62 protein-coding genes and 2 pseudogenes (2 of these 64 cut by a window edge) are annotated in these 57,671 nt (G+C 33.7%); 9 read left to right on the top strand and 55 right to left on the bottom strand.

Going from position 1 to position 57,671, the window contains the following annotated elements; genetic code table 11:
* The 15 genes from IGJ37_RS11210 to IGJ37_RS11280 all read right to left on the bottom strand — a co-directional run.
* Positions 1–773, bottom strand: partial view of an isopeptide-forming domain-containing fimbrial protein gene (locus IGJ37_RS11210; RefSeq protein WP_174112993.1) — the 5' end (the start) only. Its footprint begins 1,225 nt before the window's first position; 773 of the gene's 1,998 nt are visible here — the first part of the coding sequence; it begins with the start codon at positions 771–773; its stop codon lies beyond the left edge, outside the window.
* A 95-nt stretch (positions 774–868) separates the two neighbouring features.
* Positions 869–1,435, bottom strand: a complete 567-nt coding sequence (locus IGJ37_RS11215) for a hypothetical protein (protein ID WP_100966731.1) — start codon at positions 1,433–1,435, stop codon at positions 869–871.
* Entirely contained in the window at positions 1,435–2,049 is a 615-nt protein-coding gene (locus IGJ37_RS11220) for a hypothetical protein (protein ID WP_010815398.1), read from the bottom strand. The genes IGJ37_RS11215 and IGJ37_RS11220 overlap by 1 nt, the downstream gene beginning before the upstream one ends.
* A 77-nt stretch (positions 2,050–2,126) precedes the next feature.
* Positions 2,127–3,410, bottom strand: coding sequence for a replication initiation factor domain-containing protein (locus IGJ37_RS11225; protein WP_100966732.1), 1,284 nt, complete (start codon positions 3,408–3,410; stop codon positions 2,127–2,129).
* Between the two features lie 304 nt (positions 3,411–3,714).
* Positions 3,715–4,140: a hypothetical protein gene (locus IGJ37_RS11230; protein ID WP_002399125.1), complete on the bottom strand. Its 426-nt coding sequence runs from the start codon at positions 4,138–4,140 to the stop codon at positions 3,715–3,717.
* A 24-nt stretch (positions 4,141–4,164) separates the two neighbouring features.
* Entirely contained in the window at positions 4,165–4,680 is a 516-nt protein-coding gene (locus tag IGJ37_RS11235; RefSeq protein ID WP_048949396.1) for a hypothetical protein, read from the bottom strand.
* Positions 4,681–4,701: 21 nt separating this feature from the next.
* Positions 4,702–4,998, bottom strand: a complete 297-nt coding sequence (locus tag IGJ37_RS11240) for a hypothetical protein (RefSeq protein WP_002365214.1) — start codon at positions 4,996–4,998, stop codon at positions 4,702–4,704.
* On the bottom strand, positions 4,999–5,265 hold the full coding sequence (locus tag IGJ37_RS11245; protein ID WP_002399522.1) for a hypothetical protein: 267 nt from the start codon (positions 5,263–5,265) through the stop codon (positions 4,999–5,001). It abuts the gene before it with no gap.
* Between the two features lie 18 nt (positions 5,266–5,283).
* Positions 5,284–6,792 (bottom strand): FtsK/SpoIIIE domain-containing protein, encoded by a 1,509-nt coding sequence (locus IGJ37_RS11250; RefSeq protein WP_033640558.1) that lies wholly within the window; start codon positions 6,790–6,792, stop codon positions 5,284–5,286.
* The gene (locus tag IGJ37_RS11255) at positions 6,793–7,161 is read right to left on the bottom strand and encodes a HepT-like ribonuclease domain-containing protein (protein ID WP_002365216.1); all 369 of its coding nucleotides are present in this window, start codon (positions 7,159–7,161) and stop codon (positions 6,793–6,795) included.
* Positions 7,145–7,477 carry a nucleotidyltransferase family protein gene (locus tag IGJ37_RS11260; protein WP_002399122.1) on the bottom strand — a complete coding sequence of 111 codons (333 nt, stop codon included), beginning with the start codon at positions 7,475–7,477 and terminating at the stop codon, positions 7,145–7,147. The genes IGJ37_RS11255 and IGJ37_RS11260 overlap by 17 nt, the downstream gene beginning before the upstream one ends.
* 59 nt (positions 7,478–7,536) lie before the next feature.
* A complete protein-coding gene (locus IGJ37_RS11265; protein ID WP_142477232.1) occupies positions 7,537–7,860 on the bottom strand; it encodes a hypothetical protein in 324 nt (107 codons plus the stop codon).
* 39 nt (positions 7,861–7,899) lie between these two features.
* On the bottom strand, positions 7,900–8,061 hold the full coding sequence (locus IGJ37_RS11270; RefSeq protein ID WP_227266067.1) for a hypothetical protein: 162 nt from the start codon (positions 8,059–8,061) through the stop codon (positions 7,900–7,902).
* Between the two features lie 88 nt (positions 8,062–8,149).
* Complete coding sequence (locus IGJ37_RS11275) at positions 8,150–8,302, bottom strand: DUF6906 family protein (RefSeq protein WP_002399525.1); 153 nt, start codon at positions 8,300–8,302, stop codon at positions 8,150–8,152.
* A gap of 26 nt (positions 8,303–8,328) precedes the next feature.
* The gene (locus IGJ37_RS11280; RefSeq protein WP_002365222.1) at positions 8,329–8,553 is read right to left on the bottom strand and encodes a hypothetical protein; all 225 of its coding nucleotides are present in this window, start codon (positions 8,551–8,553) and stop codon (positions 8,329–8,331) included.
* Positions 8,554–8,784: 231 nt separating this feature from the next.
* Here IGJ37_RS11280 and IGJ37_RS11285 point away from each other — a divergent pair, with 231 nt between their 5' ends.
* Positions 8,785–8,973, top strand: coding sequence for a hypothetical protein (locus IGJ37_RS11285; protein ID WP_002365223.1), 189 nt, complete (start codon positions 8,785–8,787; stop codon positions 8,971–8,973).
* Positions 8,974–9,142: 169 nt separating this feature from the next.
* Here the strand turns inward: IGJ37_RS11285 and IGJ37_RS11290 are convergent, their stop codons facing one another.
* The 3 genes from IGJ37_RS11290 to IGJ37_RS11300 form a co-directional block, all read right to left on the bottom strand.
* On the bottom strand, positions 9,143–9,559 hold the full coding sequence (locus tag IGJ37_RS11290; protein WP_002365225.1) for a DUF961 family protein: 417 nt from the start codon (positions 9,557–9,559) through the stop codon (positions 9,143–9,145).
* Positions 9,559–9,885 carry a hypothetical protein gene (locus IGJ37_RS11295; RefSeq protein WP_048949394.1) on the bottom strand — a complete coding sequence of 109 codons (327 nt, stop codon included), beginning with the start codon at positions 9,883–9,885 and terminating at the stop codon, positions 9,559–9,561. Before IGJ37_RS11295 ends, IGJ37_RS11290 begins: the two co-directional genes overlap by 1 nt.
* Before the next feature lie 85 nt (positions 9,886–9,970).
* Entirely contained in the window at positions 9,971–10,222 is a 252-nt protein-coding gene (locus tag IGJ37_RS11300) for a hypothetical protein (RefSeq protein WP_033596700.1), read from the bottom strand.
* 737 nt (positions 10,223–10,959) lie between these two features.
* Between IGJ37_RS11300 and IGJ37_RS11305 the strand changes: the two genes are divergently transcribed.
* From IGJ37_RS11305 to IGJ37_RS11315, 3 genes are read left to right on the top strand one after another with little or no spacing between them, the layout of a single operon-like run.
* On the top strand, positions 10,960–11,343 hold the full coding sequence (locus tag IGJ37_RS11305; protein ID WP_010824178.1) for a helix-turn-helix domain-containing protein: 384 nt from the start codon (positions 10,960–10,962) through the stop codon (positions 11,341–11,343).
* Complete coding sequence (locus IGJ37_RS11310) at positions 11,340–11,993, top strand: ImmA/IrrE family metallo-endopeptidase (protein ID WP_174112997.1); 654 nt, start codon at positions 11,340–11,342, stop codon at positions 11,991–11,993. Before IGJ37_RS11305 ends, IGJ37_RS11310 begins: the two co-directional genes overlap by 4 nt.
* A 38-nt stretch (positions 11,994–12,031) precedes the next feature.
* Positions 12,032–12,367: a winged helix-turn-helix transcriptional regulator gene (locus IGJ37_RS11315; protein ID WP_002402309.1), complete on the top strand. Its 336-nt coding sequence runs from the start codon at positions 12,032–12,034 to the stop codon at positions 12,365–12,367.
* A 37-nt stretch (positions 12,368–12,404) separates the two neighbouring features.
* On the opposite strand, the gene IGJ37_RS11320 is transcribed toward IGJ37_RS11315, so the two are convergent.
* Positions 12,405–13,736, bottom strand: a complete 1,332-nt coding sequence (locus tag IGJ37_RS11320; protein WP_174115031.1) for an FAD-dependent oxidoreductase — start codon at positions 13,734–13,736, stop codon at positions 12,405–12,407.
* Positions 13,737–14,133: 397 nt separating this feature from the next.
* Between IGJ37_RS11320 and IGJ37_RS11325 the strand changes: the two genes are divergently transcribed.
* On the top strand, positions 14,134–15,741 hold the full coding sequence (locus IGJ37_RS11325) for a MucBP domain-containing protein (protein ID WP_142477124.1): 1,608 nt from the start codon (positions 14,134–14,136) through the stop codon (positions 15,739–15,741).
* A gap of 315 nt (positions 15,742–16,056) precedes the next feature.
* Here IGJ37_RS11325 and IGJ37_RS11330 read toward each other — a convergent pair whose 3' ends face one another.
* From IGJ37_RS11330 to IGJ37_RS11350, 5 genes are all read right to left on the bottom strand, one after another.
* Positions 16,057–16,830 (bottom strand): DUF1295 domain-containing protein, encoded by a 774-nt coding sequence (locus tag IGJ37_RS11330; RefSeq protein ID WP_174113029.1) that lies wholly within the window; start codon positions 16,828–16,830, stop codon positions 16,057–16,059.
* A complete protein-coding gene (locus tag IGJ37_RS11335; RefSeq protein WP_142477126.1) occupies positions 16,827–18,617 on the bottom strand; it encodes a DegV family protein in 1,791 nt (596 codons plus the stop codon). Before IGJ37_RS11335 ends, IGJ37_RS11330 begins: the two co-directional genes overlap by 4 nt.
* A complete protein-coding gene (locus IGJ37_RS11340) occupies positions 18,617–19,030 on the bottom strand; it encodes a DUF2177 family protein (protein WP_142477127.1) in 414 nt (137 codons plus the stop codon). The genes IGJ37_RS11335 and IGJ37_RS11340 overlap by 1 nt, the downstream gene beginning before the upstream one ends.
* A 583-nt stretch (positions 19,031–19,613) precedes the next feature.
* On the bottom strand, positions 19,614–19,940 hold the full coding sequence (locus IGJ37_RS11345; RefSeq protein ID WP_002365226.1) for a hypothetical protein: 327 nt from the start codon (positions 19,938–19,940) through the stop codon (positions 19,614–19,616).
* Between the two features lie 113 nt (positions 19,941–20,053).
* Positions 20,054–20,239, bottom strand: a complete 186-nt coding sequence (locus IGJ37_RS11350; protein WP_142477214.1) for a helix-turn-helix domain-containing protein — start codon at positions 20,237–20,239, stop codon at positions 20,054–20,056.
* A 347-nt stretch (positions 20,240–20,586) separates the two neighbouring features.
* Here IGJ37_RS11350 and IGJ37_RS11355 point away from each other — a divergent pair.
* Together IGJ37_RS11355 and IGJ37_RS11360 are read left to right on the top strand one after the other, a co-directional pair.
* Positions 20,587–20,733, top strand: a pseudogene (locus IGJ37_RS11355) (helix-turn-helix domain-containing protein); the annotation flags it as partial.
* Positions 20,730–21,056, top strand: a pseudogene (locus tag IGJ37_RS11360) (ImmA/IrrE family metallo-endopeptidase); the annotation flags it as partial. The pseudogenes IGJ37_RS11355 and IGJ37_RS11360, both read left to right, overlap by 4 nt.
* A gap of 85 nt (positions 21,057–21,141) precedes the next feature.
* Here IGJ37_RS11360 and IGJ37_RS11365 read toward each other — a convergent pair.
* The 14 genes from IGJ37_RS11365 to IGJ37_RS11430 all read right to left on the bottom strand — a co-directional run bounded on the left by IGJ37_RS11365 (position 21,142) and on the right by IGJ37_RS11430 (position 38,338).
* Entirely contained in the window at positions 21,142–21,354 is a 213-nt protein-coding gene (locus tag IGJ37_RS11365) for a hypothetical protein (RefSeq protein ID WP_015543579.1), read from the bottom strand.
* Positions 21,355–21,439: 85 nt separating this feature from the next.
* Positions 21,440–27,118 carry an isopeptide-forming domain-containing fimbrial protein gene (locus tag IGJ37_RS11370; RefSeq protein WP_430598921.1) on the bottom strand — a complete coding sequence of 1,893 codons (5,679 nt, stop codon included), beginning with the start codon at positions 27,116–27,118 and terminating at the stop codon, positions 21,440–21,442.
* Positions 27,119–27,177: 59 nt separating this feature from the next.
* On the bottom strand, positions 27,178–27,564 hold the full coding sequence (locus IGJ37_RS11375; protein WP_174113033.1) for a hypothetical protein: 387 nt from the start codon (positions 27,562–27,564) through the stop codon (positions 27,178–27,180).
* Entirely contained in the window at positions 27,561–28,985 is a 1,425-nt protein-coding gene (locus IGJ37_RS11380; RefSeq protein WP_142477162.1) for a helix-turn-helix domain-containing protein, read from the bottom strand. The genes IGJ37_RS11375 and IGJ37_RS11380 overlap by 4 nt, the downstream gene beginning before the upstream one ends.
* An 808-nt stretch (positions 28,986–29,793) precedes the next feature.
* Entirely contained in the window at positions 29,794–30,384 is a 591-nt protein-coding gene (locus tag IGJ37_RS11385; protein WP_002365260.1) for an ATP-binding cassette domain-containing protein, read from the bottom strand.
* Positions 30,371–31,051 carry a hypothetical protein gene (locus IGJ37_RS11390; RefSeq protein ID WP_002365261.1) on the bottom strand — a complete coding sequence of 227 codons (681 nt, stop codon included), beginning with the start codon at positions 31,049–31,051 and terminating at the stop codon, positions 30,371–30,373. The genes IGJ37_RS11385 and IGJ37_RS11390 overlap by 14 nt, the downstream gene beginning before the upstream one ends.
* 12 nt (positions 31,052–31,063) lie before the next feature.
* Complete coding sequence (locus tag IGJ37_RS11395) at positions 31,064–32,107, bottom strand: YcaO-like family protein (RefSeq protein WP_010711509.1); 1,044 nt, start codon at positions 32,105–32,107, stop codon at positions 31,064–31,066.
* Positions 32,108–32,124: 17 nt separating this feature from the next.
* On the bottom strand, positions 32,125–33,102 hold the full coding sequence (locus IGJ37_RS11400; protein WP_002399541.1) for a hypothetical protein: 978 nt from the start codon (positions 33,100–33,102) through the stop codon (positions 32,125–32,127).
* Complete coding sequence (locus tag IGJ37_RS11405) at positions 33,086–33,742, bottom strand: hypothetical protein (protein WP_085443165.1); 657 nt, start codon at positions 33,740–33,742, stop codon at positions 33,086–33,088. The genes IGJ37_RS11400 and IGJ37_RS11405 overlap by 17 nt, the downstream gene beginning before the upstream one ends.
* Positions 33,735–34,565 (bottom strand): McbB family protein, encoded by an 831-nt coding sequence (locus IGJ37_RS11410; protein ID WP_002365265.1) that lies wholly within the window; start codon positions 34,563–34,565, stop codon positions 33,735–33,737. Before IGJ37_RS11410 ends, IGJ37_RS11405 begins: the two co-directional genes overlap by 8 nt.
* Before the next feature lie 64 nt (positions 34,566–34,629).
* Positions 34,630–34,830 (bottom strand): hypothetical protein, encoded by a 201-nt coding sequence (locus tag IGJ37_RS11415; protein ID WP_002365266.1) that lies wholly within the window; start codon positions 34,828–34,830, stop codon positions 34,630–34,632.
* 694 nt (positions 34,831–35,524) lie between these two features.
* Complete coding sequence (locus IGJ37_RS11420; protein WP_252671692.1) at positions 35,525–36,838, bottom strand: NCS2 family permease; 1,314 nt, start codon at positions 36,836–36,838, stop codon at positions 35,525–35,527.
* Positions 36,839–37,019: 181 nt separating this feature from the next.
* Positions 37,020–37,757 carry an SDR family oxidoreductase gene (locus IGJ37_RS11425; RefSeq protein WP_002359155.1) on the bottom strand — a complete coding sequence of 246 codons (738 nt, stop codon included), beginning with the start codon at positions 37,755–37,757 and terminating at the stop codon, positions 37,020–37,022.
* Entirely contained in the window at positions 37,757–38,338 is a 582-nt protein-coding gene (locus IGJ37_RS11430; protein WP_002355105.1) for a DapH/DapD/GlmU-related protein, read from the bottom strand. The genes IGJ37_RS11425 and IGJ37_RS11430 overlap by 1 nt, the downstream gene beginning before the upstream one ends.
* A gap of 107 nt (positions 38,339–38,445) precedes the next feature.
* Between IGJ37_RS11430 and IGJ37_RS11435 the strand changes: the two genes are divergently transcribed.
* The gene (locus IGJ37_RS11435) at positions 38,446–39,330 is read left to right on the top strand and encodes a LysR family transcriptional regulator (protein ID WP_002370030.1); all 885 of its coding nucleotides are present in this window, start codon (positions 38,446–38,448) and stop codon (positions 39,328–39,330) included.
* A 19-nt stretch (positions 39,331–39,349) separates the two neighbouring features.
* Here IGJ37_RS11435 and rbsU read toward each other — a convergent pair whose 3' ends face one another.
* The 4 genes from rbsU to rbsR all read right to left on the bottom strand — a co-directional run bounded on the left by rbsU (position 39,350) and on the right by rbsR (position 42,673).
* Positions 39,350–40,237 carry a ribose/proton symporter RbsU gene (rbsU, locus tag IGJ37_RS11440; protein ID WP_325815160.1) on the bottom strand — a complete coding sequence of 296 codons (888 nt, stop codon included), beginning with the start codon at positions 40,235–40,237 and terminating at the stop codon, positions 39,350–39,352.
* A 20-nt stretch (positions 40,238–40,257) separates the two neighbouring features.
* Positions 40,258–40,653, bottom strand: a complete 396-nt coding sequence (gene rbsD / locus IGJ37_RS11445) for a D-ribose pyranase (protein WP_002355102.1) — start codon at positions 40,651–40,653, stop codon at positions 40,258–40,260.
* Positions 40,654–40,668: 15 nt separating this feature from the next.
* Positions 40,669–41,586, bottom strand: coding sequence for a ribokinase (gene rbsK / locus IGJ37_RS11450; protein WP_174121272.1), 918 nt, complete (start codon positions 41,584–41,586; stop codon positions 40,669–40,671).
* A 91-nt stretch (positions 41,587–41,677) separates the two neighbouring features.
* Positions 41,678–42,673: a ribose utilization transcriptional repressor RbsR gene (rbsR, locus tag IGJ37_RS11455; RefSeq protein ID WP_174121273.1), complete on the bottom strand. Its 996-nt coding sequence runs from the start codon at positions 42,671–42,673 to the stop codon at positions 41,678–41,680.
* Positions 42,674–42,884: 211 nt separating this feature from the next.
* Here rbsR and IGJ37_RS11460 point away from each other — a divergent pair, with 211 nt between their 5' ends.
* Positions 42,885–43,859, top strand: a complete 975-nt coding sequence (locus tag IGJ37_RS11460; protein WP_002419328.1) for an alpha/beta hydrolase — start codon at positions 42,885–42,887, stop codon at positions 43,857–43,859.
* Between the two features lie 64 nt (positions 43,860–43,923).
* Here IGJ37_RS11460 and IGJ37_RS11465 read toward each other — a convergent pair whose 3' ends face one another.
* The 13 genes from IGJ37_RS11465 to IGJ37_RS11525 form a co-directional block, all read right to left on the bottom strand.
* The gene (locus IGJ37_RS11465; protein WP_002355097.1) at positions 43,924–45,291 is read right to left on the bottom strand and encodes a PTS ascorbate transporter subunit IIC; all 1,368 of its coding nucleotides are present in this window, start codon (positions 45,289–45,291) and stop codon (positions 43,924–43,926) included.
* 14 nt (positions 45,292–45,305) lie between these two features.
* Positions 45,306–45,605 carry a PTS sugar transporter subunit IIB gene (locus tag IGJ37_RS11470; RefSeq protein ID WP_002355095.1) on the bottom strand — a complete coding sequence of 100 codons (300 nt, stop codon included), beginning with the start codon at positions 45,603–45,605 and terminating at the stop codon, positions 45,306–45,308.
* Between the two features lies 1 nt (position 45,606).
* Positions 45,607–47,616, bottom strand: coding sequence for a BglG family transcription antiterminator (locus tag IGJ37_RS11475; RefSeq protein WP_252671693.1), 2,010 nt, complete (start codon positions 47,614–47,616; stop codon positions 45,607–45,609).
* A 165-nt stretch (positions 47,617–47,781) separates the two neighbouring features.
* Positions 47,782–48,006, bottom strand: a complete 225-nt coding sequence (locus tag IGJ37_RS11480) for a hypothetical protein (RefSeq protein ID WP_002355093.1) — start codon at positions 48,004–48,006, stop codon at positions 47,782–47,784.
* A gap of 46 nt (positions 48,007–48,052) precedes the next feature.
* Entirely contained in the window at positions 48,053–48,454 is a 402-nt protein-coding gene (locus tag IGJ37_RS11485) for an LPXTG cell wall anchor domain-containing protein (protein ID WP_153854243.1), read from the bottom strand.
* Entirely contained in the window at positions 48,435–49,568 is a 1,134-nt protein-coding gene (locus IGJ37_RS11490) for a DUF916 and DUF3324 domain-containing protein (RefSeq protein WP_002389357.1), read from the bottom strand. The genes IGJ37_RS11485 and IGJ37_RS11490 overlap by 20 nt, the downstream gene beginning before the upstream one ends.
* 87 nt (positions 49,569–49,655) lie before the next feature.
* A complete protein-coding gene (locus IGJ37_RS11495; RefSeq protein WP_002365278.1) occupies positions 49,656–50,345 on the bottom strand; it encodes a WxL domain-containing protein in 690 nt (229 codons plus the stop codon).
* A gap of 425 nt (positions 50,346–50,770) precedes the next feature.
* Entirely contained in the window at positions 50,771–51,742 is a 972-nt protein-coding gene (locus tag IGJ37_RS11500; protein WP_002359145.1) for a dimethylarginine dimethylaminohydrolase family protein, read from the bottom strand.
* Between the two features lie 111 nt (positions 51,743–51,853).
* Entirely contained in the window at positions 51,854–53,299 is a 1,446-nt protein-coding gene (locus IGJ37_RS11505) for an alkaline phosphatase (protein WP_002381148.1), read from the bottom strand.
* Positions 53,300–53,386: 87 nt separating this feature from the next.
* On the bottom strand, positions 53,387–55,300 hold the full coding sequence (locus IGJ37_RS11510) for an endonuclease MutS2 (protein ID WP_411859936.1): 1,914 nt from the start codon (positions 55,298–55,300) through the stop codon (positions 53,387–53,389).
* Between the two features lie 346 nt (positions 55,301–55,646).
* Positions 55,647–56,390 carry a 2-dehydro-3-deoxy-phosphogluconate aldolase gene (gene dagF, locus IGJ37_RS11515; protein WP_002361094.1) on the bottom strand — a complete coding sequence of 248 codons (744 nt, stop codon included), beginning with the start codon at positions 56,388–56,390 and terminating at the stop codon, positions 55,647–55,649.
* A 3-nt stretch (positions 56,391–56,393) separates the two neighbouring features.
* Positions 56,394–57,497 (bottom strand): DgaE family pyridoxal phosphate-dependent ammonia lyase, encoded by a 1,104-nt coding sequence (locus IGJ37_RS11520; RefSeq protein WP_033599036.1) that lies wholly within the window; start codon positions 57,495–57,497, stop codon positions 56,394–56,396.
* An 11-nt stretch (positions 57,498–57,508) separates the two neighbouring features.
* Positions 57,509–57,671, bottom strand: partial view of a PTS system mannose/fructose/sorbose family transporter subunit IID gene (locus IGJ37_RS11525; RefSeq protein WP_325815170.1) — the 3' portion only. Its footprint extends 689 nt past the window's final position; only the last 163 of its 852 coding nucleotides appear in the window; its start codon lies off the right edge, out of view — the gene reads right to left on this strand; its stop codon occupies positions 57,509–57,511.

Raw genomic sequence — 57,671 nt, forward strand, 5'->3', positions numbered from 1 at the left:
AAGGGAATATCGTCAGAATCATAAAAAGTTTTTCCACCGTCTTTTTCTTCTTTATATTTAACAATTGTATCTTTCGTTGGTACGTACAATTTATCGATTGCTTTGTACGAATCTTTGTCAATCGTCATTCCTTGTAAATTATCAATATCAATCCATGAATAGTAGCCTGAAACTGGCTTTTCTTTGTCTGTCCCATGTTCTAGGTACGTCCATGTTTGTTTCACCCATGAGAAACCACCTTGATAGGTAGCAATCGCACTAACATTGTTAAAAGCAACAATATTATTCGACACCATATTTTGTGCATTTTTATATTGTTCCCAGTCTTGAATGGTAATTTTTAAATCAATTGGTGTCCCATCATCAGCTGTACCTACATTATTGTAACGAATCCACGATTGCCCTTTCTTCGTTTTCGTTACATCAAGACCGATTTTTCCGTCCCATTTTTGTGGAGGCATATTAACGTAAACATCATTCGTCCACCCACCACCACCTGTTTCAACCGTAGTGACACCTTTAATAAACTTTGCAATAAAACTATACTTTGAACCAGCTTCATCATCTGGTGTTACCACAGAAGCATTCGGCGCATTAATGATTGAGTTAGAGCTTGCACTTGAACGTTGGAAAAAATCGGCTCTCACTGTTTGTGGAACTTGTCCGCCTTCTTGCGCTTGAACCATCATTGGTATTGCCATGCCTGCTAAAATGATTGTTGTTGCTAATCCTTGAATAATCGTTGTTTTCTTCAAAATATTTCCTCTTTTCATTATTAATTTTTTGTAGTTCTATTTCATTTCTCCTAGATTTTGCATAAAAAAATAGGAGAGCCACGAATCTTCTTCATTGGTTCACCTTTCCACAGTTATTCACTTAAAAAGTTATTTGTATAAACTATATAGCGTAATACAGGAGCTTCTTGATTCTTTTTATTCTGGAATTCTTCTTTAAAATTTACATTTTCATATACATACTCCTCAACAACTATACAACTTTTCTTTGCTATACTAGCATTAAAAATCAACTCATTTTCTAAAGAAATTTCTGAAAGAACAAAACCTTCTTTCAATGAATCTGCATGCTTCAAACTATCTCCCTTTAAATAGAGTTTCTTTTCATAAAAAAGTAATCTATCCCTTACTCTATCAACAACTACAGGATACAATTCTTCTAACTCTCGAACATCTCTTATTTTCCATACCCTCGGTGCAAATTCTCTATAATTATCACGAGATAAAAAGCCCATATATGGTAAAAGTATCAAACCTACAAAACAGAAACCACTTACCCAACCTATGTTAAAATACAAACCTAAAAAGAATAAAAGTAGTGCTAACAGTGTATAGGAAAAATATCTTACCATATCCCGAAAATAAGAGCTGTGTGAATCATAATTATTTTCTAAACATGCCAATTGCCAAATCTTTTTCACTACAAAATGTCCTCCTTTAATTTCCCTTCCACAACTTCAAACTCAAACCATTCTGCAAAGTCTTGCTTAAATCCATCTACACTGTACAATTCTTGTAATCCAGCTTCTTCTCCATCCGTTGGATCTAAATAAGTTGGTTTATCTTTAGGTCTAGCATAAACGCCAATCCATCTTTCAAAATCTCCTTCAAATGGACTGTCAACAATATACCCTTTCTTTTCTAGCAACACTCGAGCTTGTTTTTTTAATTCTTCACTATTTTTAGGCTCAAAATATTTATACTTCTCTTTAAAACTGGCAAATTCTGAAAGCTCTTTATCATACAATTTTTTTATACTGAAAAATTCTTCCCAAATTGCTTTCTCTTTAACCGCCATTTCTGCTTCATGAACCACATAAGTATATTCATATCTTGAAATTTCTTTTAAAAGCTCTTCATTTGATTCTGAGAGCTTTTCAAAAGTAATCTTTAAATAAGGAATAGTCAATTCCCCTTGTTCATCTAATTGAACAATTTTTTCTTTTGTTTTTTGTAGATCATTTTTGCCTTTTTTCATTTTTTCAGTAATAGAAATTGCTACTTTAGTATTGCGTTCAATAAATTCTCTACTCATAATTCATACATTCCTTTCAACTAAACTAATATCTATTTAAAATAACGAATCAATTATATCTATATCCCACTTAATCTTTAAAATGGATATACTTCCTCCAAATCAAATTCTTGTTCCATATAAGATCGAACACTGCTATTTTGATTAGTGGTAAACAATAAATCTTTCGCATCAACACAGACCATTTCAATTATTTCTTCATGTTTCTCTTTTAATTCTGCTAAATCGATACGTTCCATCAGCTCATTTGTTCCTAACAAATGATCAATTTCTTTAATCATCTTTAATGAAGGGGCTAAATAATTTGATAACCACCGAAGTGTTTTCTCAATAGACGGTTTTTCACCTTGAACAGACAATTTTAAACCTTCCAATTTATCAACAACATCATACCAAGCTTTGCAATAGACTTTCATATCATCTTCAATGTCATAGACAGTCAAAGATTGATTAATAATTTCCTTGACTAGCCAATCCAACGTTTCACCACTAGAAAGAAAATATTCTACAAACAAAAACGCCTTTTCATCAGAAAGGCGAATTTCGTACCGATTTTTAATTTCATGTTTTTCTCTTGCTTCCTCAACACTTATACTTTCTTTTCGTGCTAACTCATAATCTTTTTGGTAAAAGTTAAAATGCAATGGCGATTGACGACTACCAAAATAAAGAGACAAACCTTTATTTACCATTTTTTTATTTTCATAAGCAAAGCCCCCGCTAAAATCAAAATTCTTAAAAGTGGTATCCACAAGCCCTTGTTCCATTTTTTCTTTCAAAACATATAAATCAAAATTTTCTTGTTCTTTCACAATCAATTCATCAAGAGCAATATCAATTCGAGTTATTTTTGTATCAACTAAAACACCTTGCCCGAAAATATCATCATCATAGAGTGAGCGAAAAAATTCTGTCCACGATCGCTTGTTGTCTTCTTCAAAAATTTCTTCTAATTGACGACAACCTTCGCCAGACAAGTCCAACATAATTCCCATATTCACGTTTTCTGGATTCCGAAAAATCCGAATAGAGCTATACGAAAATGTTTCAGTATAATGATAAAACCCTCTAGGTTCATGAGTAAACCAGTTCATATCCATATGCAACAACTTTTCAACAACTGTCCGAACATCTAATGTCTTAAATCGTATTCTCAAAAAGTCAATTTTTGCTTCTACCGAAGCATACCCACCATCTAAGTTCAACACATCAATAATCTTTTGTTCTAACTCTTTAGAAATAACACGTTTTCCAGATTCTATTTTTGAAATTAACGAACGCTCAATTCCTAATTTACTTGCCAATTCTTGCTGTTTTAATTTTAGCTCTTTTCTATATCGCTTTAAATCAACACCTCTCACTGCTTTAAACCTACTTCCAAAAAAAATGTGACAACTTTAGTCAAAAAATGTGACAAAAACAAAATCGCTCAATCCCTTGTGGGACATAGCGTTTAAGTAACTTTTTTATATGGTATGTTAAATTCTACCCCCATGTTATAAAACGGGGGTAGAAACTTTTGAGGTGGGACAAGCCCACCTCACGACTAACAACACTTGGGATATACGTTGCTACTTTTGTTAACGATGGAATAGGGGCGGGCACCTTGGGGCGCCGCCCCTATTCCATCTACAAAGAACGCAACAATCCCTAGCGGTTGCCAGTCTAATTCACCAACATTTCCATTTTAAGTTCCAATGCCTTCAATCGTTTTTTTATCTCTGCATTTTCCGTCAAAACTTCTTTAGTATATTCAACAAGCTCTTTTACTGACATTTGATTTTCCTCAAATTCTTTTTTTGCAATGGAGATTACTTGTTGCCTTTCTTTTTCTTCTGCAGACATGAACACCTCAATCATTGCCTGCTCTAACGGTACATTTTGTTTCCTTAATTGAACTAATTCGTTAAATTGTTCAATTTGATTCCCACTAAAAACTTTATACGAGTAGTTTCTACCCTGTTTATTTTTAGCGTATTGGCGAACAAATCGAACATCTGTTAATTTTTCAATTTTATTTGCCCAATTTTTCAACGTTTTCAAAGAAATAGCATTATCTAATTCAAAAAGCACCTCTTTAAATGAGAACATATTCACTCACCTGCTCCCCCTGCATTACTTATTAATTACACGCATAACTTTTTCAACACAATCCTTCACTACTATTTCCATTAAAATATCTAAATCATCACAGCAAATAACACTTTCTCCGTCTGAATCTCTTTTAAAAGCACTCTTCACAAAGTCAAAACATTCTTCTCTAAAAGTAGAATTAAAATCTTGACTAGAAAAATACTTTGTTGTTTTTTCAGAACAGCGTTTAAATGTTGCACGTTTGACAGTTTCCAGATATTCCGAAAAATCAATTTGACGAACATTTGTTAATCCTTTTAATACTTCATCGACAAGACCATCTAAATTTTTATCCAATTCCATTTCACTTTCCTGATAAGTAAGTAAACTATCAGGACGATTCTGATATTTTCTATAAATAAAACGAAAAGACGAATTATGCAATACCTGACTAAACCTATCATCTAAATCTTTTTTCTTGTATTTTAATTTCACTTTTCTATAAATTTCCGAAGACATTTTTTTATAAAACTCTTCAAGAGTCAATTTACCATTCATACCAATCACTATTCCTTTCTATTAATGAGCCAAAATATCAATTTCACTTAAAAACGAATAAAACGCTGGATAGAATTCTCTATCAAATTTCCTATCTACTTCATTAGAATTCTGATAACTACCTTCAACATAAAATAACGCATGAAGATTATTCGCATATTTTCTTTTTTCTTCTAAATATTTTTTTGCTTCAACAACACATGATTCTTGTCTCTCTTCTTTTGACAATTGGGAAATTCCACTATTAAGTTCTTTTTCAAATTCCTTTACTTTTGTTTCCCAATATTCCATAAGTTGATTACTATTTTTAAATTCCATTTATACTTCTCCTTTTTCATTTAAACCAACAATCACTTCATCAACAATTTTAGCCCCCCTATTTTCCATAAATTTTTCAAACTCTACAGGGTCAGCTAATTTCTTTATTCGCTTTCCGTTAGAAAACCTCACTAATTTTGCATAGCTTTCTGATTGTTCATACAGAATGTCACGAATACGTATATCTAAATCAGGCTTTTTATATCGTTTCTTGACTTCAACATACACTCGTTCTCTAACACGTTTGATTATTTCGCTAGAATCCAATAAAAATCTCCTTCCTCATTACTCAAATTTTTCACTTAACTTAGCTAACTTTGCTTGACCTTTTTCTAACTCTTCATCAATTTCCGCAAGGGCTTCTTTATCTACATGCTTAGCTATTTTTTGAGATACTTCTTCTTGCACTTCTTTTGAAACATCTTCATATCCTAGCTCTTTAGAAATCTTGATAAATTCCTGAATGAAATCAAAATCTTGTGGTACTTGTGGGCTATAAAATTCCCTTGCGACAGAACCACCTAAAGCAACATAACCACGTCCATAAACTTTCAATCCATCGACTTTTTCAACATATTTAAACTTTTTATTTTTATTTTCATCACCGAAAATCATCAAAATACCAGTTTCTGATAAACGGCCAACAGACATACGAAACATAAATTGATCTCTTAATGCCGTTTTGATAAACTCGCCATCTGGTCTTTGCATTGCAACAATAAAGAAAATCCCTGCTTGACGAGCTTTCAAAATAAGTTGAGTTAAATATTCATCTACATCACCATCAGTCGCATAGTCATTCGCTAATTCTGCTTTAAATGCAGCAAATTCATCTACGACAATGAATTTTGGTTTTAATCCGTAATAGGCATAATTTTTACCCATTTTAAATTTTGGACTCTCATTGATAGTTTTAAATCGATCTTCCATTTCCTGAACTGCATTTTTAATACAATTGACAATATCCGTTTTCCCTGTATAAACTTTTCCTTCAAATAAAGGCAATCTACCTAGTGCCATTAAATCTGAATTTTTTGGGTCACATATTTCTATTTCACCCACACGACACAAAGCATAGATTAAAGAAAGAATGGTAAAAGTTTTACCACCACCTGTACCTCCTCCAATCAACATATGCGGGTCTTTATCGAAATGCCAATATAACCCTTTCATCAACTGGACTTTGCCTTTATCTGCTTGCATATCTCTAATGGAAATACGTTTACTATACACATCAGTTGCTAACTCATAAATTACAAATCCCTTTTCACTAGTCTGACTTAAATTATCCGCATGAAACGCTGTTTCCAAAAAACCACCAATGGTTTCAAATTTTTCTTGAAACTTATTACCTGCTGTTTCAAATGAAACGAAAATACTATTTTTTTCAGACTTATAATAAATTTTTGGAAACTTGATTTTTTCTCTTGTTTTACCATCAGAACTTTTCACTTGTTTCTTCGTATAATAGCCATTGTCAATAATCATACGAGCTAACACTTGACGTTGTTCTACTTTAGAAAAATAGCCTGAATTGATAATTGAAGCCTTAACAAGCAATGTAATTAGCACAATTGCACCTATCGAAACACCTACAATGATTAACGCTGGCACAATATAAATTTTCCAATCAGGTGGATTTGAGAGATACAATGGATAAAGCCATTTATAGCCCACAAAATAGCCTAAACAAACAAAAATTGGCATAAAAAATAACACTCGATAGAGTGCCAACAAATTTCTTGAAGAATAACGGATACGCCTTCCTCTATATCTAAATAATTTTTTAAACATTTACCTACCTTCTTTTTGTAATCGTGCTAATTCTTGTCTACAAAATTCTTCGTAAACAGGAAAAAAGACTGTTGCAAGTTCCCAAACAGTCCGTTTATTAATATTACTATACGCATGTGCAAAAATATTTCTAATTGACCTTAATTGTCGCCAATCAACCGCACCACTATTTCTTTCCTTAAACCCTTCAGAAAAAGAGTTAGCAAGTTCTCCTACCTGCATGCAAGACATACTGATTGCATGAAAAAACACTCTATCGTGAGAGAAAACTTCAAAGCTTCTGCTACAACGATTGAGTGCCGATTTTACATCTTCACAATAAATCAATGTTCCCTTGAGAACACGAATATCTCTATTTTTCTCTTTCAAATACTTTAACTTTCTCCTTCATCATAGTATCGTAAAACTCTTTCTGGTATTCTGAATCAATTGGTTGTTCAAATGCTTCAAGCTCTACTAAATCGATCTCATGTTCAACGGCTTCCTTCAATTCATCGAAAAAATCACTATACACAGACCACCGATATTTTTCTGGCAAACCAGTAGTGCCAACCAAAAAATCAATATCGCTTGATTCCTTCGCTTCATCTCTAGCATAAGAACCAAACACATATATCACAGGAATTTCGTATCTTTCAGCTATTGGCTTCACACGCTCTTTAATTTCATTCATTGTCATTACCATTTGTCTCACCTCTTCTAACGTCTATTCTAAAGCCATTATAAGCCATCAAACCATCACAATCAATTTACCTCACTTATTCCTAATGGATATTCTTCAAAATACACTTTCTTTTCAAAATCTTCATGGAACTTTAAATCGTACGCACGAACTAATTGATCCAAAAAACTATCTAACAATTTCAAAACAGCTTGTTCACTTTCAAAAAAAGAATCATCTAGTAATAAAAATTGAATAAGACCATTACTCGTTTCATCAAATAATTTTAAGTACAAGTCACGGTAATAATTAAAACTTTGCCACCTCCTGTATGAATAAAATCTTCTTTCTAAAAACGCTCGATACCTTACTTGTTTATGCTCCATTTTTTCCGACAGACTACTCATTAACTTACAAGACACCCCCTCTCAGTTTACATTTAATTACTAAGCTATATTCTTTTCAATCCACCGAACAATCGTTTGATATAATCCCTCTGCACTACCTTCATAGAAAAAAGAATTATCATAAACATCTTGAAATGTCATAACTACTGCTTGAACATTAACATCATCAGTAAATAATGGACGTAACACATAAAACTCCATTTCACCTTCAACCGCACACATATACCTAATTTTTCTTTGCAATAATTTAGTACTTTCATTATTTTTTTCCACTAACATTTTTCCTTTCTTAATAAAAAATCTCTTTCAAATTACCACTTTCTTTATGAAGAAAAATAACACTACTCTTCAAACGTCTTTCCACTAACCAATTCTTCGCATTCAATCTGCGACTTTTCAACAACTCTTTTTCTTTTCTAACTGGGCGTTTCCCTTGCTTCATCCAATCACTCCTATTTTTTATTAACTTTACCCACTCTTTTTGAACTCACTCAAAATGCTTTGAACTAAATCACTACTAATAAAGCCTGCAAAATATAGTTGTGTTAAGTATCTGCGAGCATAATCATATCGACTCATTGGGAAAAATGGATTCGTTTCAAAAGTAACAAATAATTCCCTTAATGAATCAATCGCTTCATTTGATAGATTGAATTTTGTTGGGTTCTTGATTAATTCCTCTAATCGATTCATCTTTTAACTAACCACCTCATTTTTTATTATTAATGTCTATTAACAAACCTTGTTGACACAAATTAATAATAAAAAGGGCACTCGTTAGAATGCCCTTCACAGCTGTTAAACGGTGCCACCGTTCGTCCGAATATGATATTTACTTTCGTTTCAATTCCCACATCCAATTAATTTTTTCAGAAATTTCTGGTTCAGTGGTAAAATATTAACAAAAGGAGGTGTCCTATAATAATGCTAAAAACAATTGAAAAAGCATGTGAAATAGACATGCAATCCGTAACAATTATTCTTACCAACAACCAAAAACTCAAAATTGAAAAATTCCAATCAATTATTGATGATACAATTTTAGAGTTTATCAGTTCTAATATTCAATACTACATCCCTGAAAAAAGTATTCTCTATTTTACAACGTCTTAAGAGATACCATTGTTCGTTTCATTTCACAATCTAATTTAATTGAAAGATAATCTAGCGTTACTTTTGCTTGTTCAAAGGTAACGTTGTTTTGTGCCAAAACTTTATACAATTCATCACCTATTTTTTTAATTCTTCTCTTTTGCTCATTTAATCTACCTCAATCTAACATTTATTTTTGCTCATTTACTTGATTCTTATTTTCTTTTTGTAGAGTAGGTTGCGCTGGTTTAACAGCTCCTACTTTTTTAATACCCACTGCACGGACTTTAAATGCTTGTTCTGTTTGTACATTGTCATTAAAACCTTTATAAGCATTAAGCCACCCACGAGCCGTTACATTTCCAGTCAACTCGATCTCATCATCATAATTGATACCACTAACATCATAATCTGGATCAATCGCAATTTCTACTTGGTCATTTAATTTGCTAGAATAAACCGTTACTCGTTGTTCACGAACATCGTCAGTCACATTTCCTTCACCATCACGTTCATTAATTGCAACTACTTCTAAGAAATTCATCGTACCAAATGTTCCTACTACATCAAAATTTTCAATCGTGTTATTTTCAAATGATAATCCCATTATTTATTACCTCCAACTACTTCTAAACGTTTTGCATAAACTACCATGTCAATTGAGCGGCTATTACCAATGTTATTCCGTTTTACATTGATTCGTGCTACTGGATCAATTAATTTTACTTCTTCACGGCCATTCAACATTTGTGAGTTTCGCAAATGAGGAACAAAAATTTCAAAATCACGTTGCTTTTCGCTTGAAGCGGTAAACACACGACCACGAACAGGTACCCCATTTACATAAATATCACGTTCTGTTTTATAAACAGCTTTAATTTTACTTCCTAAATTTTTATCACTTAATGCAATTTCTTGAATTCTATTTGCCAAAATAATTTCCTTCTTTCACTAATTTTTATACAAAAATAAACAGTCAACAGCTGACTGCCTTTCTCTCTTTATGCAATTCTTCTTACTAGCTAAAAAACATAACTTGACAAGGTTCATGATAACCTGTCATTTTATATGTTCGTTGTAAAATCTGATTTTTTAATAATCGACTTTCAATTGTTAAGCGTTCCATGTTTGTTAACTTAACCGCACTCTTACCTAACTTCTTACGTTCTAAGTTATAGCTCTTTTCTATATCCGAAATAGAAAAAGTTTTTTTCTGTCGTTTCATACGTTCAACAAACTTCTCAACAAAAAGTAATAGCTCTTCTTTCATTTTTATCCTCCTTATTCACTTAATAACAAATTCTGTTCTTTCATTTAAAATAAAAAAGTACAACTAAAATAATACAATTGTGCTTACTAAAGTTAAGATTGAATTTTTTTTAGAAAAAATCTTTTTCACGATTAAAAATAAAAACTTAAATTGTATTTCAATTTTAGATTCTTACGTTCATCACAATACATAGAATCATCTTCAATGGCTAGTGACTCTTACATCACATAACGGCACATTAGATAGTATTGTAATATACGGTGTACAGCTCTCCTCCTTTTATTGAGCTTGCATAGATTTTTTTATTCAATCTAGTTCAGCAACTATTTCCAACGTGTCTCACGACATGGTTATCGGAAATAATCTGACAGCTCGGCACTAATCTGTCATCAATATGGCTCTATTTAAAGATACTACTGCCACCTTGTGCCCCATTCAACGGCTGGCACACACCACCTCAACAAGACTTATAACCTCGAACAAAAATTTCATTCTTGTATTATTTCATCAAATCGCTTAAAATAATATTGTCTAGGTATTACTTTAAGTGTTTGCGAAACAGAAATTCATTTTCTTCTCGTGAACGCTTTTTTGTTTATCTAATTGACGAGTTAAACATTTCGTTTAACTTATATTAAGAATATACCTTTTGAAATAAAATGTCAACACTTTTTGTTTAACTTTCTCAATTTTATACACAAAAAGTTTATAATGTACTTATAGAGGAGGTAAAACCAGTGCAACCATTAGCAAAAAGACTACAGCTTTTAAGAGAAGAAAAAGAGTGGACAAAAACATATGTTGCAAAACAACTAGGATTAAATAACTTAGGAACCTATGCAAACTGGGAATACGGAACACGTGAACCAGATTCGGAAATGCTATCAAAAATCGCTTCCCTATATGATGTATCTACCGATTTTTTACTAGGTAGAACAGAGGAAAGAATACATCTAAACGACAAGGAAAAAATTGGGAAAAATATCATTTCTCATTTTCGTCTAAATACTTCTGATATGGACATAGAAGATATAGAAGAATTAGAAGAAGAATTAATCGATTTTCAAGATTTTCTTATAAAAAAAGCAAAAGAAAAAAAGAAACGTAACAAAAAAGATTGATTGGACTGTTGTTGGTGAATTTTATTAGTAAAGAACTCTATTTTGAAGCATTTAATTTTTCAAACGAATTAATAAAAGAAGTATCCTACTATTCTTCCAAAAATATTGAACAAGTTAAATGCTTTGATATTGAAAAATATGTAAAAGAAGTTGAAGATGTTGAATTTGTTGAATACACGTTTCAAAAACAACTTAAAAGGCGGATGCTTGGTTCAATTTCTAAAGTAGACAATGAAGTCATTATAACAACAAACAAGGAATTAATGTTAGAACGAAAAAATTTCACTAAAATGCATGAGATTATGCATTACTACATAGATATACCTAAAATTAATAATGCAACCCATACTTTTTCTGATATTCTTTTGAAAAATGGTTATTTGATGGAAGATTTTCCAAAAGAATATCGTGCTAATGTCGGTGCTAGCATGTTAATGGCAAATGACCAAGCATTATTTTACGCATTAAAAAAATTTTATTCATTCGAAGAAATTGCACAATACTTTTTTATGAGCAAATCTGCATTAAGAAATAGACTCATCGAGCATCTTATGTATGTAAATAATTGTACTTTTGCACACGCTAATACACTTTTTAACAATTATTACTTTCATAAAGAAACTGATATCTACAGATTTATTTTCAATTAGTTTTTATTTTTAATTATTCATAAAAGGAGTGTTACATAATGGATAAAAACGTAGAAAAAAAATGCCCTGTAGAGGCTTTATCTAATATACTTGGAAAAAAGTGGATTCCCCAAATAATAGAATCCCTAAACGGAGGATCTATGCGCTTTGGAGAAATTTGCCGATTGCTTCCGAATAGTTCTCCAAAAATGATCAAACAGCAACTAAAACTTTTGGAAGACAATGAAATTGTTAAGAATGAAAAAGAAGTTTTCAATAATACTACTTCGTCTACTTATTATTTGTCTGAAAAGGGAAAAGATTTAGCAACTATTGTTTTACAGATGAAATTATGGGGTCAAAGAGAATTAGATTGTACAAATCTAAAAAATTGAAGTTCATTTCATAACTATAGAAATGAACTTCAATTTTTTATTTTAGTAAATCATTTAAAGATTCCGACATAGTAGGATGGGTATACACTCTATCACGTAATACTTTATAGTCCATATTAAAATCCATTGCCAACGAAATAAGATTTATTAATTCATGAGATTCTGCACCATATAAAGAAGCTCCCAAAATCTTTTCAGTTTCTGCATCTATTATTACTTTAAAAATTCCTACTGTCTGATCAATAATATGGGCTTTAGGTATAGATTTTACAGGTAAACTAAAAACTTTATAGTTTACTTTGCTTTTTTCTAGCTCTTTTTCTTTTATTCCAACACTTGAAAAAGGTGGTGTTATAAATACACTGTACGGTATATTACCTCTATTCATAGTATTTCTCTTTTTGTCACCATAAAGATAATCCACTATTATTCTATAATCATCTAAAGAAATATAGGTAAATTGTAGACCCCCTTTTACATCGCCTATTGCCCAAATATTTTCCACAGATGTTTTTAAAAATTCATCTACAACAATAGCCCCATGACTATCCGTTTTTATATTTGTGTTTTCTAATCCTAAGGTATCTGTATTAGGTTTTCTACCTGTAGCTACAAGCAATTTAGACACTTCTACTTTCTTTATTTTACCAGCTTGAGTATATATTACTTCAGTATAATTATCCTTATCTATGATATGGTTTATAGATACGCCTAACTGAATATCAATTCCCTTATCTAAAAAATCTTTATATATTAATGTTGAGATATCTTCATCTTCTCTAGGTAAAAATTCAGAGCTAGCATCTAAAATACTAACTTTGCTTCCATAAGAATTAAACATTGATGCAAATTCTAACCCAATGTAACCAGCACCTATAATAACTATTTTTTCTGGTGCTATTACTTGTTCCATAGCAGTTGTAGAATCTAAAACATTTTTACTTTTATTTAACCCATCTATAGGTAATTTGATAGCTTTTGAGCCCGTATTAATAAAAATACGTTCACCTTCAACTTGGATTTTCGTATTATCTGTCTTAGTGATTTGTATGATTTTATCTGATAAAAATTTAGCTTTTCCATTTAAAATAGTTATATTCTCTTCTTCAAAAAGGTTATTGTAATTTTTTTCTCTCAACTTACTTGTCAAACTATTTTTTATTGAATGCGCCGTTGACATATCTACATGTTTTTCTCCATTAATTATTAAAGATTTTGAAGGTATACATCCTACATTAATGCATGTCCCTCCATACATTAGTTCAGATTCTTCAATCATCAATACCTCTTCACCACGCATAGCAATTTCTTTTGCTAGTGTTTTCCCTCCCTTTCCAAAACCGATAATGACATTCTTATATTTTTTCATAACAATCACTTCCTTTCATAAAGTAATTTTATTAGTTATTGTTCAAGCTATCAATTAGTTACTTTAAAGTAACCAATTAATGCAAATAATACTGTAAAAAATTGCTCTTACTTTTTTTGAATTTCCTTTTACAGTTTCAGTTTATCTCTTATCAAAATCTGTTTTAAAATAAAAGAATAAAGATTAAAAATTACATTGTGAATTATTTGTGAATTTAAACATTTTACATGCTAATTATTTAAAAATAACAAACTTAAAATAACAAGTGTAATTATATTAAATATTTTAAAAAAAGATTTTTACACCAAAAAAATAACAGATTTATTTTTTCACATTTTGTTCACAATATGCTATACTTCTCTAAATACAATAAATTAAAATAGAAAGGACGATTATTATGCGTAATAATTTTTTTAAAGTTGTATTTCTTACCTTTATATTCACTACGTTATCTTTCGGTATATCTTTTACAAATGTACACGCTTCAGGTAATAATTCACTTGTTACTACAGAATACACGTTATACGATAATTTAACCTCAATTGAACAAGAAAATCTTATTGAAAAAGTACCTACTAGTTCTGTCACTCATGACAAAGAAAATTTTAAGTTAGTTTTTAAAAAAGCAGATTCTGCTACTAATTCAATACTACCCACAAATAATACTAAGTTAGAATTACCTCAAAAAATAAGTAAGACTTCTTCAAACACTTTACCAAAAACTGGAGCTATGAAAAATAATATATTAATTTCACTACTTGGTTTTTCCGTATTAGTTTTAGTATTGTTTTTATTAATTTGGAAAAGGAAACATTTAAAAACTTTTCTATCATTATTAATTGTTTTAGGCGGAAGCAATTTCTTTACCAATTATGATGAGGCACACGCAGATGAAGGTATACTACCAACTGTTGACTCAACTATACTAACTAAAGGATCTAATTATACTCCAAATGTAGATTTGGCAGGATATAAATATATTGGTTATCTTCACACGTATTCAAACGACAATAAGCCTTTTGTAAAAGAAGGTCAGGTTATTGTAAAATATAAAGATTCTAATGGGGATACTCTTTCTAAAGATATTATTTTAAAAGGAAATATTGGTGATTCTTATGCCGCCGAACAAAAATCTTTTGAGGGGTACACTTTCAAAAATGTTATAGGAAATACATCTGGTAGCTTTACAGAAGCCCCACAAACTGTTACTTTTATTTTTGAAAAAAGTCCTATACCTACAAGTACTGTAACTGCTAGTTATCAAGATACAGACGGCAATAAATTATCTGATGATATTACTTTGACTGGTGCTATTGGTGATTCTTACACTGCGGACAAAAAGATTTTTGAGGGATATACTTTCAAAAATGTTATAGGAAATATATCTGGTAAATTTGAAGAAACCCCACAAACTGTTACTTTTATTTTTGAAAAAAATCCTATACCAACAAGCACTGTAACTGTTAGTTATCAAGATACAGACGGCAATAAATTATCTGATGATATTATTTTGACTGGTGCTATTGGTGATTCTTACACTGCGAACAAAAAGACTTTTGAGGGGTATACTTTTGATACTGTTCAGGGTTCTATTACGGGTACTTATTTGAATGAAGCTCAAACTGTAGTATTTATTTATAAAAAAGAACCTGTTCTAGGAAACATAACCTTAAAACAGTCAGGTTTTATCAACGCTACGGATAGAGGATATATTAAACCTAATTTTTATAAGGTAACCTATTATGACAAAACAGGTAATATATTAAAAACTGAAGAAATTGATAAAGACACCACTATATCAGACGAAACAATATCAACTAATGTTGGTTCAGAATATACTGTTTATTCAAAAATAACCTATGAATGTTATTCCATAAACACGGGTGAACGTCTAGCATGGGGAGATTACGAATTAGTTGCTAATGACCCTGAATTAACATCAGGCGTTTTGAAAGAGACTAATTTAACTATTGAATATACTTTTAAAGATTTATCTTGGGCGTAAATAATAAAAAGCAGTCTCCCCGAAAGGATCTCTTTCTTAAAGAAATCCTTTCGGGGAGACTGCTTTTTATTTCTTATAATATGCCTTACTTACCTTTTAATTTCTATTAAGTTAAATGCAATAAAAATAATATACTACTTAAAATCAAAAAAATCATCACAGAAATCTATTGTTTTTAATGGGCCAAGCAGGATTTGAACCTGCACTATCTCCCAAGTGAGCTACTGACCCTTAATCTTAAAATCAATTATATAATTAATTTATTTATCTAACAACTATTAACCCTATAAAAATTAGAAAAATAAGTTAAAAAACTTATACTCCTTTTTTCCCAATAAAAGGAAAAAATTTAGCAGTTCGTTCTGCATATTCTTGAAAATCTAAACGATCTTTATATTTTTCCTCCAATAACGGAACACCAGAAACGAAAAGCAATAATAACGTAATAACAAGCGGGCTTACAATCAGCCAAATTTCATTTATACTACTCATAGATAAAAGGAAAATCCCCCACCAACTGGTTGCCTCACCAAAATAATTAGGATGGCGTGTTAAGGACCACAATCCTGTAGTTAATAATTTCCCCTTGTTTTCAGGATTTTTTTTGAACTTCTCTAATTGATAATCTCCTAAAAACTCAAAAACGAAACCTATTATCCAGATAATTATACCTAAATATTGCCACCATTTAAAAGTAGTTTCTCTATTAAAAAATGCTTGAATCACAGGTAATGCAATAATACACAGTAATATGCCTTGTAACAAAAATACATTCAGAAAAGCTTTTAAATAAACATAATGGTTCCCCCAACGTTTTCTCATGTTTACGTACCGATAATCTTCGGGCTTATTCCAATTTCTTCTTGCTAAATGCCAAATCAACCTAATGCCCCATATAGTTACTAACGCTAAAATAATTATTGACTGATTAGAATGTACTCCTGTTTTTAAATAACATGTCCATGCGACAACAACAAATCCTCCTCCCCATGCAATATCTACCAATCCATAATTTTTCTTATAAGTTGAAATTGCAAACCATATTAAAAAATATATTAATAACACTATTCCAATTGTTAAATAAATCATTCGTTTTCCTCCTTCTTTATACCCGCAATTGCAATGCTACCTATACCCGCACTAATAGCTATTGCTGCAGAACTATCTATGACATCGCATGGTTTACCTGTTATTATTTCAACTTTATCCGAAAGCATTTTCGCATTTTCATAAGAAGAAACATGCGCAATTGCTACTTCTTCTAATTCATGCTTTTCTACTAAACCAGAAATTATTTTTGTAATTTTGTTAGTACTATGTTTCTGGTTTAAATAAATTCCCTTTAAAACGCCCCGACCAGATTTATCTAAACTAACGATTGGAACAACTGATAGCTTCTTTAATACTCTTCCTAATTTTTGAGGTATTCTACCGGATTGAATCATCGGCTCTAAGTCTGCCACAGCAACATAAATAAATGTTTTTGAGCGAAGATTCTTCAATTTTTTAACTATAATTTCAAATTCAATATTTTTTTCAATTAGTGATACCGCCCTCTTCACTAAAAGTCCTTGAGCTACAGAATTAGTTTTAGAATCTATCAGCTTGATCCATTTTTCTGATAATCCCATTTCTTTTATTCTCTGCGCAATTAATTGATATGTTCCACTGAGTTCTGAAGAAACGGTTAAAACTAATACATGTTCATATTTATCTTCCAAAAAAGAAAGTAATGCATCCACGGATGGAATGGTAGGTTGTGCTGTACTAAGATTTTGCTTATTTACTATCTTCTCTTTAATTAATTTTGCATCTAAAGTTAGCTTATCTAAAAAAACTTGGTTATCACTTAGTATATTGATGGGTAAGCAATGTACTTGATGTTCCAGAAGATAACTACTTGGTAAATCTGCAATAGAATCAGTCACAATTGCAATAGGAGATTTTCTTTTTTTTGTAACTAAATATTGCATTAACATATCATCTACTTTTTGATAAGTAACTTCTCCAAATTTTTCTAGGATTTTTAATACATTTTTTGGTGAATTTGTATGAATATGAATTTTAGATTTCTTTTGATTACCAATTACAATTAAAGAATCTCCTTGATATTTTAATCTTTTTCGCATATCTTCTGTTGTGATTTGCACTTCGTTTAAAATAAATTCTGCACAGAAACGATATTCTGGTTTATCCGTTATTCTATGCAATAAGTTTTTATTTACTCCTGTGCTTACAAGATAAGGATTCGAATCATAAAAATTTTCTTTTTTTTCACAGTACTCCTTTGTAAATCCAAAAATAAAATAATAAAATCCCTTTGCTCCAGAATCCACTAAATTATTTTTTTTCAATACAGATAATTGAAATTTTGTATCTTCAACTGCTCTCTCTGTCACTTGAAGGGCTTTCACAAGCGCCTCTGAAAAAGATTTTGTTTTAAAAAACTCTTTTTCTAATGTGTCAGACCATAATCTAATAACAGAAAGAATAGTTCCTTCTTTAGGATCCATAACAGCTTCATATGCTTTTAATGATGCTGCTTTAAGAGAATTCACAAAGTTACTCGTTGAATTATCAACCTTGGAATAATTTTCTGCTAAAGCATTTAAATATTGCGCAAAAATCAAACCTGAGTTTCCCCTTGCTCCAATTAGAGCAGCCTCTGAAATATCACTTAATAAGCTCTGTATTGAATCAGGTTGAGGTGCTACATTATTTAATATCGAATGCATCAAAGAGGCTAAATTGCTTCCAGTATCTCCATCAGCTACTGGAAAAACATTTATTTTGTTTAACTCTTCTTTATTCTCTATAACTAATTCCGCACCGCAAAATATACTTTTCATAAGACGGTATTTTTCCAACGTTATCATTATATACCTGACCCTTCAAAAAACTTGAGATTTATAAAATAAACAATCCCTACTGTAGCCATAGTCACAAAGCTTCCCCAGATAAGATCGATAACAGTCATTAAGACTGGCCAATTTTTTAATGTAGCTAAATTAGTTAAATCGTATGTTGCATAACAAACAAAACCAAAAAAAGCGCCAGATAATAATAGATAACCTAAATGATTTCGTTCTATCCCAGGAATCAAAACAAAAACTGTTACCCCAACAACATAAATTACATAAAAAATAATTGCTGGAAATATACGCACATCTCCCATTAAATGACCAATAAATTGTTGGTACATCCTTTTTGAAACCACCAATAACCAAAATAAATCAAAAACTAAAAATACAATTGCACTTAAAATAAAAATTTTTAAATATTGATGTATCATACTATACCCTCCTTTTTAAAATTACTCACTCTTATACACCATAAACTACTATAGTCATACATTTAAAAACTTGACATTTTTTTTATTTCTATATACCCTCCTACTACTCGTTTAAAATAACATCCACATCTTGAACATTCATATTCTTTATATTTATGAGGAACTATTTCCGCTAATTGTCCACAATTACATTCTATATAAAATGGAAATTCAATATAATCTTTTCTTATTATAATAATTACCCACAAATCATATTCTTTTCTGAAAAAAAGATTTGTATTTATCGTGCGAGGCTCTATTAGTTTTTTTACTACAAATTTTTAATCCTCGTTTCCATTTTTAAATTTAAAAAAATAATAATTATTAATATATTATAATTGTTGAGCCAAAACTAATCCACTATTTAACTTCGAAAAATTTAGCTATCTTTTTCAATTCATTATATATAGATTATAAATGATTTCAATTTACGTCCTATACTAATTTATTAATACAATTGGACATTTACATATATCTTTTTAACTCAAACACTAAATTCACATCTATTTTTATCTCTATACACATTTAAACTCTTATCTATTTATTTATTACCTCCAACTACTTCTAAACGTTTTGCATAAACTACCATGTCAATTGAGCGGCTATTACCAATGTTATTCCGTTTTACATTGATTCGTGCTACTGGATCAATTAATTTTACTTCTTCACGGCCATTCAACATTTGTGAGTTTCGCAAATGAGGAACAAAAATTTCAAAATCACGTTGCTTTTCGCTTGAAGCGGTAAACACACGACCACGAACAGGTGCCCCATTTACATAAATATCACGTTCTGTTTTATAAACAGCTTTAATTTTACTTCCTAAATTTTTATCACTTAATGCAATTTCTTGAATTCTATTTGCCAAAATAATTTCCTTCTTTCACTAATTTTTATACAAAAATAAACAGTCAACAGCTGACTGCCTTTCTCTCTTTATGCAATTCTTCTTACTAGCTAAAAAACATAACTTGACAAGGTTCATGATAACCTGTCATTTAGATTACTCAATATAGCAAGTAAAGTTGTAAAATCTATCGATTTTTTTCCATTCTCAAGACGTGAATATGCTGCTGCTTCCATTACTCCTGTTCTTGCTTCTTTTTTCTTTAATCCAAAATCCATTCTTAACTGCTTCACTAATGTATTTATTTGCTTTTTTTCCATAATTTATTCTACCCTTTCTAATTATTAATACTTTTCAAATCATATTTTATCACTAAAAAACAGAAGGAAATTTGTACTTATTTATTCATAGAATTTAAAACTTATGTATGTTTAATTTATACCTGCTTCTCTTCTAAAAATAAAAATGTTTTTTTAAACTACTAAAAGTTACTTCTTGTAATAAAATTATCACATCTTTATCACAGTTTGTATAATTTCAAGCCATTTTTAATCAATTCTACTGAACTAAAACCTTTGCGCATAAGCAAAATCTGTCAAAATCACTCTTTCTACTACAAGGTAGAACTAAGAACCCTTCCTTACCATCAGAAGATTCAAACGGTACAGGTCAAAACATTATCTCACATTTTCGTTTAAATACTTCTAATATGGACATTGATGACATAGAAGAACTAGAAGAAGAATTAATTGATTTTCAGGATTTTCTTATAAAAAAAGCAAAAGAAAAAAAGGAACATAACAAAAAAGATTGATTGGACTGTTGTTGGTGGATTTTATTAGTAAAGAACTCTATTTTGAAGTATTTAATCTTTCAAACGAATTAATAAAAGAAGTTGAAGACGTTGAATTTGTTGAATATACTTTTCAAAAACAGCTTAGAAGACGAATGCTTGGTTCAACTTCTAAAGTGTACAATGAAGTTATTATTACAACTAATAAAGAATTAATGTTAGAACGAAAAAATTTTACTAAAATGCATGAAGTCACACATTACTACATAGATATTCCTAAGATTAATAGCAATACTCACACTTTTTCTGACATGATCTTAGAAAATGGCTACTTTCCAGAAGATTAATAAATAGAATAAAGCATATTCTCTATTAAAAAATAGAAAATATGCTTTACACCTTTTTAATGATCTACGATGTAAAATATTTTTAATCAAAAATTAGTTTATATTCCGTTTTTATTCTTCCAAATTCAGTTGTGTATACTTTTTCTATTTCATCATGCCATTTTAAAATACTTATTACATTTATACGATTTTGGTTAATAACATCCATATCCATAATTATAAGTAAGTCATCTAAAGATATTCCCTCTGGATAACATAACAAAATCTCTTTAATTTCATCAAAATTTAGTTTCATACTATACAACCTACCCTTAATAAGCATTAGAACAGCTTGTATACTATCAAGTAATGCAAACTGTTCTAACTATACTACAAATTAACTATTCGATTCGTCTTTTTTTAAGAATATAATATACTGTAAGGATTATTAAAATACCTGTCCCTACAACGAGTAATATATTACTTAGCATTTGATTTTCTCCAGTATGTGGGAAAATACCTTTTGAAGGAGTAAGATTACCTTTATCATTTTGATTGCTTGGAGTATTAGTTTTTTCTGGAGGCGTCCCTTTTGATGGAACTATTGTAGGTATTTCTGAATGCTTTTTATCTCCTTCATTACCAAAGTTTAAATCTGCTTGGTTTGGTATTCCACCATCTTTGATATATGGAGCCAACTCTTCATCCGTTACACTACCTTTGATTTTTGTGGTAATTGTCATGGTATACGTATGACCTGCTAAATAAGTATAGCTATCATCTTTTTTATTAATTTCAAAAACAACTTCGTTGTTTTCTGTACTTAATGTACCGTTCCCAGTCACATCTTTACCATTTTCATCTACTACTGTAACTTCCACAATGTCTAATAAATTATTTACTGAGTCTGTAATGGAAGCTTGTTTCCAATTCATAGTATTGGTTCCAAAAGAAACAGTAATATTCCAATTAAATTTCTGTTTATTATTCTTTAGTACTAACTTCTGTACACCTTCTATATTCTTATGAATAGTAGGTTCGATAGGTACTTTTGTTTCCGCTGGTGGAGTTGGTGGTACGTTTGGATCATCTGTTTCTGCCACATTCGCAATCGTTTGACCTTCTGCTGCTTTGATTGTTTTTACTTTAAACGTAATTGTGACACTTTCCCCAGCTTTAATTGTTTGTTTTACATTTAATACATTGTCTTTCCAGACATCATTATCTTCTACTTTTTCACCATTTACGGTTGTTGTTCCACTTACCAAGTTCACATATTCCGTCGGAATTTTATCGGTGATTGTGCCATTTTCCCAATCGCCATTCCCACTATTTTTCGCTGTGATTGTATAGGTGATTTCTTCGCCTACTTTGGCGTTAGCTTTGTCAGCTGTTTTTGTTAACTCTACTTTTGGTACTTTTGTTTCCGCTGGTGGAGTTGGTGGTACGTTTGGATCATCTGTTTCTGCCACGTTCGCAATCGTTTGACCTTCTGCTGCTTTGATTGTTTTTACTTTAAACGTAATTGTGACACTTTCTCCAGCTTTAATTGTTTGTTTTACATTTAATACATTGTCTTTCCAGACATCATTATCTTCTACTTTTTCACCATTTACGGTTGTTGTTCCACTTACCAAGTTCACATATTCCGTCGGAATTTTATCGGTGATTGTACCATTTTCCCAATCGCCATTCCCACTATTTTTCGCTGTGATTGTATAGGTGATTTCTTCGCCTACTTTGGCGTTAGCTTTGTCAGCTGTTTTTGTTAACTCTACTTTTGGTACTTTTGTTTCCGCTGGTGGAGTTGGTGGTACGTTTGGATCATCTGTTTCTGCCACGTTCGCAATCGTTTGACCTTCTGCTGCTTTGATTGTTTTTACTTTAAACGTAATTGTGACACTTTCTCCAGCTTTAATTGTTTGTTTTACATTTAATACATTGTCTTTCCAGACATTATTATCTTCTACTTTTTCACCATTTACGGTTGTTGTTCCACTTACCAAGTTCACATATTCCGTCGGAATTTTATCGGTGATTGTACCATTTTCCCAATCGCCATTCCCACTATTTTTCGCTGTGATTGTATAGGTGATTTCTTCGCCTACTTTGGCGTTAGCTTTGTCAGCTGTTTTTGTTAACTCTACTTTTGGTACTTTTGTTTCCGCTGGTGGAGTTGGTGGTACGTTTGGATCATCTGTTTCTGCCACATTCGCAATCGTTTGACCTTCTGCTGCTTTGATTGTTTTTACTTTAAACGTAATTGTGACACTTTCTCCAGCTTTAATTGTTTGTTTTACATTTAATACATTGTCTTTCCAGACATTATTATCTTCTACTTTTTCACCATTTACGGTTGTTGTTCCACTTATCAAGTTCACATATTCCGTCGGAATTTTATCGGTGATTGTACCATTTTCCCAATCGCCATTCCCACTATTTTTCGCTGTGATTGTATAGGTGATTTCTTCGCCTACTTTGGCGTTAGCTTTGTCAGCTGTTTTTGTTAACTCTACTTTTGGTACTTTTGTTTCCGCTGGTGGAGTTGGTGGTACGTTTGGATCATCTGTTTCTGCCACATTCGCAATCGTTTGACCTTCTGCTGCTTTGATTGTTTTTACTTTAAACGTAATTGTGACACTTTCTCCAGCTTTAATTGTTTGTTTTACATTTAATACATTGTCTTTCCAGACATTATTATCTTCTACTTTTTCACCATTTACGGTTGTTGTTCCACTTACCAAGTTCACATATTCCGTCGGAATTTTATCGGTGATTGTACCATTTTCCCAATCGCCATTCCCACTATTTTTCGCTGTGATTGTATAGGTGATTTCTTCGCCTACTTTGGCGTTAGCTTTGTCAGCTGTTTTTGTTAACTCTACTTTTGGTACTTTTGTTTCCGCTGGTGGAGTTGGTGGTACGTTTGGATCATCTGTTTCTGCCACATTCGCAATCGTTTGACCTTCTGCTGCTTTGATTGTTTTTACTTTAAACGTAATTGTGACACTTTCTCCAGCTTTAATTGTTTGTTTTACATTTAATACATTGTCTTTCCAGACATTATTATCTTCTACTTTTTCACCATTTACGGTTGTTGTTCCACTTACCAAGTTCACATATTCCGTCGGAATTTTATCGGTGATTGTACCATTTTCCCAATCGCCATTCCCACTATTTTTCGCTGTGATTGTATAGGTGATTTCTTCGCCTACTTTGGCGTTAGCTTTGTCAGCTGTTTTTGTTAACTCTACTTTTGGTACTTTTGTTTCCGCTGGTGGAGTTGGTGGTACGTTTGGATCATCTGTTTCTGCCACATTCGCAATCGTTTGACCTTCTGCTGCTTTGATTGTTTTTACTTTAAACGTAATTGTGACACTTTCTCCAGCTTTAATTGTTTGTTTTACATTTAATACATTGTCTTTCCAGACATTATTATCTTCTACTTTTTCACCATTTACGGTTGTTGTTCCACTTATCAAGTTCACATATTCCGTCGGAATTTTATCGGTGATTGTACCATTTTCCCAATCGCCATTCCCACTATTTTTCGCTGTGATTGTATAGGTGATTTCTTCGCCTACTTTGGCGTTAGCTTTGTCAGCTGTTTTTGTTAACTCTACTTTTGGTACTTTTGTTTCCGCTGGTGGAGTTGGTGGTACGTTTGGATCATCTGTTTCTGCCACATTCGCAATCGTTTGACCTTCTGCTGCTTTGATTGTTTTTACTTTAAACGTAATTGTGACACTTTCTCCAGCTTTAATTGTTTGTTTTACATTTAATACATTGTCTTTCCAGACATTATTATCTTCTACTTTTCCACCATTTACGGTTGTTGTTCCACTTACCAAGTTCACATATTCCGTCGGAATTTTATCGGTGATTGTACCATTTTCCCAATCGCCATTCCCACTATTTTTCGCTGTGATTGTATAGGTGATTTCTTCGCCTACTTTGGCGTTAGCTTTGTCAGCTGTTTTTGTTAACTCTACTTTTGGTACTTTTGTTTCCGCTGGTGGAGTTGGTGGTACGTTTGGATCATCTGTTTCTGCCACGTTCGCAATCGTTTGACCTTCTGCTGCTTTGATTATTTTTACTTTAAACGTAATTGTGACACTTTCTCCAGCTTTAATTGTTTGTTTTACATTTAATACATTGTCTTTCCAGACATCATTATCTTCTACTTTTTCACCATTTACGGTTGTTGTTCCACTTACCAAATTCACATATTCCATCGGAATTTTATCGGTGATCGTGCCATTCCAATTACCCTCACCACTATTTTTCGCTGTAATTGTATATGTTAGTTCATCGCCTACTTTAGCAGTTTCTTTATCTACTGATTTTTTTACTTCTACTTTTGGTAGAAGTTTTCTGTAGAAATATGTTACTTCTTGGGCTGTTTGAGTAAAGGAACCTTCTGTTTTTTTATCTACTTTTACAAACTCATACTGGTCAATATCTTTTTGTTCGCTTTTCCAAGAATCTCCTAATTTACCTGTTAATAGTTCCGAATCTGCTATCTCTTCATTTGTATCAATGTCCTTATAGAAAACAGTAACCGGTGCTACTGGTAATTGATTAAATGATACTAGGTTATATTCTGTACTTGATCCTGTTGATCCTGTAAAGCCAAACCTAACCAGTTTTCCGCCAAACGTTTGATTTAAATCACTTACATGATAATTTGTAGGATTAAATCCTTCTAACTCGTAAGTAATTATTTGATTAGCAGAATCCCAATGAACTTTGAAGTTTTTCCATTTGTTTCCAAATACTGGGTTGGTATCTGTCCCATACTGCACATTGTTATGTGTCATTTGCCCAAAATTACCACCATGTCCAGTATCAATACCTGAAGCACTAGCATAATCTGAACTGACATCTTTATTGGTTTCTAAAACGGCGATATGCCCATTGTAATTTACTTTTTGTAAATTTTGCGTTTGGCCATCGCCTATAACATCAATACCTAATTCAGAACCGCTCCCATTGTAATAAGTATCCATCTCGAAAGCTAAAGCATTTTTTATCTTGGCTTCGCTCGAAGTGCCATACGTACCAATTCCCCATCCTGTTTGTCCATATGCTTTATTTTCATTTGAATCATTTTGAAGAACAAAATTTAAACCGTCTCCATGTTTCTCTGGATTGATAGGATTATACATATACACATAGGCAGACATATCAAAATCATTTGTTAAGTCAATAACAGTATTAGCCCACATTACGCCAAACTGTCCAGTGCTATTAGGATTTATAGTTACAGACTGAGGATAATCATCATTCACAGAGGCCGCATTACTAGCATTCCCTAAATTGGGTACATTAAAATAATCTAATATGTTGGTACTAGAAGCAGGGGGTGTAGGAATATTAGCATCTATATTTGATCTACTTTCAATGACTCTTTTTATTTTGGATTCTTCTTTATCCTGTAGTTCTTTTTTCACAGAAGTGGATTCCGTAGAATCTACATTAGAATTATTTTCCACTTCATTTTTTTGCTCTTTATTTAAACTATTAATATCTAATGAATTACTAGATTCACTATTTGTAGAACTTTGCTGGGCAGATTCTCCGTCTTCTTCATTCTTTTGTGTTTCTTCTTGTTGTTTATTATTTTCTGAACTTGTAGTTGTTGTAATTATTACTGGTTTAGACATATAGGTTTGACTATCTTGCCTTATAACCTGTGCGTACATGCGTGCTTGGTTGTTTTCCACTGTATCACTTGTAACCAATATCAGATTTGTCCGTTTGATATTTTGTTCTTTATTTTTGAATGCAATTTTTACTTGATTTGTATCTTCATTATAATTTACAATACTTGCATCACCTAATTGCAAATTAGTTTCTGTTAGATTTAACTTTGTCGATTCTGGTAAAGTTACTATTGCCTCTTCATCTTCTTTATTTTCATCAACAAAAGTAATAGTTTCTTCTTTTCCTTGTTCTAAAGTAATTTCTGATATTTTAGTATTATCTTTTTCAAAATAAATATCTTCGACAATAGACTCTTGATTGCTAATTGTTTCAGCAAATGCAGTAACTCCAGCAATGTTTTGCCCGACTACCATTATTAATGTGCCTACTATTGACAAACTCTTTTTCCAGTTCATATAATGTATCCTTTCATTTAATAAATTCTCTCTGCTTTAGATCCATAAAGCATTGTTCCAGAAAGATTAAATAAAACTTTTCCTAAAATACTTTCTTCTGAATCTTTTTCAATTAAGTACGGCGGATTTTCTAAAATAGTTATCATTTTATCAACATCATCAAACCTATTCTTCTTTTTTTTCTTTTCTATTTCAATATTTTTCTTTTCCTTTTTTATTTGTACTTCTGGTTTTTCAGAAGTTTTCTTTTGATTATCACCAAAATGTAGTTCTGCTTGATTATCTATCACCTGAGCAACTTGTATGAGTTCATTACTAATGAACTCTTGAAAAGTATCGGTCGATATATTTAATAACATTAATGGAGCTAATAGTTGATAACTAAATAGAAAATATTTACTCATGTTTCACCTCCTTTCAATTTGACAATTAGATCACCAAACAATTTCCATTCATTTGGCCCAGGTGGATTTTTCCAAATTACTTGCCGACATCTTATACCCTCTAAAACAAAATCGGATATATAAATTTGCGTTTCATTTGTAATTTTATGCTCAAAAACTATGTTCAAATTTTTAAATGACCTTATACTATTTTGGATAAATTCGTTATAAAATTTTCCATGAGAAAAGTCCACACATACATAAATCACTTCTTCTATAAAATTTGCTGGAACTATAGTAGTTAATAGAAATAAATAATCATAATATACTTTCACTTTTTCTTCTTTATCTTCAAATAATTTTTCTAATGAACTCTGACCTAAATAAGTACGTACAATTGAATCACATTTAAAATATATTTCTTGAAAATAACTTTTTTGATTCTCGAATACAAAGGTTGCCTCTTTAAAGTGAAAATACAACCACTTCTGATTAATTCTAAATATTTCTTTTCTTATTTTTTCTTTAATTTTAATGTCTAAAATAACAACTTTTTCTAACTCCTTTACAAAGTTTCCACTAATATCTAATGCTTCTTTATTATCTTTAAAATTTATCTTCCATTGTAGATCATTAATCAAGTTCTCTGTGTAACAAAAAAAGAATATATTTTGTATTTCGTTTTGGGTATCTAGGTTAGATTTATTTTTACTGCTACCGTATAACTTAAAATAAGGATACAAATCCAACTCAGGAACATCTAATACAGATTCATCTAGAAAAAAGTTTTTTTCTTTTCGTATAAAGGAAATACCAATAAAAAGTTCAAGTCGATATTCTTGTACTTTTGTAGGATAAATATTTTTATTTACTAATAGTAAATTTTTGAAGCTATTAATTCTTTTATTTAATTTTTGAGAGAAAGGCTTAGTTATTCCGCAATAAAAATCATTAAATAGCGAGAAAAAAAAGGAGCGTACCTTTAGCTCTCGTCCTACTATTTTCAAATTTTTAACTTTAAGTCCATAAATTTTTAAATTATCTTTCAAGATTTTTAATTCATTGTAAATAGAAGCTCGGCTAACATATAATTTAGTAGCTAATGATTCCGCACTTTGATTGCTACCAACTAACATTTCATATAATAATTGATACTGCTTGCTCTGCTCCAAATAATACAATCGTAATTTTTTAGTTACTAAGTTATTAAAACCTTGTGCTCTTATTTCTCCTGAAGTATCTACAACTATGCTGATTTGTAAGTTTAACAATTCACTATCTTCTTCAATATCTTTTAAAAATCTATCTATTTTATATTTTGAAACTCCTAATGCCTCCATCAATTGCGCTTGAGAAAAAAATGTATTTTGTTTCAACTCAAGCAACTTTACAATATAATATTTGTATCTTTGATCTTCATCTAAAAAAACATTAAAGTTCATAGCACAGCTCCATTTCTACTCAACCAATATTAGTTTAATTAATCAGTCTTTTCTATAGAAAATAATCGTTTTTTTCTATATATTTTTCAAACACAAAAAATTTTTTAGACTAAGTTAATTTATTGTAATGTCATGCTTACAATACTTCAAATTTTCAATACTAAATACCTTTAAAAATGTCTATTATTTTTTTATTCACGCAAAAAAACGTAGAATGATAGTAAGTATTTCATTCACATGATCAAATTTTTTTTTGCTATAATTATTTGGTAGAAGTTCATAACTTCTATTACAATCTATCTGATATAAAAACTAGCGGAAACTAGTTTTTATGTCTTCTTTATATTATTATGTACAAGCGAAAATTCATTTACTAAATAAAAAAGGAACAGTTATCTATTAACAATGTAGTGCGCCCCCAAAGTTAGATTTTTTAGTCTAACTTTGGGGGCGCACTATGCAATGACTGTTCCTTTTTTTATTATTTTTATTCAACTCCAATATAGAAATTAAAATTAAGATTCCTATTATTTTAATAGAGACTTGACCTCCACAGTTTGCTTGCTTTAATAAAAAGCAAGCACCACTAACGCAAAAGCTAGAAATCATTACTTTTTGAACTTAATTACTTTGCAAAAAAAAACATTGCAAATCAACCAGTACTATCTATACTTTCAAAAAAACTACTATACAAAAACATAATTATTTTATATTTACTATAATTTAAACTACAGTCTGAGCTTATTATAATTCATTTTTTTATCGTACAACATTAAATATTCTAAAATGATGACACTACTTCTTACAGTTATATTTCAAAAACCTTGCTAACTGATTGTAATACTACTTCATCTTCTTCATGAGTAGTTAAGATAATACCCTTATCTTCTGATATTTTAATATCTATAATCTTATATAACATTTTTTTTCTTTTCTTATCTACAAAAGCAAACGGTTCATCTAAAATATACCATTCTCTTTCTAAAGACATCAAAATAAGAGCATAAAGGAACTTTTTTTCCCCTCCTGAAAGCATTCCCCATTGTTTTTTAAGCAACTTATCAATATCTTCACGCTTAAGAATTTTATCGCTTAATTGATAAAAAGATTGAATACTTTTTTTTCCGTCCAAACCATAACTAAATTTCAGAAAGTCCATTCCTGATAAACGATCAGAAAAATATATGTTTTGATTAATATATATGATACTTTCATTTCCTTTAATTACAGTTCTTTTTGCCTTTTTTACTCCTGAAATGTAATCTAATAGTAAGGTTTTTCCGTTACCATTATCACCAGTAAATAAATTATACTCTTTTAAAATATTCATACTTATTTTTTTATCTACATAAGGAATATTTAAATCCTTTATTTCGATCATAGCTTTACCTTCTTTCATTTGAAATCGGTTCAAATTTAACTATAGAATACATACTAATAAAAACTAAAAATATTGAAAAAGTAACATATTTGAAGACATCCATATTTTTATGTTCAATTAAAACATTAGATAAAATTGACAGAGGGTTATATTTATTTAACTCTATATTCGTATTTAACAATATAAATAAACCAAAAATTAGCATTGTAAATATTGAATTTATAGTATTAGCATGCACTTTTTTTATTAGAGTTAAATTGTAACTAAAAAATGCAACTGGTAAACACGCTATAATAGTAATAAAGCTATATAAAAAAAGACGGAGAAACGATAATGGTAGTAAAATAACCACAATCAAATTAAGTAAGTTTACACTGATAAAGCTAAACATAATTTGCGTTAATAGATTGCCTAAAAAAAATGCCCAAGGTGAATTATTTATTGAAAAAATTGTTTTTAAGCTTCCATATTCCTTTAATTGTAATGCGTAAACTCCTACTCCATAAACATAGGAACAAACAACAATATATACCCACCAATATGCCAATTCCCATTCATTTGTTACACTTCTATAATTCATAAAAAAAGTAATTACAGGTAAGGCTATTGACCACAATAAAGGAATTTTATCTTTCAGTAACATTTTAATATTAAACAATGCATATGATTTAACTGAGATAAACATTTTCACTCCTCCTTACGGAAATGGTAACAGTTCTGAAAAATTTTTTCTTTTTAATTTTAATATATTCTCTACATTTAATATTATTTCTTTCGAAAAATTTCTTGGTGCCATGTTGGGGAACCACTTTGGGTCAAATACCTTCACTACTTTCACATTCTTAGCATGATTATTTTCAAACATTGTAATATACGGATACATATTAAGAGAATTACTTATATTTTTGATAGTAAATGTATGACTAACTTTTTCTATTTTCTCTTCATTATTCAGAATAATAAATTCACTACCTTCAAGATATGCATATAAATCTTTAACTTCTTTCGAGCTCAATCTATCAAAATAGTCATGATAAATGTCCTTATTGTCAATTACTAATCCAGAGCCTTGACTAACTTTTCCTTCTTTATATTTTGAATGCGATGTAGCAAAATATTGTAATATTTCTTTTTGTGATTTTATTACTGCTTTTCTTGCTGATTGACTAGTTCCCAAACCCACTGCTTTGTATTTTTCACCATACCCAACGGCAAGTACCACGTAAAGGTTCTTACTTAAAGATATATTATAATATTTGACATTGTCTAAATAATTAGTCAAATATCTGTCTATTTTTTTTATTTCTTCTATCTTATCTATATTTAATTGCTGAGCCTTAGTATGAAACAAGAAGTTAGTAATATAGCTCTGTCTTTCAAAGAATTCTTTATACGCTGTCCATATTAATGGCTTTGATTTTTTATGCGAGGCCATACCAGAAGAATCAACAAAACTATTCTTAAACAAAATCATATCAAGATTAACTTGTTTAATGCTTCCATCAATTAAATTCGTAGCAATAACCGTATGCTCTTTTGGTGAATTTTCGTTGATGAGTGTTTCTCGCTCCAAATACTCTCCTAAAGTTGAAAGAATATGCTGCCTTTTATTCTTTAAATCAACCTCATAGGCTTTGATAGGTCTTTTAGAATATTTTTCTATATATACGTTATAGTGATGTGACATAAATAAATCCTCATTTAAAACAAAATTCACCTTATTTCTTAAAAAACCTTTCAAAAGTATTCTCCTTTCTATCATTGGATAGGACAATCAATAGAATAATCAATTAAATATCTCTTAATAATCTCTTTATCTTTTTGTCTTTCAATGTTTATCTTAATTGGTACAGAATTTAGTAACTGTTTGGATATACATTTTATTGTTTTAACTCCTCTATTTATGTCATCTCCAATTACGGAGATCTCAACATGGTTAATCCAATCAGCAGTTTCAATGTATTTCGTAGCTTGTATAGAATCTTTTGTAATAACCTTGTATGTTTCATCCATAAACTTTACTTTTTTTAAAATTTGTTTATGCAATTTATCAGAAAATTTATTTGCTTTTGCTAAGGGATTATTAAAAGTTTGCCACTCTATTCCCTTAGCTTCTTTCAAGGCTAAAATTAGAGATTGTTCCATAGTAATACTACAACATACACCTGAGGTTAGTAATTTCCCTTCTAAAAACCCCATCACGATCACTGTTGAATAATTACTAAGTTCACGAACTACATAAATTTTAAACATATTTGAAATAAAATTATAATCATTAATTAAGTCATGAATTTCTTTATCTTGTTTTAACTTTTCCCCTTTCAAACCATACCAAAAACAAAACACTTCATTTTTCTCAATCAATTCTGTTAGTGCCTTTTGGATTATTACTTCTGAAAGTTTTCCAGATGAAGTTCCTGTCGTATCATTAAATCCGAACTCATGATTTCCATATCCAAATTCTGAATATTTTCTGCTACTTACAATATTTTTTTCTAAATTTACAGAAGAAATAGTTTTATTTGTACTTAATGGTATCCCTAAGAAAAGTCTTTCTAAATATTCATTATAACTTTTAATAAGTGATAACTGTTTATTTTCGTCAACTGAGAAAGCACTACCTGCTGTCGTTCCTTGCTTAATCTTGACACGTGAAAAATTCACATATCCAATATTTATATTTGATAAAAACATATCACTTTTCACACCGTAGGAACTTTTATTCGTGAATATCATTAGTTAACACCTCTAAAATTAAAGCTTCCATTAACAAACATTTTCTCAAGTTTATACCTAATCCATTTGTCAGTTGTTGCTCTGGTACTAGCATTTCGTTTATTATTATGTTTTTTTCTTTACTAATCGCTAATTGACTGCTTTTAGAAACATAACCAATTTCTTTTATACCATTTGTGTACGCCTTTTTTTTATATAAACAAATTGCATCCTCTATGTTTAAAAAAAAAGCTAATACCAGTTTATCATTTACTATTTCTCTAATCTTAGTTACATCAGTTTCATATAGAATCAAAAAATTATTTTTAAAATCAAAAGAATAACAACCAGTATTTACATTCCCTATTTTTTTTGTTATGGCTAGTATTGGCATACTAACTTTATATATAAAGGAAGCATAATTTTTTTGTAAATCACTAACTAACGTTTTTATAAAGACAGGTAACTCATCAAAAGAATATACCGCTAACCTAATATCCGAGTATTTCACATTATAAAGACCTAAAACATCGCTCAATTCATCTAAATTATTCTCTTCTACTTGTTTATTCACTACCCTTTGTTGATATTTTAACGTATCAATTAAATATGCTTCATCTAATAGTACATTCCTATATTCATTCCAATAATAATCACTCATAGCAATCACAATACCCCCAATGATAAGCAATATCTTTTGTAACTAAATGATTATTTAAATCAATAGATAAAACTTCATCTAAGTCACATTTCATTAAATCGCTATCCAAATTCCTCATTATGGTATAAACTATCGTAAAATAATCATCCTTTTGCAACGGGTATTCTATAGCAAAATTTTGTGATTTTGTATAAAGTAAATCTATAATTGTCTGAAAATTAGCTGTATCAGAAGTTATTTCTCCTCTTAATTGGCTTTCTAGTTCAGAAAAAAAACATATTGGACATGGATTGTACCATTCCCTTTTATAGAAATTCGAAAAATAAATATGATGATTATAGCTAAAAATTATTTTAATGACTACATTCTTTTCCTTGGCTATATTTACAATATTTTCATATTCTTTAAAATTGAAAGCCTTTAAAAATACTATAAGCAATTTACCATCCATATTTTTAGACTCTAAGTGGGAAATACTACTCTGATGACTAATTGTAAATTTTTCGGAAAACACGTAATCGAATAATTCAGAAAATTCAGAATCATCGGTATATACCAAAACCTCATTAACCTTATTATTTTCTATATCTAGCTTTTTAATTAATTTATTTTCTTCTAAAAAGACCAGTACATTATTAATCATGTTGCTCCTAAAATAATTAGATAATAGAGATTCCTCAAAATTTATTACTTCATTTTTTTCTAAATCTTTTAACATTCTAACTAAATTTTTATTAGTAATAATTATCGAAGATAGTTTTGTTTGAAAGAATGTTTCTTTTTCACTAAGATCATGCCATATAAAAGGGTTTACTTTATACATTTTTTCACTCCTTTTTAATTGATTATGTAAAGAGGTAAGTGCGTCCACTTACCTTATGAAGTTTCTATTCTTCTAATCCTGTGGCACCCCCACAACAACAGCAGCAACAACAACAACAGCCACCGCCGCCGCCTCCACCACCGCCTCCACCTTTAGAGACAGTAATGTTCTCAACGACAGAACCATACCCAAACCCATATAATTCAGTCTCTTCATTAATTGCATTTGGGGTTTTTTGCGACACTAAAACTTCTTCAACATTCATTTTAATACACCTCCGTTATAATTTTATCAATATTGATGAAATTATTTTACCACTATCCAATCAATTTTCAAGCAAAAACTCATCTTATTCTAATTAAAAAACGTATTTTTATACTGAAAAATCTAAAAATCTTTGATTAGACAACAAAAACAAAAAAATTAATAACAAAACAACTATCATTAATTTTTCTATTTTTATATCAATGAAAATTCTAACAAAAATAATTTTTAAAATATTTATTTTATCACATTAAAATTATAATATACAATGCATATTCGCATATTTTCGGATTTTACCTCTTTAATAACAATTGTGAATAACTAGTTTTATGAATTGATACTTACTATAAGGAAAGCATATTGTTTAATAACAAAACATATTTAAGTATTTAAAAAGCAACAACCGCTAACACAAGAGCTAACAATCATTGCTTTTTGAACTTATTTACTGTACGAAAAAAGACATTAAAAACCAGTATTCTCAATACATTTCAGCAGAAACTACTACCTGAAATCATAATTTCTGTATACTTCACTCAATTAATTCCTCTCTGTTCCTGTATCTTCACAGGTCAATGTCTTTGCAAATTATACATCAAATAAGGGGCGTTTTTCTAGTGCTTAGTCGAAAAAAAATAGTTGATTCATAAGTTCATTGTCTTATGAATCAACTATTTGATAACTTTCTCTCTTGCTTATTGCGCATTCAGGATCCACATGAATCCGACAAAAACAAAGAACAAGCCATACATAATTGGCGAAACTTCTTTCCCGCGTTTTGCCGCAATCATTGTAATTGGATAGAAGATAAAGCCTAAGGCAATCCCATCTGAAATGCTGTATGTCAATGGCATTCCTAACAAGATTAAGAAGGAAGGAATCGCAATTTCCATCTCGTTCCATTTAATTTTGCTTAAGGATTGTGCCATCAAAACACCAACAATAATCAACGCTGGTGCTGTAACTTGCGAAGTGACAACTGCTAACAAAGGAGAAAATAGCAAACTGAAAATAAATAAAATCCCGGTTGTAATAGCTGTGATTCCTGAACGACCACCCACAGCAATCCCCGCAGATGATTCGACATATGCGCCAACTGGCGATGTCCCTAATAGAGAACCAGCTAACATCGCTGTTGAATCAGCGGCTAAAGCTTTCCCCACACGCGGCATTTTATTGTCCTTCATAAAACCTGCTTGATTGGCTAAGCCCACCAACGTACCAGCGGTATCAAAGAATGTTACTAATAGGAACGTTAAAACCACGACCCACATTTGAATCGTATTGATATCTTTCACATGTCCTAACGCCACTAAAAATGTTGATTCTAAACTTGGCGCGCTTGAAATAATTTTATCAGGCATTGGAATAACGCCTGTCGCTAAACCAACAATCGTTGAAATTGCCATCCCAATAAAAATACCACCCGGTACTCGACGAACTAACAAAATTGCAGTTACGACTAAGCCGACAATGGTAACCCACGTTGAACCAACATTCAAAGGTCCTAAGCCAACGAGTGTCGCATCATTAGCCACAATTAAGCCACCTTGGCTTAAACCAAGAAAAGCAATAAACAACCCGATCCCACCTGAAATGGCAAATTTCAAGTCTGCAGGAATTGCATCAATAATTAGCTCGCGTAATTTAAAAATTGTAATTAAAATAAATATCAATGAAGCCACAAAAACGCCTGCTAATGTCGTTTGCCAAGGAATCCCCATACCAACAGAGACTGAATAAGCAAAGAATGCATTAATTCCTAAAGCTGGTGCTGTCGCAATCGGATATTTCGCCAACACACCCATTAAAATACAACCTAAGGCACTCGCTAAAGCGGTGGCAGTAAAAACAGCGCCTTCGTCCATGCCAGAAGCACCAAGTACGGTTGGATTAACGAACAAAATATACGCCATTGAGATAAACGTGGTGAAACCAGCTAACATTTCTCGTTTCATATTCGTATTCAATTGTTCAAGTTCAAAATATGAACTTATTTTTTCTTTCATGTTCCGTCCTCCTAAAATCTAAATATTTTACAATGTTCGTAAAATATTCAATTTATTAATGAAACAACGTGTTTAATCATATAATAAACCAACAAATAAGTAAATATCAAATTCTAAATTCTGTAAAAAACGAACAATCACGATTTAAAAAAAGTATTCCTTTCTAGGAATACTTTTTAAATTAAATCGTTTGTGTGGTCGGGCGAACAACCATTTCACTGATTGACATACGATCTGGTGTGTCTATGGCAAAGACCACTGCTTGCGCAATGTCTTCCGCCTTTAAGCCCCAACTTAACTGTTCTAGATGTAACGTTTCAGCTACTACTCGATTAGAAATTGTTTGATAAAGTTCTGTTTGTACAGCACCTGGTGAAATAATCGTTGATTTAATGTTATTCTCTCTTTGTTCTTGTCGCAATCCTTCCATAATTGCTCGAACAGCAAACTTTGTTCCACAGTAGACAGCCGAATCTGGATAAACGACATGTCCTGCCACAGAATCAGTAGCAATAATCTGCCCTGATTTTTGTTCAACCATAATTGGAAGAACTGCCGCAATGCCATTTAAAACACCCATAATATTAATATCTAGCATTTGACGCCATTCTCCTTTTGGTGCTTCAATAAGAGGCGCCGTTGGCATAACTCCTGCATTGTTAAAAAGAACATCAATTCGTCCATATTTTTCCATTGTAAGCTTGATTACACGCTGAACTTCCTCTTCTTTCGTTACATCTGCTTGTTGCACGAGAATCGTTGCTTCAGGAAGTTCTTTTTTTATAGCAATTAAACGTTCTTGTCGACGTGCTGCAATGACTAACTTCGCTCCTTTTCTGGCAAGTAAACGGGCTGTTGCCTCACCGATGCCACTGGAAGCGCCCATGATAACAATAACTTTTTCTGATAATGATTTCATTATATTTCCTCCTTATCTTCCTGAATCCAACGAATAATTTTAGCTGGTGTTCCTGCAACAATAGCGTTAGCTGGCACATCTTTAGTTACAGTCGCATTAGCTGCTACGATAGCATTTTCACCAATCGTAATACCTGGTAAAACAGTGACACCCGCGCCTAACCACGCAAATTTTTTAATGGTAATCGGTGCTAGCAATACACCTCGCCGTTTCATTGGCAGTTCCGGATGATTGACACTTAAGAGATTAACGCGCGGACCAATTAAAACATTGTCTTCAATTATAATGCCCCCTAAATCAACAAACATAGCTGCCCGATTAATAAAAATATTTTTACCAAAATGTATATTGCGTCCAAAATCTGTATAAAAAGGTAATAAAATCGTAACGGTTTCGTCAATTTTGTCTTGGATAATCGTGGCAAGAAGATTCCTTACTTCATTATGTGTATAGGCTTGTTGATTTAATTCTATTAAATAGCGACTATTTTCCTCTTGAATCTGATGAATAAGTTGAAATAGTGGTTCATCTTTATCAATGCTCCCTGTTGCAATTAGTTCTTGGAGATTTTTTGTAAGCATTCCTAATCGCCTCCTTTTGCTAAATTTATCGTAATACGTGACAACTCCTCTGTCTAATACTTATAATAAATAGATAAGTATGCGTTTTAGTTATAGGAGGGAAAGTAATGGAATTACGAGTGATTCACTATTTCTTAGCAGTGGTCCAAGAAAAAACGATTAGTGGCGCAGCCAAACAATTGCATGTATCACAACCAACGTTATCTAAGCAATTAAAAGAATTAGAGGAAGAATTAGGCGTGACATTATTTATACGAGGAAATCGACAAATACAACTAACACCTGAAGGAGAATATTTAGCTAAACAAGGGCAAGATATTTTAAGCTTAGCGAATAAAACAGTCACCAACTTGTCGCAAAATGAATTCATTAATGGCGAAATCACGATTGGTGGTGGCGAAACAAAAGCTATGTCTTTTTTAGCGAATGCACTACAACAAATAACAAGCCAGCACTCAGCTGATATTCACCTTCATTTATACAGTGGGAATGCAGATGATGTAATAGAACGGCTAGACAAAGGATTATTAGATTTTGGTTTAATTATTGAGCCTGCACCTAAACAAAAATATAGCTATTTAACATTACCAGTTGTAGATACATGGGGCTTAATTACTGTAAAGGACCATCCCTTAGCCACTAAAAATGTTATTACTGCAGCCGATTTAAAAGAAGAACCTTTATTTATTTCTCGACAAGCACAAGTTCCGAGCCAACTCTCTGATTGGCTCGAAGCAAGTCTAGATCAGTTCCGAATCGTTGGGACCTACAACTTACTTTACAACGCTTCACTGATGGTAGAAGCTGGGCTAGGTAGCGCCCTAAGCATTGATGGTATTCTAGAAACAAAGCAAACAAATTTACGTTTTATCCCGCTATATCCTGCTTTAACAGCCAAAATTAGTTTAATTTGGCGCAAAAATACGGTTCTTTCCACAGCTGCTGCATTATTTTTAGAACAAATAAAAAAAAGTATTCAACGCCCTGAATAATAGGTCGTTGAATACTTTTTTAAATCATCACTGTGATCGTAGCTGCTGCCAAAATCAAAACTAAGCCGATAATCGTTACGGTCATTTCCTTGGCTGTTTTCTTTTGACCTAAGAACCAAATACCTGTCAACGTTGCAAGCACAACTGATGTTTGGGATAGAATAAAGCCAGTTGCCAAGCCGTTCATATCTGGCTGCGCTGAAATTAAATAAGTTAACGCTGCAAAGGCGAAGAAAAAGCCTGAAAAAATTTGTTTGTAAGAAACGGCTTCTATAAATGGGGATATTTCCTCACCCTTAATAGTGACAACCGCTGAGTAAATAACTGCGACAATTACCATGCCTATTGCTTGTGGTAAAAAGGCATGCATGCCATCAATTGCCGTTGCTTGAGGTGCTGCAGAGTACGCCCAATAGCCGATTTCACCAACGGCTAATAGAAGAACTGCTTTTTTCATAATCCCAGCACTCTCAGCGGACTCCGTTTCCGACCAGACCGTCATTTTGGCACCAATCATGATTAACACTAAGGCAAATGCGCCTAACAATTTGGCTGTCGCACCTGGCCAGTTTCCTAAGAAAAAGACACCCCAGAGAGAAGCACCTAAAAGTTGGAACGCGGTCGTTACTGGCATGGCACGTGATGAACCAATCATCGTGAAGCATTTAAACGTAATGATTTGCGCACAGGCCCAACCGACACCAGATAAAATTGAAAAGAATAAATCCATGCCCGCTGGAAAAGCCAAACCATTAATCATTGAAAAAATAGCGGCAAAAATTAATGTTCCTAAACTGGTACCAAGAATTTGATTCACTGGACGACCACCAATTTTGGAAGCGATTGTTGGGAAAAGCCCCCAACCTAAAAGCGGTCCTAAACCGATTAATAATGCAGTCGCATTCATCTTTATTTCCCCTCTCTCGTTTAAAAGACAACGTTACTTTCTAATAAAATATTTGCGTAAGGAGTCATTTCCCCCGTCCGAATAAATGCATGGCAGTTGTTTAATTCTTGTTTCATTTCTGTATGAGGAATAAAACTGATGGGAGTTTCTGGTAAACGAGTTTTAATTGCTGTCAACATGTCAGGATTTTCTGTTTTAATTTCTTCTGCTAAATAAATTCGTTGAACTGCCAATTCCTCAAGGACATTGTTTAAAACTTCCATAAAACTAGGGACGCCATTGGTAACTGCTAAATCAATTTTTTCTGTAGTCCGAGGCACTGGCATGCCTGCATCACCAATACTTAATTTATCAAAATGACCCATTTGTGCGATAACGCGGGAAATATCTGAATTAATAACTTTTGTTTTTTTCATGTCGCTCGCTCCTTTTTATTTGTCTGCCAATTCGTGTTGATAAGGAATCGAAGGTTGGGCTCCAAAACGTTGAACAGTCAACGAGGACGCCTTGTTTCCATAGCGAATAGCTTCTTCCAAATTGCTAAAGTCTTTCTCTAATATACTACTTAATGCGCCAATAAAAGTATCGCCAGCAGCCGTTGTATCAACCGCTTTCACTTTAAAAGCAGGCACAATACCACTTCGTCCATTGACGTCATAAAAGGCGCCTTTACTACCTACTGTAATAATTACTGCTTCAATCCCTAATTGATGAAGTGCTTCTGCGGCTTTACGCATACTCGCTTCATCTGTGATTTTAATGCCTGTTAAAATTTCGGTTTCTGTTTCATTTGGTACAATCATATCTGTCACGTTTAGTAATTCTTCAGGAACTTGTTCTAACGCAGGTGCGGGATTTAAAATCGTTTTGACGCCTGCTTTTTTAGCAATTTTAAACGCTGCAATCGTACTATCAATCGCACTTTCAAATTGGGCAATCACAAAATCACTTTTTTCAATAATTTCTTGATGTTCCTGTACTTGTTTTGGCGTAAAGGCGTTATTGGCTCCTGCGTAAATCATAATGCTATTTTCACCAGCGTTATCTACCATAATAAAGGCTTGGCCAGTAGCTGTTTTCTCTAAAGTGGTGACCCCAGTTAAATTAATTTCATCTTGACCCATTAAATCAGTCATCATAGCTCCAGCGCCATCATTTCCCACAGCACCAATAAAATATGTTTCTGCGCCTGAACGTTTCGCTGCAACTGCTTGGTTTGCTCCTTTACCACCACCTGCTGTAAAATGTTCAATGGCGTGAATTGTTTCGCCTGGTTTTGGCATTTCTTTGACTCTTAATGTTGTGTCTAAATTGATACTTCCGATAATTGTAACCGCGTTCATTTTCATCCACCTCAATAAAATTTATTTTTTCATTCTAATTAAAACGTTTTAGTAAAACGTTTTAATTCCACAACAAAAATATAGCACACCTTGAAAGCTATTTCAAGGGTGCTGTCGAAAATCGTTCAATCAGTTGGACAGGCAAGGTTTGCTCCTCCCAATCTTTTGCAGGCTGATGGATTCTTTCCAATAATAGAGTCGCCGTAGTTTGCCCCAATTGAAAAACAGGTTGAGCAATTGTTGTTAGCGGCGGCGAAACATACTCGCACATATCAACATTGTCATAACCAATAATACTATAATCCTCAGGAATTTTTTTGCCCGCTTCTGCTAATCCTCGATATAAACCAAAAGCAATTTCATCATTGATAGCAAAAATTCCGGTGCTCTCTGTTTTTAAAATTTCGGGGACAGCTTGGTAGCCACCGATTTTTGATAATTCTGTTTCGATCAACTGGACCTTTTCCGTATAAACAGAACAAAAACCTTTTAACCGTTGCTGAATATTGAGTGGCGCATGTGGTGGCATTACCACGACGACCTGTTCATGTCGTTGCTCTTGTAAATGTTTTGCTGCTAGTTGCCCACCTCTATAATCGTCTGTCAAAACAGCGTCGCTAAAGCCTTCTGCTTTTTTTTGGTCAAGTACAATAAATGGAATCTTTTTCGCACGTAGCGTTTCATTAATCGTTTGATTGGAAATTTCAGAACTTGCAATCACAAAGCCATCGACACTACGACGAATCAACTCTGTTAAATATTCATGTTCTCTTGTAACATCTTGTTCCGCATTACATAACATCAGTATAAAATTTTCTTTGTATAAAACACTTTCAATTCCTCGAATCAATTGCGCGAAAAATGGATTAGTAATATCAGGTACGATTACGCCAATCGTCTTACTTTTTTTCATCACCATACGTTGCGCAAAATAGTCGGGCTGATAGTTTAATCGCTCTTTTGCAGCCAATACTTTTTCGACCGTTTTCCCACTAAACCGTGCCCCATTCCCGTTTAAAATTTGTGAAACGGTAGTAATGGAGACACCTGAGTCATTGGCAACATCTTTAATTGTAACCTTTTTATTTGTCATCCTACTTCTCTCCTTGCCGTGAACGCGCCCATTCACCGGACCTCTTAATCTCATTTAATTTACTACAATCATTTACTTTACGCAACCACAAATAAATACGTACATTCGTTTAAACCGTCCTTTCATCCCTTCAACAAATTTCGTTGTTCTACTTTTAAAATGTTATACTGTAGAAAAAATGATTTACTTTTTGCTGAATGGAGGGTCTTAATTGAAAAAGAAATCGATTGGTTTGTTGTTAGCTAGCGCATATTTGTTTCACGCACGTTCTCGTCAAAAATCCTTAAAAGCCTGTCTTTTTGAAGATTCTTTACGTCTTTCCCAAATTGCTCGCCTTGAACGAAATCCGAAAGTCACCAAGGCTTTTTATCATTGGCAACGATCATTAAATGAACAAGTAACTTTGCCAAAACATCTACGTCATCTTTTTCCTCTTCAAGAAATGACTCAATTTCCTACGATGTATCGCATGTCAAACTCCGTTATTGCGCCTACCAAGAAAGCTGTACTGTACCTGCATGGTGGGGGCTTTACATTGAATCTTGCCTATAGCCAATTAGACTTTAGTTATAAACTAATTGAAGATCTCTCTTTTGCAACAGATTATTTTATCCCTGTATATCCATTAGCACCAAATAAGTCTTTTGCTGATATTTATAATCATTGCTATGCTGCTTACCAAGAAATTTTACAGCATTATGATCCCGAAGATGTTATTTTATTAGGTGATTCTGCTGGTGGTACATTGGTTTTAAACGTATTGCAGAATTTAGCCATCGATTTCCCTGAACGCTTACCCAAAGCTGCTGTTTTAATTTCTCCTTGGTTAGATGGACATTTAGACATTCCCGTTGCCAAAAGTTATCAAAAAAAGGACAAAATGATTGGCATGAACTATTTACAATTAATTGCCCAAGAGATTGACGACACAGCCAATCACTCCACGCTTTCTTTAAATTGCTTGTCCTTTGATTATCAAAAATTTCCGCCACTTTTTTTCGTGGGCGGCACACATGAAGTTTTTTGCCCTTCCTATCACCAATTTTTAAAACAATTAGGGCCACGACCACAAGATACTTGCCGATTGGTGCCTGGCATGCAACACGTTTTCGCAATGAAACAATACTTGCCAGAAGGACGACAAGCGCGGAAACAAATTGCACAGTTTATCCAAGAACAATGGTAAAAGGCAAATGGGACAGAAGTCAAAACGACTTCTGTCCCATTTGCCTTTTTGTAGAAGAAAACACTTAGTTTTCTTCGGCGACTTTTTTCTCCCGCATAGTCAAAACAGCGCTAGCCAAAAGAACAACCACTACAAAAGCAATGATTCCTCCTACTAAAAGACTCGGACCTGCCTCACCTAATTTACCTAAAAATAGGCCTGGGATTAAATAATCTGTATCCGCAAACGTTGAGGATGCTAACTGTAGATCACCCAAGACTGGTAAAATGAATAACGGTAACCAACTAATTAATAAGCCATTAAACGCAGCCCCTAAAATCGCTCCCCGACGTCCCCCTGTGGAATTTCCAAAAACACCTGCCGCGGCACCACAGAAAAAGTGCCCAACAACGCCTGGTATAATCACAGTGGTATTCAGACCAACCATCGCTAACATTGAAATAGTTCCCACAATAAAGCTCACAAAGAACCCAATCAAGACAGCATTTGGCGCATAAGGAAAGATAATGGGAACATCAAGTGCTGGTTTAGAATTAGGCACTAATTTTTTAGCAATTCCTTGGAAAGCTGGCACAATTTCTCCTAAAACCATCCGCACACCCTGTAAAACCACAACGAAACCAGCCGTAAAGGTTCCTGCTTGAATTAATGAAAAGATGATCGCATTTTCGCCATTGCTTAACTCATGCTCGACATAGCCTGTCCCAGCCAGCAAAGCCAAAATCACATAGACAATCGACATCAAAATCATAATTGAGATGGTTGAGTCTCTTAAAAAACCAAAACTTTTAGGAATTTTAATATCTTCCGTTGACTTTTCTTTATTCCCAAAGACTTTTCCAATAAAGCCACTTGCCGCATAACCAATATTCCCTGTATGCCCCATTGCTACTTTATCATTTCCAGTAATTTGTTTCATAAAGGGCTGACAAAGAGCAGGTGTCACTGTTAATAAAGTTCCTTCAAATAAACCACCTAAAAGAATCATTGGCAAACTAACGCTAAAACCGGCCCCCACTAAAATAACGGCTGTCAAACACGAAACGTACATCATCGCTTGACCTGTCAAAAAGATATATTTAAAACGTGTAAAACGCGCCAACAGAATATTAACAACCATGCCCACCAACATAATCAGAGCAGTTGGTGTCCCATATTGTTGCAAGGCAATCGCTACAACTGCTTCATTACTAGGTACCACGCCTTGTGTATTTAATGCGGTTTGGAACATCTCCGCAAAGGGCGTTAATGAGTTCGCCAATAGCCCTGCGCCACCAATTAAAACTAAGAAGCCGACGAATGTTTTCAACGTTCCTTGAACAACATCAGAAAATTTCTTTTTCTGTAAAACTAATCCCAACAAAGCAATTAATGAAACCAGAATCGCTGGCTGGCTAACAATTGAAACAAATAAATTCAATAAAGTTTCCATGTTTTTCCTCCTTCTTATTGATGTGCAATGCCATTGTCATCTAAAACTTTCAAGACTTTCTCCTTCGTTTCATCGTAATCAATAATCGCATTTAAAGGAATGATTTTTTCATCAGGAATTGACCCTAAAGCATCTTGCAATGTTTTTTCGACAAAGAAGTAATCAGCCATATCACCACTGGCACTCCCGACATCTGTGTGATCAATTTGAAAATTATCTGTATCAACACCGACTTCCTCTAAAATTTGTTGGATATTCATTTGCACCATAAAACTTGTTCCTAAACCACTTTGACAAACTGTAAAAATCTTCATCTTATTTCTCTCCTTCTTGGATAATTGATAGTATTTCTGGGACGGTTTCAGCCGCCACTAAGCGATGTAATGATTCTTTTTTTGATAGAATTTTTGTCAGACTAGATAAGGCCCGTAAATGTGTTTCGTTATCTGAAGCAGCTAAACAAATAAAAAGGTGAATTTCATGCTTAGGATCTTCTAATAAATCGACACTTTTTTGGATTTTTAGTAATGACATGCCTAACTGATTAACGCCATCTTCTGGTCGCGCATGAGGCAATGCTACGTCTGGACAGATATGGATAAATGGCCCAAACGATTCGACTTTTTGAATCATCGCATCAATGTACTTTTCCGTAATACTGCCATTTTTTAATAACGGCTTGGCAGCTTCTGTAATTCCAGCTCGCCAGTCTGCAACTTCAGGCAGGACTTGGACTGTTTCTGTTGTTAATAATTCCGATAACATTGGACGCAGATCCTCCTCTTTTTCTAAAATTTTGTTCATTTTACGATGCAAGACACGATATAACTGCGCTTCTGTGACTCCTTTTTTTAAGGAAATATAAGGTTTTAACGCATCTAAAATATCTTTAACATCTGGCATGGAAATACCTGGCAATAGCCAATCTGATTGAACTTGGTGCATCAATTGATTTTTCTCCAAAGAGCTCATAATGGGCTTGGTAAGATAAACCTTTTTGTCTGTTTCAATAGGGACCGTTGAGAAAATGATGTCATAGCTTTTTTCAGATACATTCTCTATTTCCCTCACCGCATTTGTTTCTTTAAATTCAATCATTGGAAATAGCCGACGCAATTCCGATTGCAAAATCAACGAAGAACTGATACCACTGGGACAAACAATTAGCGCTTTTAGCTTTTCTTGCCGCTGCTCATTTTTTTGGCCGAAAATTTCTCCACCAAATAATATGGTAAAAAAACCGATTTCCTCTGACGGGATTGACCGTTTCGTTAATTTTTCTAAAGGAGCTAACGCTTGTTCACAAAGATGATAAAGCGACCGATATGATTGTCGAATATCCTTGATTAAAACATTTGGTAAGTAAAAGCCATAGCTAATCCGAAAATATGCAGGAACCAGATGATAATACACATTCATGAGCAATTCACGAGGCTGTTCAAATTGAACAACGGCCAATAATTCCATTTTCCGAATAATTTCACCAGAAATATCTAATAAAAACTCTAACTTCGTATCTCGCAATTCTCCTTGCAAGGCTGTCATTAAACAAATCGTGAAAAAAAGACTCTCAGTTTCTACATTCGCCACTGGCCCAACTAAATCACTTAAAATACGACGACTGACGGGATAAGCGCGTAAGGACTGAATTAACTGGTTCTCAGGCCAGACGACTGTTTTATATTTGCCTAATCTTTTTTGAGAAAAAGCAAGAAAGTAACTAATTTCATCTAATCTGCTGGGTACCAGTTGAAGCTGTGCTTCCTGGACGGCTAATTGAATGCCGTCACGTATTTTTGCGTATTGGCTCATTTGATGCTGACTGAGCCAGCAAAATAAAGCGAAGGTGCCCGACTTTTGTTGTAAGAGGCGGGCAAGCCAATTTTTCCCGAAACGACGAATCCGAAATTCATCTCCTTCTAGGTAAAACCCTCGTTTTCGTTCGTAGGATAAAGCAATGTTTTCAGTTGCTAGTTGGTGTCGTACTTTTTTGATATCCGCTAAAATAGTGCCTTTCGAAACGTCTAAAAAATTTTGGTAATGATACACCGATAGTTCTTCGATTTCTGAATAAGTGAGCAAAAAAATAAGTGCTTGTCTTTCTGTTTCGCTATAAATCACTTGATGTTGTTGAAAAAGTTGTTTTCCCCATTCATTTGCGGAAAGGTTTGGAATACTGACGGTATTCTGTTGAACTTCTCCGCCTATTGTCGAAAGTTGTGTCACTAATTCTCGTTGCGAAAGATCGGTTATTTGTTGAGCCAAAGAGAGCGCAATTTTTTGCCCTGCATACTCGTCAAGGAGATAACTTATTTTATAATTCACAGCTGTGTCCTCCTCCTGTAATCATCATATAATGATAGCGCTTTATTTTCTATCTAAGTTGGGTACAAATGTCTACTGTACTTTTTTGATAAATTGTACCGTTCTTTATTTTAAAGTTAACAAAAACCCGTTGCAAGTTTCTTAAAAACTTACAACGGGTTTTCTTTATGTTAATTGTGTTTGTAATGCGATATTCAGCAAAATAGCCACCGCCACCCAGCCGCCACACATCACCAGAAGCAGCCAACTAAACATTGATTGTTTTACTAAAGACTGCTTAGGCTTTGCCAGATGTACAAAATTCATGCTATTTACTAAGAACAGTAAAAATAAAGCAAAACAAAGGACGGCCAAGCCAGCACAAATCCAAATCCACATCGTAATCTCCATCTATATTCCTCCTTCTACAATTGACTCTGTTTATAAAAACAGCACATTATTTTTCCTTTTTCCTTTTTTTATTCAAATAATAGAAACTTGTTAGTACTACGAGTAAACATGCAATACCAAGGCTGTAAAGCCACGTGCTATTTCGTTCACCTGTCCTTGGTAATGACGTCTGTGCATTAGTCGGATTCGTTTTAGCAGTGGTTTTTCTGCTCACTTTGTCTTGTTGTTGTGACGTTTTTTTATCTTTATCAGTGACTGGTTGCTCTATTGGCTTAATGACACCTTCCGTTTTTAGTGGCTCTTTCCCTCCATAGAACGTTACACCGATATTCGTTTGCCCTACTTCTTCTGCAAAACTCTCAGAAGAAATAATTAGACTCGCAATGCCAACGGTTAAAAGTATTCCCAACGTCACCAGAAGTGACCCTTTACTTTTCATTGTCATCATCGCGTGCTCCTTGTCTATTTTTCAAGGCTGCCTGTTTTTCTTGTTGTAAATAGGCTTGTTGTTTCAGTGTTGCTTTCTGTTGCGTAAAACGCCAAATAGCTAGAATTAGACTCACAATTGTTGCAACTAACAAGCCATAAAAAGCTTGATTCCACCAAGTCGGTAGGACCAATTTCACTACTGCTTCTTTATTTAATTTTTTGGCTTCTTGGCTACTGATGGTAAATTCTTGCTTAAACGGCCACACTTGTTGTTCATCTTCTTTCAAGACCGCTTTTCCTTCAAAAATATAGGTTCCTGGACGAACATCTTCTTTCCCGAAATCTAAATGGAAGTTCATCGTCGAATTTGGCGCAAAACGAACACTTGGTAAAATCCGTTTGGCATATTCTTTCGTTTCGCCTTTTTTCGTTACTTTTCCTTCTAAACGTACTTCAGGAAAAATAGCGGATGTCGGATTCTGAATAACCGCTTGGACCGATTTATTTCCTAAAGCAATGGTCGGAACTAATTTAACTAATTGAAGAGTCTCTGCTAGATACATCGGTGTATCTTCTGACATTCGTAAAGCAATTGCTACATTAAATCCATATCGACTGGTTAAACCCGTTGATTTTCCTTTTTCTTCCTTTTCATCTTCTGCAAGCGAAGCATAAACACCACCCAAAACTAATCCTTGGAAACCATTCGCTGGAATTTCGACAGTCATTTTGGCTGTTACGGTTTTCTTAGCGGGAACTTTTACATGTTCCTCAGGTAATTTAATTAATGTTGTCAAGGGTACTTTTAAACTTGAATCTGGTTTTTTCTCGAAATCATTGTACACAATTAAACCATTGTCATTCGTCACAGCATTCGCCAAATTTAAATCAATCGTCAATTCTTCATCTGTTTTATTAATTAATGATAATTCGACTTCTTGTTTCTGTCCTGGTTTTACAATGAGATCGTAGTAGGATTGCGTATTTTTCGCTTGATTCTCAGGAATATTGGGTTTAACTGTAAATTTTGTATTCATGTTGTCATCCGCTTCTTCTGCTTGTACAGCAGAAGGGATGCTTAATGCCATCACACAAATAAAAACTGTGACGATTAGCCAGCGCATTGTCTTCATTATTTGTTCCTCCTATGTATCGAAAAGGAGCCGTGCACCACTGCGCAGCTCCTTTTCTAGTAATGCAGTATTCTCGTTAGTAACTTTTTATGGCGCAGCCACTAATGTCCAAGTTACGTTACCTGTATACGCACCATTTGTAATTTGTGAACTAGGTGTTGTAATGTTTAATTTTACATTTGATAATTCAGAATCCCATGTACCTTGACCTTTACCAACTGCTGCTGTAGCAATTGATACAGCTGCTCCACCTACTGGAATAGTTGTTCCAGCAAATTCAGGACTTCCTGGATCTGCTGCAAAGGCAGCTACATCACGTGAGTATGTTTTTGCTGTTTCATCGTATTTCGCTACTGCTCCTGTTTGTGCAAAGGTAATTGAGCCTTCTAAAGTAGCAGTGCCATTTTTCATTTCAGCAACGCCGGCAGTAACTGACCAACCCGCTTGTGTTCCACGAACATCCCCAACGGCATAACGTTTTGTTTGGGTACCTGTCGCATCTAACGAAATCGCTGATAAATCAGAACTAACTTCTGTCGAAGCAAATTTGAATTCTGTTGGAACATATAACAAATCAAAATTTGTATTCGAGCCTGGTTCTGGTTCTTGTGTGCTTCCGTCATCTCCATCACCCGTACCGCCTGGTAATGAACCACTTGTCATCTCTACGTTTGCTGGTGTTGTACCAGTCGTTGTTGCATGTGCTGCTGCAGGAGCGATGCTTGCCCCTAAAATTGCCGTTCCTGCAAATAAAGTTACCAATGTTTTTTTCTTCATTTTACTCTCTCCTTTATATCTTGGTTAATTAATGAATAAAAAAGTGAAAAACTTTTCTATCTCAGTAGAACGTAAACTAAGTATAGCGAAAAAAAGACTGCTTGTGATTTCAAATTTTAAACACCTCATGCAAAAAAAATGAATTTACTATAACAGCAAGGTTCCAACGACTTTTTGTGTCTTTGAAAACGTAATTTTCAAAAAAGATATTGTTTTTTTTCACATATAAAGTAGTAATTTTATAAAAAAACAGCGAGAAAACGTCAAAACATTAGTAACAAACACTAACATTTTGACGTTTTCTCGCATTTATTAAATCGAAATTTCCTCAATATTTTTAAAAAAAATAGTGAAAACTAAAATTATATCGTTTTCATAGACAAAACGTACATTTTTTCTTACGAAAATTGATAATCACTCGCTGACTATTCTCTAATCAAAGCTTGCGTTGTACAGCGGAAGGAACCACCTAACATTCTAGAAACATGGTAATCAATTGCCTCAACTTTGATACCTTTTGCTTCTATTTGAGGAATTAAAGTTGTAAACGATTGGTCCGTTATATACGTTTCTTCGTTAAGCGGTAGACCATTTGTCACTAAATACGCTGCTTCTTGCAAAGTAACGTGAATTTTTTCCCAGTTTGCTAATTGCGCAGGAAGTCCATCCAAAAAGGCCTCTTCACAAACAATCATCAAGCCTTCTCTCAACAAGCTCAACGCACAATCTAAGTGGAGAATATGCGGATGTAACCGAACCGGCACCACTTCATAACCAAAATGACCAATCATATTGGCTAACCACTGAATTCCTGCTAGGTTACTTGCCAAGCCAGAGTAGCCCACAAAAATTGTTTTTCCTAGAACTAAAACATCGCCGCCTTCAATAAAGGGACCTGCTTCACTTAAAGCCCCTTCAGAAATGTCAGGTTGTGGCGCAGCAAAATAATAGCCTTCTGCTTCTTGTGTCCACTGCTGAATAATCGGACGAATTGGTAAAATTTCTTGTCGACGGTGTTGAAATCTTAAGTTTCCTTCTATTAAGAGATTGCCAATTGTAAAAAAAGGGTCTCGTGAAAAGAAGTTACTATATCCTACGCCCAATTCCTTGCCATGTTCTTTTTCATAGGTTGTCAATAAACGTGGACGAAATACTTCTACGCCATAAGATTCTAATACTCCTTGCATGACTTCTTTTTCTTTTTCCCAACGCACTTGTTGTTCTGGTGCAAAGTCTGCTAAATCACGCCCTTCATTATTCTGTGTTAAACGGGCATTTTCCTCTGTTAAAAAAGTCGTATCCGCTTCATCAAATTTATCTGGTAAACAAAATTGCGATTGTGCTAAAACAACTGAACGCAACGGTGCAAATTCACTTTCAACATGCATTTTTTTCATTATTTGACCTCACTTTTATCTGGTTACCTTCATTATAACAGAGATAAAATTTTTATGCCTTCAATGAAGAAAAAGCAGAACTTCTATACGTTCTGCTTTTTCTTCATTTTGTTATTTACCAATACCTTTATCTTTAATCTCAGCTTTTTGCCCGGTGCCATCTACTAAGCCAAAAATAATCTTCGCTTGGTCTGTATTATCAATTTGTCCTGAAAAAGCTTCTGCTTGTGGGCCATAAGCATAGACATTTACATCTTCTCCTGTGTGTCCGCCAGTAGTCCAACCAGTATTCGAACGTTCATCAAAAATCTTTCTTAATGCCTGAGCGATTTTTTCAACATCTTTTGACTCCGCCGCTGTTTTCACTGCTTTCAATTCAGCCTCACTTAATTGAAAATCAATATACTCAGTCACTGTTTTTTCCACATTACCATTTTTAATAATTTCTTCTGCCATGAAATCAGGCGTGCGTTTTGCCGCATGTAAAGGCTCCGTCAACCAGTTGTATTGATCTCCTTTGCCTAAAGACAAGCCACCTGTTGAATGATCTGCAGTTGTAACCACCAATGTTTCACCATCTTTTTTGGCAAAATCGATGGCCTTTTCAAACGCCGCTTCGAAGTCTTGCATTTCGCTCATCGCGCCAACAATATCATTGCTATGCCCGGCCCAATCAATTTGACTACCTTCAACCATTAAAAAGAAACCTTTTTCATTTTTATCTAACCGTTGAAGAGCCGCTTCTGTCATATCAGCTAATGAAGGGACTTCTTCCGTTCGGTCAATCATTTTAGGTAGCCCGCCTGGTGCAAACAAGCCTAAAATTTTGTCGTCTTGGTTCTCATTTAACGACTTTTTGTCTGTGACATGACCATAACCCGCTTGGGAAAATTCTTTGACTAAATCACGATCTTTCCGGGCAAATAATTCGGAGCCGCCGCCAAGTAACACATCGACTTTGTGTTGTCCGTCGATTTGATCATCAAAATAGTCATCGGCGATTTCTGCCATATTTTTGCGTGAAACATTATGTGCGCCATATGCAGCAGGGGTTGCATGTGTTATTTCAGATGTTGCTACAAGACCCGTTGATTTCCCCACTTTTTTCGCACGTTCCAGCACTGTTTCTGTTTTGGACTTGTCATTATCGAGTGCTATAGCATTATTATAGGTTTTCACTCCGGCAGCCATCGCTGTCGCTGCGGAAGCTGAATCGGTGACATTCTCTTCTTCATCTTCTGGATAAGTGGCTTGCTGTCCGACCAAATAGGTATCAAAAGCTGTTTGGGGAACACGCTTGTCTGAGTGATTGGCTTTGAAATAGCGATAGCCCGTTGTATACGGATTCCCCATGCCATCTCCAATCATAAAAATAACATTTTTTACTGGTGCTTTTTCGGATTCAGTTGCCTTCGCTTCAGCAACCTCTGTTTGTTTTTCGCCGCTTTTCTGTTCAGATAAATTTGTACAACCCGCTAATGTTGTGAATGTTAATAAGGTAACCCCTAGCAAAGCTCTTTTCTTCATTTCCTTGTTTCCTCCTTCATATCTACCCATACATTGACTATAACAAGTCTTAGTTGATTTCTGATAAATAACAAGTAAACAAAGTGTTAAGTTGTTGTATTGCTTCTGTTAAGTTCCCTATTTGTCGCGTCTTGCTGCTCTTTTTTCGGCCTCTTTGCGTAATTGTTTCTGCGCTTTTTTTGAGCCGCGTTCAATATCTTTGAGTTTCTTTCGTTCATGGAAATCTGTAAATAAACTTTCTAAATCATAGTCTTGCGGATATAGATCTTGTGCTTTCGCTTGTAATTTCAACCGTCTTCGTGGTACATTTTCAATTTTATCATTCACAAATACTTGGATTTCTTGTTCACCCTCATCTGTAAAAACCAACCCAATTTGTTGTATTTCTGTCAATAGGACACGATCACCTTTTTGATAACGGTGTGTTTCTTCTACAAACGTGGCAAAGGTCGTTTCTTTTGCTTTCAGGGGTTTAAATAGACTTCGATTAGTAGGGTATTCTTTCCGCTGAATATAATGAGCCGCCTTTTCAATGAGCTGTGGCTCCATCTTCATTTTACGTGCAATCCAAAGCGCCTGACTATCGCCAACTTCACCAATTTTCAATTGATATTTGGGCGTTAATGTTTCACGATCGAAGGCCATTGCGGCGGGCACAAAATCGTCATGCTCTTGGGCAAAACGTTTAATTTCACCATAATGGGTCGTTGCAACTACCAAGGCTCCCTTTTGATACATCGTTTCCATGATAGCAATCGCTAAGCCAGCTCCTTCGTTCGGCTCGGTGCCACTGCCAATTTCATCTAATAAAACAAGCGTGTGTCGCTTAACGTTACGCAACATTTCCGCAATATTTTTCATGTGCCCAGAAAAAGTGCTTAACGCATTTTCCAGATTTTGCTGATCACCAATATCGACAAAAATTTCATCTAATACTGGAATCTCTGTGCCCGCTTGTGCTGGAATTTGCAACCCAAATTGTGTCATGACAGTCAATAAGCCAACTGTTTTCAAGACAACCGTTTTACCACCAGCATTGGCACCTGTAATGACAAGTCCTCGATACTCTGCTCCTAAAGAAAACGTCAATGGTACTGCGTGTTCTAATAAAAGAGGGTGTTTTCCTTGAACAATGCGCAAGCGTTCTTCTTTGTTTACTTTTGGCGTAATCCCACCAATTTCGCGACTATACTTTCCTCGTGCAAAAATAATATCTAAGGTGGTCATTGTATCGACGGCTTGATCGACTAGTCGTTCTTGCTCATTGATTAACCCTGTTAGTTCTGCCAAAATTTGATATTCTTCCGCTGTTTCTTCCGCTTTTAAGAGTGTCAATTGTTCATTTAATTTACTAATTGCTACAGGTTCAATAAAGACCGTTTGTCCTTTATTGGATTGCTCAATGATTGTGCCTGAAACCTTATTTTTATAGCTAGCTTTGATTGGTACCGTGTAATGTTCCCCTTTTTTCACCATCATATTTTCTTGAATATACAGTTGATTATTTTTATTGCGTAAAAATTTGGTAACTTTTGTTTCAATTTCTTGTTGGCATTCATTGATTTGACGCCGGATTTTCCGAAGTTGTCGAGAAGCATCGGTGGCAACTTTTTGGTTATGGATTTTCGTATAAATTTGTTCTTCGATTGCTCTGAAATCAGCTAAGTGCTGACTGTAACTAAATAGGCGTGGTGTTTGGTATTGATTTTTTTCAAAAAACTTCTGGATTCGCTGACTACTTCTTAAAAAGTCAGCCACCTCAATCAATTCGTTTGGTGTAAGGATTAAGCCTTTTTTCACTTGTTGAAGCAAGCGGGTAATTTGGCTCAAGCCCATGAAAGGGACGTGTTGTCCGCTATCAATAATTAAGCGGGCCTCGGTTGTTTCCGTTAAGCGGGACTGCACTGTTTCTAAACGTGTTGCAGGGACCATTTTCGCCAACCGTTCTTTACTATACTCGCCAATCGCACGTGTTTGAACTTCTTTAAGAATTGTTGTAAATTGTAATTTTTGAATGGTTTCATGATTCATTTGTTTTTTCTTCCTTTCTATCATGAAAAGAATACCTGGCGCCTTTAAATAAAAACCAGTTTCTATAGAAAAAAGAGGACAACGTTCTACCGCTGTCCTCTTTATCATTGGATAAAGGTTACTAAAGAAACCTCTTTTAAAGGAGGTATTTAGTAAATGAGATGACTGACAGGTATCACTTTCTAAGCACACCAAATAAACCTTGCTTGGTTCACTGGTTATTCAACTTATCAATTAGATACCTACGACACTCACCAAAATACCCCACATTCATTTGTTGGTTTTTATTTATTCTCCACTTGAGAGTAGCAAATCTGGCGAAGAAAGTCAAATAAAGATTGGCCCTTTACTTATTCAATGTGTTTTTCATCATGGTTAGTAACGTTTTCACGTCTTCTGTTCTAGTGTCCCCTGTTTCTTGATCGATAATTGAGCTGTAAACATGAGGAATGATTTTTTTAACGCCGGCATCCACCGCAATTTGAACAATTTCTTCAAAGTTTTCTAAATCAATGCCCCCTGTTGGCTCTAAATAAAAGTCATACTTGGCACAAGCTGCTGCTACTGCTTGGTATTCTTCTTTGTGAGCCAAGCCTTTCATCGGGAAATATTTAATGGAACTGCCCCCCATGTCTTTCAACAATTTGATGGCGGTTTCGATAGGCACTTCCGCCGCTGGCGCACCCGAGCTTAACGGACCTGTCGCAATGTTGACATAGCCAACTTTGCCTGTGGGTGAAACCAAGCCATTAATCACTGTTTCGTCTTGACGAAGTAAGGCCCGCGAAGCGCCGACACCTGTGAAGACTTGGTTCACGTGTTGCGGTTGTAAAACTTCTGATAAGCGAGCCACCATTTGACTTTGATTAGGATCGCCAGCTCCTAAACCGACAGATAAAGCGTTGTTGGTTGCTGCTTGGTATTTTTTCATATCGTCAATGGCTGCTTCATCGGTTTCATAGTTTTTTGAAAGGACGCCTAACACAACATGCCCTTCTGCTGCTTCATAACAGGCTTGGGCATTTTCTACTGAATTGGCTAAGACGTTTAAACAAATGCGTTCTTCTAAATAATTAGGTTTTAATGACATGACTTATTTCTCCTTTGTGTCCATAATTTCTTGTAATCGTTGCACGATTTTGTTCATTTCTTCTTGATTGACAGAACGAATGTCAAATTCAATGATGCCATTGTTGGCTTGATATTCTCGCGTATAAATAGCTGGACTTTCTGCTTTTAATGCTTGGATGACTTCCTTGGCAGTTTTTCTGCCGTCCACTTTGACACTGGCGCGATAAATGTCTCGTCCAGCGCCATCTTGGACAATTTTGGCGGTTAAATATGACAAGCTGTTGATGGCTTCAACAAACGGTTTTAAGCGTTCTTGCATCGAAGCCCCTGATTCACTGCCATGCGCCAAGTATTCTTCCACTGCTTGCGTAAAGCCTAGGATATTGTCTTTGCCAATTTTCATTGCTCGACCAATGCCTTTTCCTTGTAGGCGCACCCAGTCAATGTATTCTTTTTTCCCGACCACTAAACCGGCACTTGGCCCTTCAATTGCTTTGGCGCCGCTGTAAATCACCAAATCAGCGCCTGCTTCAGTGTATTTGAAAAGATCTTCTTCTGCTGCCGCGTCAACAATTAGCGGCACCTTGTGGCGTTGCGCCACTTTGGCCGCTTCGGCCACCGTCAGCATACTTTTTTGCACGGTATGATGGCTTTTGATGTATAGAATGGCCGCTGTTTTTTCAGAAATCATCATTTCCACGTGTTCTGGACTGCACATGTTGGCGTAGCCAGCTTCCACCACTTGGCCGCCACCTTGCGCTACCATGACCTCTACAGGCGTGCCGTAGTCCACGTTGTGCCCTTTAGGTAAAACAATCTCCCGCTGTTCAATTTTTTCTGTATAGGGATGATACGCGTGGTACAAGCTGCCTTTTCCAATCAAGGCAGCCACCGATTGGGCAATCCCCGCCGAAGCCGAGGAAACGATTTGGGCATCTTCTACCTTCAACAAGTTGGCTAAAAAGGCCCCTGTTTGCACACTAAGTTCACTCATTTCAAAGAAATGTTCGCCGCCGAATCGTTGAGCCGCGAGGACTGCCTCCGAAACTTTGGAGACACCTAGAATGGTCATTTTCCCAGAAGCATTGATGACTTCTTTTAAGTGGAATTTTTCGTAACTATTCATTATTTTCTCCTTTATAACAAACCAAAGAATGAAGTGACCAAACTAACTAAGACAATCGTGCCGATAATGATACCGTAACGTGGGCCTTTCTTTACCATGAAGAAATAAATAGCCATGACTGCTGCTAAAGGAAGTACCCCTTTCATAATTTGATCTAGAATATCTTGTAAAACA

This window comes from Enterococcus sp. AZ104, assembly GCF_050546705.1.
Taxonomy (GTDB): domain Bacteria; phylum Bacillota; class Bacilli; order Lactobacillales; family Enterococcaceae; genus Enterococcus; species Enterococcus faecalis.

Coding starts and splice junctions, on each gene's coding strand:
- IGJ37_RS11220 (WP_010815398.1), bottom strand. CDS start 2,049: ATGAGTAGAGAATTTATTGAACGCAATACTAAAGTAGCAATTTCTATT.
- IGJ37_RS11230 (WP_002399125.1), bottom strand. CDS start 4,140: ATGTTCTCATTTAAAGAGGTGCTTTTTGAATTAGATAATGCTATTTCT.
- IGJ37_RS11235 (WP_048949396.1), bottom strand. CDS start 4,680: ATGAATGGTAAATTGACTCTTGAAGAGTTTTATAAAAAAATGTCTTCG.
- IGJ37_RS11240 (WP_002365214.1), bottom strand. CDS start 4,998: ATGGAATTTAAAAATAGTAATCAACTTATGGAATATTGGGAAACAAAA.
- IGJ37_RS11250 (WP_033640558.1), bottom strand. CDS start 6,792: ATGTTTAAAAAATTATTTAGATATAGAGGAAGGCGTATCCGTTATTCT.
- IGJ37_RS11260 (WP_002399122.1), bottom strand. CDS start 7,477: ATGGTAATGACAATGAATGAAATTAAAGAGCGTGTGAAGCCAATAGCT.
- IGJ37_RS11265 (WP_142477232.1), bottom strand. CDS start 7,860: ATGAGTAGTCTGTCGGAAAAAATGGAGCATAAACAAGTAAGGTATCGA.
- IGJ37_RS11270 (WP_227266067.1), bottom strand. CDS start 8,061: ATGGAGTTTTATGTGTTACGTCCATTATTTACTGATGATGTTAATGTT.
- IGJ37_RS11275 (WP_002399525.1), bottom strand. CDS start 8,302: ATGAAGCAAGGGAAACGCCCAGTTAGAAAAGAAAAAGAGTTGTTGAAA.
- IGJ37_RS11280 (WP_002365222.1), bottom strand. CDS start 8,553: ATGAATCGATTAGAGGAATTAATCAAGAACCCAACAAAATTCAATCTA.
- IGJ37_RS11285 (WP_002365223.1), top strand. CDS start 8,785: ATGCTAAAAACAATTGAAAAAGCATGTGAAATAGACATGCAATCCGTA.
- IGJ37_RS11290 (WP_002365225.1), bottom strand. CDS start 9,559: ATGGGATTATCATTTGAAAATAACACGATTGAAAATTTTGATGTAGTA.
- IGJ37_RS11300 (WP_033596700.1), bottom strand. CDS start 10,222: ATGAAAGAAGAGCTATTACTTTTTGTTGAGAAGTTTGTTGAACGTATG.
- IGJ37_RS11315 (WP_002402309.1), top strand. CDS start 12,032: ATGGATAAAAACGTAGAAAAAAAATGCCCTGTAGAGGCTTTATCTAAT.
- IGJ37_RS11320 (WP_174115031.1), bottom strand. CDS start 13,736: ATGAAAAAATATAAGAATGTCATTATCGGTTTTGGAAAGGGAGGGAAA.
- IGJ37_RS11325 (WP_142477124.1), top strand. CDS start 14,134: ATGCGTAATAATTTTTTTAAAGTTGTATTTCTTACCTTTATATTCACT.
- IGJ37_RS11330 (WP_174113029.1), bottom strand. CDS start 16,830: ATGATTTATTTAACAATTGGAATAGTGTTATTAATATATTTTTTAATA.
- IGJ37_RS11335 (WP_142477126.1), bottom strand. CDS start 18,617: ATGATAACGTTGGAAAAATACCGTCTTATGAAAAGTATATTTTGCGGT.
- IGJ37_RS11350 (WP_142477214.1), bottom strand. CDS start 20,239: ATGGAAAAAAAGCAAATAAATACATTAGTGAAGCAGTTAAGAATGGAT.
- IGJ37_RS11365 (WP_015543579.1), bottom strand. CDS start 21,354: ATGAAACTAAATTTTGATGAAATTAAAGAGATTTTGTTATGTTATCCA.
- IGJ37_RS11370 (WP_430598921.1), bottom strand. CDS start 27,118: ATGGTAGTCGGGCAAAACATTGCTGGAGTTACTGCATTTGCTGAAACA.
- IGJ37_RS11375 (WP_174113033.1), bottom strand. CDS start 27,564: ATGAGTAAATATTTTCTATTTAGTTATCAACTATTAGCTCCATTAATG.
- IGJ37_RS11380 (WP_142477162.1), bottom strand. CDS start 28,985: ATGAACTTTAATGTTTTTTTAGATGAAGATCAAAGATACAAATATTAT.
- IGJ37_RS11385 (WP_002365260.1), bottom strand. CDS start 30,384: ATGAAAGAAGGTAAAGCTATGATCGAAATAAAGGATTTAAATATTCCT.
- IGJ37_RS11390 (WP_002365261.1), bottom strand. CDS start 31,051: ATGTTTATCTCAGTTAAATCATATGCATTGTTTAATATTAAAATGTTA.
- IGJ37_RS11400 (WP_002399541.1), bottom strand. CDS start 33,102: ATGATATTCACGAATAAAAGTTCCTACGGTGTGAAAAGTGATATGTTT.
- IGJ37_RS11405 (WP_085443165.1), bottom strand. CDS start 33,742: ATGAGTGATTATTATTGGAATGAATATAGGAATGTACTATTAGATGAA.
- IGJ37_RS11410 (WP_002365265.1), bottom strand. CDS start 34,565: ATGTATAAAGTAAACCCTTTTATATGGCATGATCTTAGTGAAAAAGAA.
- IGJ37_RS11415 (WP_002365266.1), bottom strand. CDS start 34,830: ATGAATGTTGAAGAAGTTTTAGTGTCGCAAAAAACCCCAAATGCAATT.
- IGJ37_RS11420 (WP_252671692.1), bottom strand. CDS start 36,838: ATGAAAGAAAAAATAAGTTCATATTTTGAACTTGAACAATTGAATACG.
- IGJ37_RS11425 (WP_002359155.1), bottom strand. CDS start 37,757: ATGAAATCATTATCAGAAAAAGTTATTGTTATCATGGGCGCTTCCAGT.
- IGJ37_RS11430 (WP_002355105.1), bottom strand. CDS start 38,338: ATGCTTACAAAAAATCTCCAAGAACTAATTGCAACAGGGAGCATTGAT.
- IGJ37_RS11435 (WP_002370030.1), top strand. CDS start 38,446: ATGGAATTACGAGTGATTCACTATTTCTTAGCAGTGGTCCAAGAAAAA.
- rbsU (WP_325815160.1), bottom strand. CDS start 40,237: ATGAATGCGACTGCATTATTAATCGGTTTAGGACCGCTTTTAGGTTGG.
- rbsD (WP_002355102.1), bottom strand. CDS start 40,653: ATGAAAAAAACAAAAGTTATTAATTCAGATATTTCCCGCGTTATCGCA.
- rbsK (WP_174121272.1), bottom strand. CDS start 41,586: ATGAAAATGAACGCGGTTACAATTATCGGAAGTATCAATTTAGACACA.
- rbsR (WP_174121273.1), bottom strand. CDS start 42,673: ATGACAAATAAAAAGGTTACAATTAAAGATGTTGCCAATGACTCAGGT.
- IGJ37_RS11465 (WP_002355097.1), bottom strand. CDS start 45,291: ATGGAAACTTTATTGAATTTATTTGTTTCAATTGTTAGCCAGCCAGCG.
- IGJ37_RS11470 (WP_002355095.1), bottom strand. CDS start 45,605: ATGAAGATTTTTACAGTTTGTCAAAGTGGTTTAGGAACAAGTTTTATG.
- IGJ37_RS11480 (WP_002355093.1), bottom strand. CDS start 48,006: ATGGAGATTACGATGTGGATTTGGATTTGTGCTGGCTTGGCCGTCCTT.
- IGJ37_RS11485 (WP_153854243.1), bottom strand. CDS start 48,454: ATGATGACAATGAAAAGTAAAGGGTCACTTCTGGTGACGTTGGGAATA.
- IGJ37_RS11490 (WP_002389357.1), bottom strand. CDS start 49,568: ATGAAGACAATGCGCTGGCTAATCGTCACAGTTTTTATTTGTGTGATG.
- IGJ37_RS11495 (WP_002365278.1), bottom strand. CDS start 50,345: ATGAAGAAAAAAACATTGGTAACTTTATTTGCAGGAACGGCAATTTTA.
- IGJ37_RS11500 (WP_002359145.1), bottom strand. CDS start 51,742: ATGAAAAAAATGCATGTTGAAAGTGAATTTGCACCGTTGCGTTCAGTT.
- IGJ37_RS11505 (WP_002381148.1), bottom strand. CDS start 53,299: ATGGGTAGATATGAAGGAGGAAACAAGGAAATGAAGAAAAGAGCTTTG.
- IGJ37_RS11510 (WP_411859936.1), bottom strand. CDS start 55,300: ATGAATCATGAAACCATTCAAAAATTACAATTTACAACAATTCTTAAA.
- dagF (WP_002361094.1), bottom strand. CDS start 56,390: ATGTCATTAAAACCTAATTATTTAGAAGAACGCATTTGTTTAAACGTC.
- IGJ37_RS11520 (WP_033599036.1), bottom strand. CDS start 57,497: ATGAATAGTTACGAAAAATTCCACTTAAAAGAAGTCATCAATGCTTCT.